At 59.1% G+C, this 57,671-nt stretch carries 49 protein-coding genes and 2 pseudogenes (2 of these 51 running past the window's edge); 27 read left to right on the top strand and 24 right to left on the bottom strand.

Features of this window, described 5'->3' with window-relative positions; all coding sequences use genetic code 11:
* The 3 genes in view from ACE103_RS42970 to dnaQ are tightly spaced (at most 47 nt apart) and all read left to right on the top strand, a layout consistent with a single transcriptional unit that may run on beyond the window.
* Positions 1–369: the 3' portion of a Maf family protein gene (locus ACE103_RS42970; RefSeq protein ID WP_375777847.1), read on the top strand. Its footprint begins 240 nt before the window's first position; only the last 369 of its 609 coding nucleotides appear in the window; its start codon lies beyond the left edge, outside the window; it ends in the stop codon at positions 367–369.
* Between the two features lie 47 nt (positions 370–416).
* Complete coding sequence (coaE, locus tag ACE103_RS42965) at positions 417–1,016, top strand: dephospho-CoA kinase (RefSeq protein ID WP_375777846.1); 600 nt, start codon at positions 417–419, stop codon at positions 1,014–1,016.
* A gap of 31 nt (positions 1,017–1,047) precedes the next feature.
* Positions 1,048–1,770 (top strand): DNA polymerase III subunit epsilon, encoded by a 723-nt coding sequence (gene dnaQ / locus ACE103_RS42960; protein WP_375777845.1) that lies wholly within the window; start codon positions 1,048–1,050, stop codon positions 1,768–1,770.
* Positions 1,771–1,916: 146 nt separating this feature from the next.
* On the opposite strand, the gene secB is transcribed toward dnaQ, so the two are convergent.
* Positions 1,917–2,405 (bottom strand): protein-export chaperone SecB, encoded by a 489-nt coding sequence (secB, locus tag ACE103_RS42955; RefSeq protein ID WP_375777844.1) that lies wholly within the window; start codon positions 2,403–2,405, stop codon positions 1,917–1,919.
* Between the two features lie 418 nt (positions 2,406–2,823).
* Between secB and ACE103_RS42950 the strand changes: the two genes are divergently transcribed.
* The 3 genes from ACE103_RS42950 to ACE103_RS42940 are packed head-to-tail and all read left to right on the top strand — an operon-like array spanning position 2,824 to position 5,685.
* Positions 2,824–3,528 carry a Tim44/TimA family putative adaptor protein gene (locus ACE103_RS42950; protein ID WP_092121026.1) on the top strand — a complete coding sequence of 235 codons (705 nt, stop codon included), beginning with the start codon at positions 2,824–2,826 and terminating at the stop codon, positions 3,526–3,528.
* A complete protein-coding gene (locus ACE103_RS42945; RefSeq protein WP_375781296.1) occupies positions 3,512–5,098 on the top strand; it encodes a murein transglycosylase A in 1,587 nt (528 codons plus the stop codon). The genes ACE103_RS42950 and ACE103_RS42945 overlap by 17 nt, the downstream gene beginning before the upstream one ends.
* The gene (locus ACE103_RS42940) at positions 5,095–5,685 is read left to right on the top strand and encodes a Smr/MutS family protein (RefSeq protein ID WP_375777843.1); all 591 of its coding nucleotides are present in this window, start codon (positions 5,095–5,097) and stop codon (positions 5,683–5,685) included. Before ACE103_RS42945 ends, ACE103_RS42940 begins: the two co-directional genes overlap by 4 nt.
* Before the next feature lie 2 nt (positions 5,686–5,687).
* On the opposite strand, the gene ACE103_RS42935 is transcribed toward ACE103_RS42940, so the two are convergent.
* From ACE103_RS42935 to hslV, 5 genes are all read right to left on the bottom strand, one after another.
* Positions 5,688–6,812, bottom strand: coding sequence for a hypothetical protein (locus ACE103_RS42935; RefSeq protein ID WP_375777842.1), 1,125 nt, complete (start codon positions 6,810–6,812; stop codon positions 5,688–5,690).
* Between the two features lie 159 nt (positions 6,813–6,971).
* Positions 6,972–8,276: an ATP-dependent protease ATPase subunit HslU gene (hslU, locus tag ACE103_RS42930; RefSeq protein WP_375777841.1), complete on the bottom strand. Its 1,305-nt coding sequence runs from the start codon at positions 8,274–8,276 to the stop codon at positions 6,972–6,974.
* Between the two features lie 61 nt (positions 8,277–8,337).
* Entirely contained in the window at positions 8,338–8,934 is a 597-nt protein-coding gene (locus tag ACE103_RS42925; protein WP_375777840.1) for a DUF2585 domain-containing protein, read from the bottom strand.
* Positions 8,931–9,416, bottom strand: coding sequence for a GNAT family N-acetyltransferase (locus ACE103_RS42920; RefSeq protein WP_375777839.1), 486 nt, complete (start codon positions 9,414–9,416; stop codon positions 8,931–8,933). Before ACE103_RS42920 ends, ACE103_RS42925 begins: the two co-directional genes overlap by 4 nt.
* 2 nt (positions 9,417–9,418) lie before the next feature.
* A complete protein-coding gene (gene hslV, locus ACE103_RS42915; RefSeq protein ID WP_024583062.1) occupies positions 9,419–9,976 on the bottom strand; it encodes an ATP-dependent protease subunit HslV in 558 nt (185 codons plus the stop codon).
* A 182-nt stretch (positions 9,977–10,158) separates the two neighbouring features.
* Here hslV and hisB point away from each other — a divergent pair, with 182 nt between their 5' ends.
* From hisB to coaA, 7 genes are all read left to right on the top strand, one after another.
* Positions 10,159–10,752, top strand: coding sequence for an imidazoleglycerol-phosphate dehydratase HisB (gene hisB / locus ACE103_RS42910; RefSeq protein WP_021078165.1), 594 nt, complete (start codon positions 10,159–10,161; stop codon positions 10,750–10,752).
* An 86-nt stretch (positions 10,753–10,838) separates the two neighbouring features.
* On the top strand, positions 10,839–11,369 hold the full coding sequence (locus tag ACE103_RS42905; RefSeq protein ID WP_223971322.1) for a DUF2628 domain-containing protein: 531 nt from the start codon (positions 10,839–10,841) through the stop codon (positions 11,367–11,369).
* A complete protein-coding gene (gene hisH, locus ACE103_RS42900) occupies positions 11,366–12,016 on the top strand; it encodes an imidazole glycerol phosphate synthase subunit HisH (protein ID WP_375777838.1) in 651 nt (216 codons plus the stop codon). Before ACE103_RS42905 ends, hisH begins: the two co-directional genes overlap by 4 nt.
* Positions 12,013–12,744 (top strand): 1-(5-phosphoribosyl)-5-[(5-phosphoribosylamino)methylideneamino]imidazole-4-carboxamide isomerase, encoded by a 732-nt coding sequence (hisA, locus tag ACE103_RS42895; RefSeq protein ID WP_375777837.1) that lies wholly within the window; start codon positions 12,013–12,015, stop codon positions 12,742–12,744. Before hisH ends, hisA begins: the two co-directional genes overlap by 4 nt.
* A gap of 11 nt (positions 12,745–12,755) precedes the next feature.
* Entirely contained in the window at positions 12,756–13,532 is a 777-nt protein-coding gene (gene hisF / locus ACE103_RS42890; protein WP_223971329.1) for an imidazole glycerol phosphate synthase subunit HisF, read from the top strand.
* Between the two features lie 96 nt (positions 13,533–13,628).
* Complete coding sequence (locus ACE103_RS42885; protein WP_092120999.1) at positions 13,629–13,952, top strand: phosphoribosyl-ATP diphosphatase; 324 nt, start codon at positions 13,629–13,631, stop codon at positions 13,950–13,952.
* 35 nt (positions 13,953–13,987) lie between these two features.
* Positions 13,988–14,944 (top strand): type I pantothenate kinase, encoded by a 957-nt coding sequence (coaA, locus tag ACE103_RS42880; RefSeq protein ID WP_375777836.1) that lies wholly within the window; start codon positions 13,988–13,990, stop codon positions 14,942–14,944.
* Between the two features lie 108 nt (positions 14,945–15,052).
* On the opposite strand, the gene ACE103_RS42875 is transcribed toward coaA, so the two are convergent.
* From ACE103_RS42875 to ACE103_RS42865, 3 genes and pseudogenes are all read right to left on the bottom strand, one after another.
* On the bottom strand, positions 15,053–17,338 hold the full coding sequence (locus tag ACE103_RS42875; RefSeq protein WP_375777835.1) for an ATP-binding protein: 2,286 nt from the start codon (positions 17,336–17,338) through the stop codon (positions 15,053–15,055).
* A gap of 103 nt (positions 17,339–17,441) precedes the next feature.
* Positions 17,442–17,960, bottom strand: coding sequence for a hypothetical protein (locus ACE103_RS42870; RefSeq protein ID WP_375777834.1), 519 nt, complete (start codon positions 17,958–17,960; stop codon positions 17,442–17,444).
* Positions 17,961–18,089: 129 nt separating this feature from the next.
* Positions 18,090–18,998 (bottom strand): annotated as a pseudogene (locus ACE103_RS42865) (YifB family Mg chelatase-like AAA ATPase); the annotation flags it as partial.
* A gap of 33 nt (positions 18,999–19,031) precedes the next feature.
* Between ACE103_RS42865 and ACE103_RS42860 the strand changes: the two are divergent.
* The 3 genes from ACE103_RS42860 to ACE103_RS42850 all read left to right on the top strand — a co-directional run bounded on the left by ACE103_RS42860 (position 19,032) and on the right by ACE103_RS42850 (position 23,121).
* A complete protein-coding gene (locus tag ACE103_RS42860; RefSeq protein ID WP_375777833.1) occupies positions 19,032–20,756 on the top strand; it encodes a recombinase family protein in 1,725 nt (574 codons plus the stop codon).
* 309 nt (positions 20,757–21,065) lie between these two features.
* Positions 21,066–22,100, top strand: coding sequence for a hypothetical protein (locus ACE103_RS42855; protein WP_375777832.1), 1,035 nt, complete (start codon positions 21,066–21,068; stop codon positions 22,098–22,100).
* A 499-nt stretch (positions 22,101–22,599) separates the two neighbouring features.
* Complete coding sequence (locus ACE103_RS42850; RefSeq protein ID WP_375777831.1) at positions 22,600–23,121, top strand: hypothetical protein; 522 nt, start codon at positions 22,600–22,602, stop codon at positions 23,119–23,121.
* Between the two features lie 163 nt (positions 23,122–23,284).
* Here ACE103_RS42850 and ACE103_RS42845 read toward each other — a convergent pair whose 3' ends face one another.
* Positions 23,285–24,244, bottom strand: a complete 960-nt coding sequence (locus ACE103_RS42845) for an HNH endonuclease (protein ID WP_375777830.1) — start codon at positions 24,242–24,244, stop codon at positions 23,285–23,287.
* A gap of 150 nt (positions 24,245–24,394) precedes the next feature.
* On the opposite strand from ACE103_RS42845, the gene ACE103_RS42840 reads away from it, so the two are divergent.
* A complete protein-coding gene (locus tag ACE103_RS42840) occupies positions 24,395–25,504 on the top strand; it encodes an HNH endonuclease (RefSeq protein WP_375777829.1) in 1,110 nt (369 codons plus the stop codon).
* Positions 25,505–25,755: 251 nt separating this feature from the next.
* Here ACE103_RS42840 and ACE103_RS42835 read toward each other — a convergent pair whose 3' ends face one another.
* Together ACE103_RS42835 and ACE103_RS42830 are read right to left on the bottom strand one after the other, a co-directional pair.
* Positions 25,756–26,211 carry a hypothetical protein gene (locus ACE103_RS42835; protein ID WP_375777828.1) on the bottom strand — a complete coding sequence of 152 codons (456 nt, stop codon included), beginning with the start codon at positions 26,209–26,211 and terminating at the stop codon, positions 25,756–25,758.
* A 97-nt stretch (positions 26,212–26,308) separates the two neighbouring features.
* The gene (locus ACE103_RS42830; RefSeq protein WP_375777827.1) at positions 26,309–26,986 is read right to left on the bottom strand and encodes a recombinase family protein; all 678 of its coding nucleotides are present in this window, start codon (positions 26,984–26,986) and stop codon (positions 26,309–26,311) included.
* 567 nt (positions 26,987–27,553) lie between these two features.
* Between ACE103_RS42830 and ACE103_RS42825 the strand changes: the two genes are divergently transcribed.
* The 5 genes from ACE103_RS42825 (at position 27,554) to ACE103_RS42805 (ending at position 40,207) form a co-directional block, all read left to right on the top strand.
* Positions 27,554–30,688 (top strand): site-specific DNA-methyltransferase, encoded by a 3,135-nt coding sequence (locus ACE103_RS42825; protein WP_375777826.1) that lies wholly within the window; start codon positions 27,554–27,556, stop codon positions 30,686–30,688.
* Between the two features lie 15 nt (positions 30,689–30,703).
* Positions 30,704–33,904, top strand: coding sequence for a DEAD/DEAH box helicase (locus ACE103_RS42820; RefSeq protein WP_375777825.1), 3,201 nt, complete (start codon positions 30,704–30,706; stop codon positions 33,902–33,904).
* Positions 33,905–33,906: 2 nt separating this feature from the next.
* A complete protein-coding gene (locus tag ACE103_RS42815) occupies positions 33,907–34,353 on the top strand; it encodes a PIN domain-containing protein (RefSeq protein WP_375777824.1) in 447 nt (148 codons plus the stop codon).
* Between the two features lie 441 nt (positions 34,354–34,794).
* Positions 34,795–38,934 (top strand): CHAT domain-containing protein, encoded by a 4,140-nt coding sequence (locus tag ACE103_RS42810; RefSeq protein WP_375777823.1) that lies wholly within the window; start codon positions 34,795–34,797, stop codon positions 38,932–38,934.
* A 34-nt stretch (positions 38,935–38,968) separates the two neighbouring features.
* Positions 38,969–40,207 (top strand): S1C family serine protease, encoded by a 1,239-nt coding sequence (locus tag ACE103_RS42805; protein ID WP_375777822.1) that lies wholly within the window; start codon positions 38,969–38,971, stop codon positions 40,205–40,207.
* A gap of 267 nt (positions 40,208–40,474) precedes the next feature.
* On the opposite strand, the gene ACE103_RS42800 is transcribed toward ACE103_RS42805, so the two are convergent.
* Both ACE103_RS42800 and ACE103_RS42795 read right to left on the bottom strand, forming a co-directional pair.
* A complete protein-coding gene (locus ACE103_RS42800; protein ID WP_375777821.1) occupies positions 40,475–41,014 on the bottom strand; it encodes a hypothetical protein in 540 nt (179 codons plus the stop codon).
* A gap of 74 nt (positions 41,015–41,088) precedes the next feature.
* On the bottom strand, positions 41,089–41,409 hold the full coding sequence (locus tag ACE103_RS42795; protein ID WP_375777820.1) for a hypothetical protein: 321 nt from the start codon (positions 41,407–41,409) through the stop codon (positions 41,089–41,091).
* Between the two features lie 138 nt (positions 41,410–41,547).
* On the opposite strand from ACE103_RS42795, the gene istA reads away from it, so the two are divergent.
* Together istA and istB are read left to right on the top strand one after the other, a co-directional pair.
* On the top strand, positions 41,548–43,098 hold the full coding sequence (istA, locus tag ACE103_RS42790) for an IS21 family transposase (protein WP_375781039.1): 1,551 nt from the start codon (positions 41,548–41,550) through the stop codon (positions 43,096–43,098).
* Between the two features lie 17 nt (positions 43,099–43,115).
* Positions 43,116–43,892: an IS21-like element helper ATPase IstB gene (gene istB, locus ACE103_RS42785; RefSeq protein ID WP_375781038.1), complete on the top strand. Its 777-nt coding sequence runs from the start codon at positions 43,116–43,118 to the stop codon at positions 43,890–43,892.
* A 68-nt stretch (positions 43,893–43,960) separates the two neighbouring features.
* On the opposite strand, the gene ACE103_RS42780 is transcribed toward istB, so the two are convergent.
* The 3 genes from ACE103_RS42780 to ACE103_RS42770 all read right to left on the bottom strand — a co-directional run bounded on the left by ACE103_RS42780 (position 43,961) and on the right by ACE103_RS42770 (position 45,896).
* Positions 43,961–44,107, bottom strand: a complete 147-nt coding sequence (locus ACE103_RS42780) for a hypothetical protein (protein ID WP_375777819.1) — start codon at positions 44,105–44,107, stop codon at positions 43,961–43,963.
* A 125-nt stretch (positions 44,108–44,232) separates the two neighbouring features.
* Positions 44,233–44,811, bottom strand: coding sequence for a hypothetical protein (locus tag ACE103_RS42775; RefSeq protein WP_375777818.1), 579 nt, complete (start codon positions 44,809–44,811; stop codon positions 44,233–44,235).
* A gap of 59 nt (positions 44,812–44,870) precedes the next feature.
* Positions 44,871–45,896 (bottom strand): hypothetical protein, encoded by a 1,026-nt coding sequence (locus ACE103_RS42770; RefSeq protein WP_375777817.1) that lies wholly within the window; start codon positions 45,894–45,896, stop codon positions 44,871–44,873.
* 939 nt (positions 45,897–46,835) lie between these two features.
* On the opposite strand from ACE103_RS42770, the gene ACE103_RS42765 reads away from it, so the two are divergent.
* A complete protein-coding gene (locus tag ACE103_RS42765) occupies positions 46,836–47,303 on the top strand; it encodes a hypothetical protein (RefSeq protein ID WP_375777816.1) in 468 nt (155 codons plus the stop codon).
* 683 nt (positions 47,304–47,986) lie between these two features.
* Positions 47,987–48,529, top strand: a complete 543-nt coding sequence (locus tag ACE103_RS42760; protein ID WP_375777815.1) for a hypothetical protein — start codon at positions 47,987–47,989, stop codon at positions 48,527–48,529.
* Between the two features lie 70 nt (positions 48,530–48,599).
* On the opposite strand, the gene ACE103_RS42755 is transcribed toward ACE103_RS42760, so the two are convergent.
* The 6 genes and pseudogenes from ACE103_RS42755 to rsmI form a co-directional block, all read right to left on the bottom strand.
* Entirely contained in the window at positions 48,600–51,425 is a 2,826-nt protein-coding gene (locus ACE103_RS42755) for a DNA polymerase (protein WP_375777814.1), read from the bottom strand.
* Positions 51,426–51,624: 199 nt separating this feature from the next.
* Positions 51,625–52,281 (bottom strand): annotated as a pseudogene (locus ACE103_RS42750) (magnesium chelatase domain-containing protein); the annotation flags it as partial.
* Between the two features lie 106 nt (positions 52,282–52,387).
* Positions 52,388–53,359: an MBL fold metallo-hydrolase gene (locus ACE103_RS42745; protein WP_375777813.1), complete on the bottom strand. Its 972-nt coding sequence runs from the start codon at positions 53,357–53,359 to the stop codon at positions 52,388–52,390.
* Between the two features lie 188 nt (positions 53,360–53,547).
* Positions 53,548–54,495: a glutathione synthase gene (gene gshB / locus ACE103_RS42740; protein WP_223971408.1), complete on the bottom strand. Its 948-nt coding sequence runs from the start codon at positions 54,493–54,495 to the stop codon at positions 53,548–53,550.
* Positions 54,496–54,525: 30 nt separating this feature from the next.
* Positions 54,526–54,909 carry a YraN family protein gene (locus ACE103_RS42735; RefSeq protein WP_166212917.1) on the bottom strand — a complete coding sequence of 128 codons (384 nt, stop codon included), beginning with the start codon at positions 54,907–54,909 and terminating at the stop codon, positions 54,526–54,528.
* Positions 54,896–55,849 carry a 16S rRNA (cytidine(1402)-2'-O)-methyltransferase gene (gene rsmI, locus ACE103_RS42730; RefSeq protein ID WP_375777812.1) on the bottom strand — a complete coding sequence of 318 codons (954 nt, stop codon included), beginning with the start codon at positions 55,847–55,849 and terminating at the stop codon, positions 54,896–54,898. The genes ACE103_RS42735 and rsmI overlap by 14 nt, the downstream gene beginning before the upstream one ends.
* Before the next feature lie 220 nt (positions 55,850–56,069).
* Here rsmI and ACE103_RS42725 point away from each other — a divergent pair, with 220 nt between their 5' ends.
* Complete coding sequence (locus ACE103_RS42725) at positions 56,070–57,275, top strand: penicillin-binding protein activator (RefSeq protein WP_375777811.1); 1,206 nt, start codon at positions 56,070–56,072, stop codon at positions 57,273–57,275.
* 76 nt (positions 57,276–57,351) lie between these two features.
* Here ACE103_RS42725 and hemW read toward each other — a convergent pair whose 3' ends face one another.
* Positions 57,352–57,671 carry the final stretch of a radical SAM family heme chaperone HemW gene (gene hemW / locus ACE103_RS42720; RefSeq protein ID WP_375777810.1) on the bottom strand. The gene runs 838 nt beyond the window's last position, so 320 of the gene's 1,158 nt are visible here — the last part of the coding sequence; the start codon falls outside the window, past its right edge — the gene reads right to left on this strand; its stop codon occupies positions 57,352–57,354.

Raw genomic sequence — 57,671 nt, 5'->3', positions numbered from 1 at the left:
ACGCTGGCACTGGGGCAGCGGATGTTCAGCAAGCCGGCCGGCCGTGCGCAGGCTGCCGAGCAGCTCGGCCTGCTCGCCGGACAGACGCACGCGCTGCATTCGGCCGTCTCGGTCGCGCGCGACGGGAAAGTTCTGTTCGACGATGTGAGCGTGGCCCGGATGACGATGCGGCGGCTTGCTGCCGGCGAGATCGAAGCCTATCTCGACCAGGCCGGGGAGGCGGTGACGACCAGTGTCGGAGCCTACCAACTCGAGGGTCTCGGCGTGCATCTGTTCGAGCGGATCGAAGGCGACCATTTCACCATCCTCGGCCTGCCGCTATTGTCGCTGCTCGCATTTCTGCGCCGTGAAAAGCTGCTCGCGGTGTGACGTGTCGAGGCATGGCGACGGAGAGATACTGAACCGATGTTGATGCGATGCTGATTCTTGGACTGACCGGCTCGATCGGGATGGGAAAATCCACCACGGCCAAACTCTTCATGGAGGCCGGTGTGCCGGTGTACGACGCCGATGCGGCCGTGCATCAGCTCTACGAAGGCGAAGCGGTCCCTGTGATCGAGGCCGCCTTTCCCGGCACCACGGCGGACGGCAAAGTCGACCGCGCAAAACTCTCTTCACGCGTGGTGCATGACCCCGCGGCGATGCGGCAGCTCGAGCAGATCGTGCATCCGATGCTTGGCGCGTCGCGGCAGAAATTCTTTGCCGATGCGGAAGCCGCCCGCGCGCCGATCGTCGTCGTCGACGTGCCGCTGCTGTATGAGACCGGCGGCGAGAAGCGCGTCGACGCCGTCGTCGTTGTCACCACCTCGCCGGAACTGCAGCGCGAGCGTGTGCTGGCGCGGGGCACCATGGATGCGGCCAAGCTCGACGCGATCATCGCCAAGCAGATGCCGGACGCCGAGAAGCGCAAGCGCGCGGATTTCATCGTGGATACCTCGCACGGACTTGATCCGGTACGGGCGCGGATCCGCGACATTCTGGCCGAGGTTGTTAAGATGCCGGAGCGGCGAACCTGATTCGCCCCGCTTTTCCGGATTCCTTCACGTCATGCGCGAAATCGTTCTCGATACCGAAACCACTGGCCTCGATCCGCTGCGCGGCGACCGGCTGGTCGAGATCGGCTGTGTCGAGATCTTCAACCGCATGCCGACGGGACAGACCTACCACGTCTACATCAATCCCGAGCGCGACATGCCGGTCGAAGCGTTCAACGTGCACGGGCTGTCGACCGAATTCCTGGCCTCCAAGCCGCTGTTCAATGAGGTGGTCGACGAGTTCCTGGCCTTCATCGGCGATACGCCGCTGGTGATCCATAACGCCTCGTTCGACATCAGCTTCATCAACGCCGAGCTCGACCGCATCAAGCGGAAGGCCATTCCGAAAGACCGGCTGGTCGATACGCTGCTGCTGGCGCGACGCAAGCATCCCGGCGTGTCGAATCGGCTCGACGATCTCTGCTCGCGCTATCAGATCGACAATTCCCGCCGCACCAAGCACGGCGCCTTGCTCGATGCCGAGCTGCTGGCCGAGGTCTATATCGACCTGATCGGGGCGCGGCAGTCGCAGCTCATCCTGGCGTCGGAAAATTCGGATGCGCGCAGCGGAAGCCATGGCGATACGCCGCGGCGGCAGCGCGAGACGGCGCTGGTTGCACGGGTCAGCGAGGCGGATCGCGAAGCCCACCGGGCCTTCGTCGCGACGCTCGGCGACAAGCCGATCTGGAACGACTATTTGCCGCCGCCAGCGCCCGCTGCAGCACCGGCGGCTTGATCAACGATTGCAGTGTTTCCCCCGTCATCCTGAGGAGCCGCGAAGCGGCGTCTCGAAGGATGAACGGCCCGGCCGGTAGCCCGTCGATCCTTCGAGACGCGCTACGCGCTCCTCAGGATGACGGGGTTTAGCTTCGGAGCTCTAGCTCAGCTCGGCTTGACGCCGGTGGCGGCCTGGGCGGCGGCCTGCCGCTCCATGTTCTGGCGGTAGAGGCCGACGAAATCGACGGGGTCGAGCAGCAGGGGCGGGAAGCCGCCGTCGCGGACCGAGGTCGCGACGATCTCGCGCGCGAACGGGAACAGCAGCCGCGGGCACTCGATCATGACCAGCGGATGCAGATTCTCCTTCGGCACGTTCACGATCCGGAAGACGCCGGCGTAGGCGAGATCGAAGCTGAACATCACCTTGCCCGCCGTCTCGGCCTTGCCCTCGATGGAGAGGACCACCTCGTACTCGTTTTCCGACAGGTTGTTGGCGCCAACGTTGATCTGGATGTTGATCGCGGGCTGCTGTTGCTGCTGGCCGAGCGAGGTCGGCGCATTCGGGTTCTCGAATGACAGGTCCTTGGTGTACTGCGCCAGTACGTTGAGCTGGGGAGCGGGCTGTTCGACGGGGGCGCCGTTGCCATTGGTCATGAAAATGTCTCCTGGAGCGGCGCTCCGGACTTGATGTCCGACGGCACGCGTTAAGGTTCGGGAATGCCGATGCGGCGAGTGGCTATCATAGCCCCGGCTTGGTCCACAAGGACGACGAGCGCGTGCGGGCCGGCGGCCCTGCGGCCAAATCGCCGGCATCGGGGCAGCGAGCGCAACTCCGCCCAATCCCTTAACGGCTTCCTAAATTATTGAAGATACGCGATTTCCGGGAAGGAACGGGTTTCCCCCCGGGGTCAAAACGCGCTACACTTGCCCGTGCCAAAAAGCGCCATTGGCCGGGCATAGTTTCGTGCCTACATGCTGCGGACTCAATCGGTGATGTAATCTCTGCCGTTCCCGACCGGGAACGCTTTGATGCCCGGCCCGTTGCCGGCAGAGACCAGAAAGCGAATTCGACGTGGATATCTACACCATCATCTTCCTGGCGCTGGCCGTATTTATCTTCCTGCGTCTGCGCAGCGTTCTCGGACAGCGCACGGGAAGCGAGCGGCCGCCGTATGATCGTGCAGCACCCAACGTCCTGCAGCGCGGCCAGGATAACAACGTCGTGCCGATCCCGGGATCGGTGATCGATCAGCCGGCCCCGGCCGCGCCCGCCGAACCGGTCGAACCCACGGAACGCTGGAAGGGCATCGCCGAGCCCGGCACGCCGCTGGCGCAGGGTCTCGATGCGGTTGTGGCCCAGGATTCCTCGTTCGATCCGCGGCATTTCCTCTCAGGCGCCCGCTCGGCCTATGAAATGATCGTGCTGGCCTTTGCCAACGGTGACCGCCGCGCGCTGCGCGACCTGCTGTCGGCCGAGGTCTATGAGAGCTTCGAGGCCGCGATCAAGGATCGCGAGAAGCACGAGCAGAAGACCGAGACGCGGTTCGTGTCGATCGACAAGGCCGAGATCGTCAGCGCGGAGACGCGCGATCGCTCGACCCAGCTCACCGTCCGCTTCGTGTCGCAGATGATTTCGGTCACGCGCGACAAGGCGGGCACCATCGTCGACGGCAGCCCGGACAAGGTCGCCGACATCACCGACATCTGGACATTCGCCCGCGACTCGACTTCCCGCGATCCGAATTGGAAGCTGGTTGGAACTGGAAGCGCTCACTAAACATCTCAGCTACGGGCGCCTCGCGATCGCGTGCTGTGCGCTGGCGGTTGTGTGCTCCACGGCGGCGATCGGCGCGCGCTACAGGTCGAACAGGCACGCTCCGCCGCGACACGAGCAGTCTCACCCGATCCCCTATCCCAATCTGGAATTGCCGCTGCAGGTCAGCGGCAGCCAGTACGAACCGCTCGCCTGGGCCAATGTCTCCGGCTGGAGCGACGACGATCATCTCGCGGCCTACAACGCGTTTCGCACCAGCTGCAAGCCAATCGCGGCCCAGCAGGGCGCGCCCACGGATTCGAAGGCGCTCGGCGGCTCGCTGCGCGATCCCTGCCGGATCGCCAAGGGACTCGACCTCAGCAGTGGGGCGAAGGCGAAGGAATTCTTCGAGCTGAATTTCGTGCCGCTGCGGATCTCGCGGCTCGGCGAGGATGCGGGCTTCGTCACCGGCTATTATGAGCCGGTGCTGGATGGCTCGCGGACCCAGACCGACGTCTACAATGTTCCGGTCTATCGCCGCCCGTCCAACCTGTTCGTGCGCGGCAAGACGCAAGCTTCCGTCGGCCTGCCCAACAGCGGTCCGGTGTATCGCAAGATCGGCCGGCGCAAGCTCGTGCCCTATTACGACCGCGGCCAGATCGAGGATGGTGCGATCGCCGGCCGCGGGCTGGAGATCGCCTGGCTGAAGAGCCAGACCGATCTGCTGTTCGCGCAGATCCAGGGCTCGGCGCGGATCAAGTTCGAGGACGGCACCACGCTGCGCATCAACTACGACGCGCATAATGGCTATCCCTATACGCCGGTCGGGCGCGTCCTGATCGACCGCGGCATCATCCCAAGGGACCAGATGTCGATGCAGAAGATCAGGGAGTGGATGGAGCAGAACCCCGACGGCGCCAAGGAGCTGCGCCGGCAGAACCGAGCCTACGTGTTCTTCCGCGAGGTGCCGCTGTCCGACAAGGACGAGGCCGTCGGCGCGCAGGGCGTGCCGCTGACGCCCGGCCGCTCGATCGCGGTCGACAAGGCACTGCATGTCTACGGCACGCCGTTCTTCATTGCCGGCGAGCTGCCGATCGAATCCGAGCAGTTCAAGACGCCGTTCCACCGGCTGATGATCGCGCAGGATACCGGATCGGCGATCGTCGGGCCGGCGCGCGCCGATCTCTATTTCGGCGCCGGCGCGGACGCCGGCAAGGTCTCGGGCCGGCTGCGGCACAACATGCAGTTCGTGATGCTGGTGCCGAAGGGGCTCGATCCCGTCGCGCGCGGCCACAAGCTGCCGATCCCTGACGAACGGCCGTCGGCCAAAATCGCGAAGCTGTTTCCGCAGACCGATCCGCAGAAGGACAAGCCGGCGGATGTACCGACTGCAACCTTCGCCAAGGCTGGCAGCAAGGACGCCGCCAAGACCCCGGCCGCGAAGGATGCCGCGCCCGCCGCACCGGCCGCAACAACCTCTGTCGCGCAGTCGGCACCTGTGGCAGAACCGGTGCCGTTGCCGGTCGCCCGGCCCGACATTCCTCAACCGGAGAAGCGGCGCACTCGGCGCACTCGCCATCACCGCGATCAATGAAACGACCCGCGCCGATCCCCGACCTGTCCGCTCCATCGCGGCGCAAGCGTGCGCTAAGCGAGGACGAGCGTGCGCTCTGGGAGAGCGTGGCCAAGCAGGTCAAGCCGCTGCGCAAGAAGCCGGCCGTACCGAAAGCCCACGCCGCAGCTGCTGACCCGGCCACGCATCACGCCGCCGCCAAACCCATCCCGGTCAAGCCGGTGACGTCGGTCAAGGCTGCGCCGGCATCGCGCCCGCAGGTGCCGCCGCTGGCGCCGATCGGCCGCCGCGAACGTGCCAAGCTGTCGCGCGGCCGGCAGGAGATCGATGCGCGGCTCGATCTCCACGGCATGACGCAGATCCGCGCGCATCGCAGGCTGTTCGCGTTCCTGCAACGCGCGCACAGCGACGGACTCACCTTCGTGCTTGTCATCACCGGCAAGGGCAAGGTCGGTGGGCTGGAGTCCGAACGCGGCGTGCTGCGCCGCCAGGTGCCTGAATGGCTCAGCCTGCCGGAATTCCGCTCGCTGGTCGTCGGCTTCGAGGAAGCGCATATCGGCCACGGCGGCGAGGGCGCGCTCTATGTGCGCGTCCGGCGCGCGCGCTGAACCTAAAAAGGTCTGACGATTCCGACGCGGGGGATCAGCGTCACGATCCAGCCCAGGATCGTCGTCTTGCGATCGTCTGACGGGATCGGCGGCACGTCCTTCGACGCCGGCAGCAACTTCACGGCATGCAGCATCAGGAACATGCAGACCGCCCAGTTCGAGATCCAGCGCGAATAGTCGAACACGGTCACGAACATCACGAAATAGCCGGCGCTGATCATGATGAGCGCGGCGAACACGATCCGCCGGTGCAGCTCGTTCGCAAGCGCGCCGATCAGCCGCGCGAAATAGCGCCACAGCGGCACATGCAGCCAGATCAGCAGCGCAAATACCGGGACGCCCAGGATGTTCGAGGGCATCCGTGCCCAGGTGTCGGCGAACTCCTTCGACAGCGGCTGGTACCAGATGTAGCCGAACTGAAGCAGGTCGGTGCGCGACGGATCGGCCATCCGGCTTTGCAGGTGGCGGATGAATTCGTCATAGGGCACCTCGACCGTGCCGGCGAACTGCGCGACCAGGAACAGAATGCCGACCGTGGCGAGCGCCACGAGGCCGACGGCGATGCTTCGCGGCGTCACGCGTTGCATCAGATAGAAGCGCAGCACCACGATCGCCGCGATGGTCGGAACATACATCAGGACGAAGATGTGATGGATCAGGATCAGCAGGATCGAGAACAGCGCCGCGATCAGCACATAGATGACCGAGCGCGCCGGGATCAGCAGCAGCGCGATCGTCAGCGTACAGCCATAGATGTCGAAATGGCCGAGCGTGTGCATGAAATTCTTCAGGAAGAACGGCGATCCCGCGATGAAAATGAACAGCGGCCAATGCCCATTGTCGACGCCGAATGTCTTCTGAAAGAGTTTGACGAACAGGGCGAGCGTCACCAGCCAGACAGCGCCGGCCAGCGCGAACACCAGCCACACCGGCACCTTGTCGGTGAACAGCGACACGATCGCGCCGATCAGCGCGCGCTTGGTGAAGCCGTAGTGATAGTCGACCAGGAGATGGATGTAGGGAACGAAGGGCGGCAGTGCGATCTTGTGCAGGAACACCCCGACCAGCACGGCCGCATTGACGGCCAGCATCAAGTGCCAGGGTCTCTCCCAGATTCGCAGACTCATCGATCGCCCACTCTCGTCGTCCCGGGCAAGCGAAGCGCGACCCGGGACCCATAACCACCGAAGGCAGTTTTTAGAAGGAATGTCGTCCCGAGTCTTGGTTACTGCGGGCTGCAGGGGTTATGGGCCCCGGCCTTCGCCGGGGCGACGATGACTGTACGCCTACAAAATAAACCGGCTCAGATCGGCGTTCTTGGCGAGGTCGCCGACATGCTTGGTCACGTAGTCGGCGTCGACCTGAATGGTCTCGCCGTGGCGATCGGGCGCGGTGAAGGAGATCTCGTCGAGCACCCGCTCCATCACGGTCTGCAGCCGCCGCGCGCCGATATTCTCGACCGTGGAATTGACCGCGACCGCGACATCGGCCAGCGCGTCGATCGCGCTGTCGGTGATGTCGAGCGTGACGCCCTCGGTCTTCAGCAGCGCGACATATTGCTTGATCAGCGATGCCTCCGGCTCGGTCAGGATCCGGCGCATGTCGTCGCGCGACAGCGCCTGCAGCTCGACGCGGATCGGCAGGCGGCCCTGCAGTTCGGGCAGCAGGTCCGAGGGCTTGGCGATATGGAAGGCGCCCGAGGCGATGAACAGGATGTGGTCGGTCTTGACCGCGCCGTGCTTGGTCGAGACCGTGGTGCCCTCGATCAGCGGCAGCAGATCGCGTTGCACGCCTTCGCGAGAGACGTCGCCGCCCTGGCGGTTTTCGCGCACGCAGATCTTGTCGATCTCATCGAGGAAGACGATGCCGTTGTTCTCGACAGCGCTGATCGCCTCCTGCACCAGCTGGTCGGTGTCGAGCAGCTTGTCGGATTCCTCGTTGACGAGGATCTCGTGCGAACCTTCCACCGTCAGGCGGCGGGTCTTGCTGCGTCCGCCCATCTTGCCGAAGATGTCGCCGAGCGAGATCGCGCCCATCTGGGCGCCGGGCATGCCGGGGATTTCGAACATCGGCATGCCGCTGCCGGACGACTGCGTCTCGATCTCGATTTCCTTGTCGTTGAGCTCGCCAGCGCGCAGCTTCTTGCGGAACGACTCCCGCGTCGCCGGGCTCGATGCGGGACCGACCAGCGCATCCAGCACGCGCTCCTCGGCGGCGAGCTGGGCGCGGGCCTGGACGTCCTTGCGCTTGCGCTCGCGGGTCTGCGAAATCGCCACCTCGACGAGGTCGCGGACGATCTGCTCGACGTCACGGCCGACATAGCCGACCTCGGTGAACTTGGTGGCTTCGACCTTGAGGAACGGCGCGCCCGCGAGCTTGGCCAGCCGCCGCGCGATCTCGGTCTTGCCGACGCCAGTCGGCCCGATCATCAGGATGTTCTTGGGCAGAACCTCCTCGCGCAGGGAACCGGCAAGCTGCAGCCGCCGCCAGCGGTTGCGCAGCGCGATCGACACCGCGCGCTTGGCATCGGCCTGGCCGACGATGAAACGGTCAAGTTCAGAAACGATTTCGCGGGGGGAGAAGTCGGTCATTGGCTCTAGCTAGGTTGAAAAGGTGGTCTCGGCAAGCGGCAGTCTTCCAGGGCACGATCCCCTAAAGGATCGGCGGCCCGGCCTGCCACTGCCTGATCGCCTCGAACGGGTGGATCAGCATGATGATGTTCAGTGTCAGATTGTCGCGAATGTGCAGCAGCATCACGGTTTCGAACACAACTCCAAGCGCGACGGTTGCGGCGACCGGCAGCTTGCGCGCCAGCAGGAAACCCAAAACCATCGCAAGCGTGTCCGACACCGAATTGACGATGGTGTCGCCGTAATAATCGAGCGAGATCGTGCCGGCGCGGTAGCGCTCGATGATCCAGTTGGAGTTTTCGACGAGCTCCCAGCTGCCTTCGACCAGCATCGCGACAATCAGCCGCCCGGGCCAGGCGAGCTGCGGCAGCAGCAGGAAGGTCAGGCCATAGAACAGCAGGCCATGCAGTATGTGCGACAGCGTGTACCAATCGGCGAAGTGCTGCGAATTCTCCGAGCTCTGCACCGTGCCGTGCCAGAGCTTGACATAGCCGCAGGCGCAGATCGGCAGACGGCCCATCGCATAGAGCAGCGCGGCCTGCAGCACGAGCAGCGCGGCGGCGATCGCAAACCATTGCCATGCCGGAACATTGGTGTCGGGCTTTGGCGCGAGCGTCATGCGTCGCGGACCATCAGCAGCGCAGGCCCGTCAGGCGTATCGACCATTCCTGCCTCCCGAAAACCCGCCTTCGCATAGGCGCGCACAGCACGCGCATTGGCCGGATCGGGATCGGTGACGATGCGGGGCACGCCTTGCGCCAGCCGGTCGTCGACAAAGGCGCGGATCAGCGCCGAGCCGTGGCCACCCACCATCATGTCTGGCGCGCCGATGAAGAGATCGATGCCGCGGGTGCCTTCCGGTTGCTTGCCGAAGCCGGAATTCCACGCCGTCAGGTCGTAGCACTGGATGTAACCGAAATCGTTGCCCTCGGCGGCAACGATGAACTGGTCCATCGCCGGCTCGTTGAGGTCGCCGCTGACGAGCGCATATTGCTCGGCCGGATCGCCCCACCACTGGCGGACATGCGGCAACGCCAGCCACTGCCTGATCTGCGGCAGGTCGGCTGTCGTCATCGGGCGGAAACGATAGGGGCCGGCCATGCTCAGCCGCCGATCGTCTCGATCGTCACGTTCCGGTTGGTGTAGACGCAGATATCGGCGGCGATATCCAGCGCGCGGCGCACGATGGTCTCGGCGTCCTTGTCGGTATCGACCAGCGCCCGGGCCGCGGCGAGGGCGTAATTGCCGCCGGAGCCGATCGCCATGACCCCGGATTCGGGCTCCAGCACGTCGCCGGTGCCGGTCAGCACCAGGGAAACGTCCTTGTCGGCCACGATCATCATGGCTTCCAGCCGGCGCAGATAGCGGTCGGTCCGCCAGTCCTTGGCGAGCTCGACGGCCGCCCGGGTCAGCTGTCCCGGATATTGCTCCAGCTTGCTCTCCAGCCGCTCGAACAGGGTGAAGGCGTCGGCGGTGGCGCCAGCAAAGCCGCCGATCACGTCGCCCTTGCCGATCCGGCGGACCTTCTTGGCGTTGGCCTTGATCACGGTCTGGCCGATCGAGACCTGCCCGTCGCCGCCGATCACCACCTTGCCGCCCTTGCGGACCGTGCAGATCGTGGTGCCATGCCAGACCGGCAGCTCATTTTGGGATGCTTGCATAGGTTACCTCTCTTCCGGGCAGATTTAGGCGGTCGGGCAGGGGGTTACAATCGGGCGATTTAGCAAGGAATTTGGGTCACCATGGCCCGAAGTTAGGGCGTTTCGGGGTCATCCCGCAGTAGCGAAGGTGACATCAGCCTGTTAAAAGACCGGCGTTTTCGGCACGGGAAAGCTCAATCTTCATGCGCACGGCAACCATCAAGCGCAAGACCAAGGAGACCGACATCGAGGTGACGGTCAACCTCGACGGAGCAGGCGTATCCACGGTTTCGACCGGGATCGGCTTCTTCGACCATATGCTCGACCTCCTGGCCCGGCATTCGCGCATCGACATCACGGTGAAGGCGGATGGCGATCTCCATGTCGATTACCACCACACCACCGAAGACGTCGGAATCGCGCTTGGACAGGCCGTGAAGCAGGCGCTCGGCAACATGGCCGGCATCACCCGCTACGCCTCGATCCACATGCCGATGGACGAGACGCTGTCGCGCGTCGTGATCGACATTTCCGGCCGCCCGGTGCTGGTCTTCAAGGTCGAGTTCCCGCGCGACAAGATCGGCGAGTTCGACACCGAGCTGGTGCGCGAATGGTTCAACGCCTTCGCGATGAACGCCGGCGTGACTCTCCACGTCGAGACCCTATATGGCGAGAACAGCCATCATATCTCCGAATCCTGTTTCAAGGGTTTGGCGAGGGCACTCCGGACGGCGGTTGCGATCGATCCGCGTGCCCAGGGCGAAGTGCCCTCGACAAAGGGTCAGCTCGGCGGCTGACCCCGGGAGCATGATCCGGACACGGTGGCACCGGTTTTCCCGGAGATCGTGCGGTAAGTAAGAGTCCATCCTCGGCGGAGCGTTCGATGCCGGTCTATACAGTGCATGCCCCCGTGGCCAGCGGCGCCGATCTCGCGGCAGCCGACAAGTTCGTTTTCGTGCGCGACGGCTTCCATTTCTGGGCCGCGGTCGCGGGCGTGATCTGGCTGGTCTGGCATCGGCTCTGGCTGGCGCTGATCGGCTGGCTGGTGCTGACTTTCGCGATCGACTTTGCGCTGACCAAGCTCGGGATCGGCCGCGGCGCGATCTTGCTCGTCGACCTGGTGTTGATGGTGCTGATCGGGCTGGAGGCCGCGACCTTGCAACGCTGGACGCTGTCGCGGCGCAAATGGCGCCAGCTCGACATCGTCGTGGCCCACAACAGGGACGCCGCCGAGCGCCGCTTCTTCGAGCGCTGGACCGCGCGGCATCGCGGCGCCGTCAACGACCAGCGGTCCGTGGATCGCGGCGGGCCGCCGCCGACCCGGGACGTTCCAGGCCAGTCATTCTCAAAACCCCCGCCGATGCCGCAAGGCGGCATCATCGGATTGTTTCCAGAGCCAGGAGGATCGCGATGACCGTTGCAATCATCGATTACGGCTCCGGCAATCTGCATTCGGCGGCGAAGGCCTTCGAGCGCGCCGCGCGCAGCATGGAGGATCCGCAAGCCATCAAAGTGACGCGCGATCCGGACGCGGTGTATCGCGCCGATCGCATCGTGCTGCCCGGTGTCGGCGCGTTCGCCGATTGCCGCCGCGGCGTCGACGCGGTCAACGGCATGCTGGAAGCGCTCACCGAGGCGGTGCGGGTCAAGGCGCGGCCGTTCTTCGGCATCTGCGTCGGCATGCAGTTGATGGCGACGCGCGGCAAGGAGCACGTCATCACCGAGGGCTTCAACTGGATCGGCGGCGATGTCGTGAAGATCGAGCCGCGCGACGAGACCCTGAAGGTCCCGCACATGGGCTGGAACACGCTCGACATGGTGCGCGAGCATCCGGTGCTGGAGCGGCTGCCGCTCGGGCCGAAGGGACGCCACGCCTATTTCGTGCACTCCTATCACCTCAACGCTGCCAACGAGGCGGACGTGCTGGCGCGTGCCAACTATGGCGGGCCGGTGACCGCGATCGTCGGCAAGGACACCGCGATCGGCACCCAGTTTCACCCCGAGAAGAGCCAGCGCTTCGGCCTCGCTTTGATCTCCAATTTCTTGAAGTGGAAGCCGTGATTCTCTTTCCAGCGGTTGATCTGAAGAACGGCCAGTGTGTGCGCCTGGAACAGGGCGACATGGCGCGCGCCACTGTGTTCAATCTCGATCCGGCGGCGCAGGCGCGAAGCTTCGCCGCGCAGGGCTTCGAATATCTCCATGTCGTCGATCTCGACGGTGCCTTCGCCGGCAAGCCGATGAATGCGCATGCGGTGGAGGCGATGCTGAAGGCCGTCACCATGCCGGTGCAACTCGGCGGCGGCATCCGCGACCTCAAGACCATCGAGGCCTGGCTCGGCAAGGGCATCACCCGCGTCATCATTGGTACCGCGGCGGTGCGCGATCCCGAGCTCGTGAAAGGCGCGGCGAAGCAGTTCCCCGGCCGCGTCGCCGTGGGCCTCGATGCGCGCGATGGCAAGGTTGCGGTCGAGGGCTGGGCCGAGACTTCGCATGTGACGGCGCTTGAGATCGCGCAGCGCTTCGAGGACGCCGGCGTTGCCGCGATCATCTTCACCGACATCGCCCGCGACGGCCTGCTCAAGGGCCTCAACCTCGACGCGACCATCGCCCTTGCCGACCGCATCTCGATTCCGGTGATCGCCTCCGGCGGCTTTGCCTCGATCGACGACGTCAAGGCGCTGCTGGAGCCGCGCGCCAAGAAACTCGCCGGCGCCATCGTCGGCCGCGCGCTCTACGACGGTCGGCTTGATCCCGCCGCCGCGCTCAAGCTGATCCGCAGCGCCGCCTAGGAGACACAGACATGTTCAAGGTTCGTGTGATCCCCTGCCTCGACGTCAAGGACGGGCGCGTGGTCAAGGGCGTCAACTTCGTCGATTTGCGCGACGCCGGCGACCCGGTCGAGGCCGCGATCGCCTATGACGCCGCCGGCGCCGATGAACTGACCTTCCTCGATATCACCGCCACGCATGAGAACCGCGGCATCATGCTGGATGTGGTGCGGCGGACGGCGGAAGCCTGCTTCATGCCGCTGACCGTGGGCGGCGGCGTCCGCACCGTCGACGACATCAAGATCCTGCTGCGGTCCGGCGCCGACAAGGTCTCGATCAATTCAGCGGCGGTCAGCCGCCGTGAGTTCGTCAAGGAAGCGGCCGAGAAGTACGGCGAGCAATGCATCGTGGTCGCGATCGACGCCAAGCGGGTCAAGCGCGCCGGCGGCTCGGACCGCTGGGAGATCTTCACCCATGGTGGGCGTAATGCCACCGGGATCGATGCCATCGAATATGCCCAGGAGGTCGTCGCGCTCGGCGCCGGCGAAATCCTGCTGACCTCGATGGACCGGGACGGCACCAGGCAGGGCTTTGACCTGCCGCTGACCCGGCTGATTGCGGACAGTGTCCCCGTACCGGTCATCGCGTCCGGCGGCGTCGGCAATCTCGATCACCTGGTTGATGGCGTCCGCGAGGGTCATGCCACCGGCGTGCTGGCCGCGTCGATCTTCCACTTCGGGGAATTTACCATCCGCCAGGCCAAGGATCACATGGTGCGCGCCGGCCTGCCGATGCGCCTCGATCCCTAGCGTGCGTGGTTTGGGACTCCTTGTCACAAAAATGCTAAGCCCCCACCTGAGGGATGGCACCAGAGCGGTGCCGGTGCGCATGCTTGAGTTGAGTTGATGTCGCGTTTCACGGTCCACGATCTGGCCGCCACCATCGACGCCCGCGCTGCAACGGGCGGCGAGGCGTCCTACACACGCAAGCTGCTCGACAAGGGCGCGGAGCATTGCGCGAAGAAATTGGGCGAGGAGGCGGTCGAGACCGTGATCGCCGCGGTCGGGAATGACCGCGATCATCTCATCGCTGAAAGTGCCGATCTCGTGTTTCACCTGCTGGTTCTGTTGAAATCACGCGGCGTGAAGCTGGAGGATGTCGAGGCCGCGCTGGAGAAGCGCACCTCGATGTCGGGACTGGAAGAGAAGGCGGCGCGCAAGCGCGACTAGCGCACATGATCGAGCGCATTGAGAGGGGCGGCCTTATGGACATCCGGTCACCAGATCAGCAATACAACCCCTATCGCACCTTCACGCGCCAGCAATGGTCGCATCTGCGCGACGATACGCCGATGACGCTCGAGCCAGGCGAGTTCGACCGCCTGCGTTCGATGCACGACCGCCTCGATTTGCAGGAGGTCGAGGACATCTACCTGCCATTGTCGCGACTGCTCTCCATTTATGTCGATGCGACCCAGCGGCTGTATTATTCGCAGCGCCAGTTCCTCAACATCCGCGACCGCAAGATGCCCTATATCGTCGGCGTCGCCGGCTCGGTTGCGGTCGGCAAGTCGACCACCGCGCGCGTGCTGCAGGCGCTGCTGGCGCGCTGGTCGCCGCGCCCGAAGGTCGATCTGATCACGACCGACGGTTTCCTGTTTCCGAATGCTGTGCTCGAGCGGCAGGGCATCATGCAGAAGAAGGGCTTTCCCGAGAGCTACGACCTGCCGACGCTGCTGTCGTTCCTCAGCGACATCAAGGCAGGGCGGCGTCGCGTGCGCGCGCCGGTCTATTCGCATCTGACCTACGACATCGTGCCGAACAAATGGGTCGAGATCGACCAGCCCGACATCCTGATCGTCGAGGGTGTCAACGTGCTGCAGACCGGGCGGCTGCCGCGCGACGGCAAGGCGGTGCCGTTCGTCTCCGACTTCTTCGATTTCTCGGTCTATATCGACGCCGACGAGTCCGCGCTGCGGCAGTGGTACATCAAGCGCTTCCTGGCGCTGCGCGACACCGCGTTCACCGATCCAAAATCCTACTTCCACCGCTATGCGCCGCTGTCGGACGAGGAAGCGACCGCAACCGCGATCGCGATCTGGGAGCGCACCAACCTCGCCAATCTCGAGGACAACATCCTGCCGACCCGGCCGCGCGCGACGCTGATCCTGAAGAAAGGCGCCGACCACGTGGTGCAGACGGTCGCGCTGCGCCGGCTGTAACACCCGCTGTTCTGGCCGTCATTGCGAGGAGCGGAGCGACGAAGCAATCCATGTTTCCGTTATGCGGCGCGGTGGATTGCTTCGCTTCGCTCGCAATGACGGGTAGATTTACGCCGCGACATGCCGCGCAGCGGCGAGGCCTGCGAGCGCTTCCTCAAGCTTCTCACGGTCGAGCGGCTTGATCAGAAAACCATCCATGCCGGCTTCGAAGCAGGCGTAGCGATCTTCCACCAGCGTATTGGCGGTCAGCGCCAGGATCGGCGTCCGGCGTCCGGACTGACCGGCCAGCCCGCCGGCCTCGTGGGCGCGGATCTGCTTGGTGGTCTCGATGCCGTTGAGGCGCGGCATCTGGATGTCCATCAGCACGAGATCGTAGGGCGTGCCGGCGGACGTCGCCGACAGCCACGATTCCATCGCCTGCAGGCCATTGGTTGTGATGACCACGCTGTGGCCGAGCCGGGCGAGCAGCGAGCGCATCAGGAGCGCGTTGATCTCATTATCTTCAGCGACCAGGATCGACAGCCCCGGTGGTGCGGCCGCCGGCGCAGTGGGCGCGGACTCGGCGACCGTCTCGATTGCGGGGCTTGGCGTCACAACGCTTGGCATCACAAGGCTTGGTGCGACGATTTCGGGTGACGCGATCAGGCGAGCGGCAAGCGACGACGCCCGCAGCGGCTTGACCAGGTAGCCGGTGAGCATGGTTGTCTCGGAGGCCGAAAGGTCCTGCCGCGTCGCCGGTGTGACCATCACGATGCGATGCGCTGCGTGGACGCGGGCAGCGTTGGCGAACGCCTCGATCGCTGGCGTGCCGAGCGTGTGATCGATCAGGACCGTGTGCCAGCTCCGCTCCGGCAGCAATGCCTCGGCGACATCGGCATCCGACACGATGCAGGTCTGCGCTCCCCAGCGCTGCAGCCGCCGCGAGATCAGCGAGGCCTCGATGCTGTGCGGCGCGACCAGCATGATCGATTGCCCGGCGAGGTCGGGCGCGGTGAAGCCGTTGGCCTCGCCGGTGTCTGCGGCGACGAGCGGGATCGAGACCTCGAAGGTCGAGCCCGCGCCCGGCGTGCTTGCGAGCGAGATCCGGCCGCCCATGCGCTTGACGATGCGGTCGCTGATCGAGAGGCCGAGGCCGGTGCCGCCATAGCTGCGCGCGATGCGGTCGTCGGCCTGCTCGAACTCGCGGAAGATGCGCTGCTGCGCTTCCGGTGCGATGCCGATGCCGGTGTCGCGAACCAGGAAGCTGATCTCGTTCGGCCAGATGCCGGGCTCGACGATCAGCGCCACGCCGCCGGTCGCGGTGAACTTGATGGCGTTGCCGGCGAGATTGAGCAGCACCTGACGCAGCCGCGCGGCGTCGCCGGTCACCTGCATCGGCAACCGCTCGTCGACATAGGCGGCGATCTCGATGCCCTTGGCCTGCGCGCGCGGCGCCAGCAATTCGGTGATCTCCTCGATCAGGCCGGACAGCGCAAAGGCGCGGTGTTCAAGATCGATCTTGCCGGCTTCGATCTTGGAATAGTCGAGCAGCTCCTCGATCAGCGCGAGCAGCGCGTCGCCGGAGGTCTTGACCGCCTTGACGTAGGTGGTCTGCTCCGGCGTCAGCTGGGTGTCCATCAGCAATCCGCTCATGCCGATGATGCCGTTCAGCGGGGTGCGGATCTCGTGGCTGGCCATCGCAAGGAAGCGCGATTTGGCGCGGTTGGCGGCATCGGCCTGGTCGCGGGCTTCGGCCAGCGCGCGCTCGCTCTCGGTGCGGTCGGTGACGTCGCGGCCGACGCTCTGCATCTCCGCCGGCGCGCCGGCATCGTTGCGCACGAGGCCCTCGCGCCAGGCGATCCAGCGCGGCCCGAGCGGTCCCTCGATCTTCTGGTCGTAGACCCGCGTGCCGTTGGATTCGAGCGCGGTGTCGCCCTGCTCGAGCACCTTGAGAGTAGCAGTGCTGCCGATCAATTCGCCGCGGGGCATCTGCGCCAGCTGACAATAGGCGTCGTTGGCGTAGGTGATGAGGCCGTCGAGGTCGCGCAGCACGATCAAATCGTCCTGCGCCTCGAACAGGGTGGAGGCGCGCTGTTCGGCCTCCTGCAGTTCCCAGTTGCGGTCGGCCATCGCCTCATTGTGCATGGCGATGGTGCGCAGCCGTCTGCGCATCAGCCGCAGCCGGATGCCGAGCGTCACGATCCAGAGACAGGCGAGCGCGAACAGGAAGCTGACGCCGATCGCGAATATATTGGGATCGTAGCCGCTGTGGCTCGAGAGGGCGCCGGAAATGAACCCGAAGGCGCCGCCGAATGCGACGGAAAAGATCGTGAAGGAACGGACGATCGTCGCAACCCAGGAATGGCGCCGCAGGAAGCGGCGAAGGCGCAACTTGATCCGGAAGAAACGCCCCATCAATGGTGGTCCTGAGAGTGCCGATCTGGCGATGACGATGCGTCGGCCACCTTGAAAAGTGCTTGAGGTTGGTGGCCGTTTCGCGCCGCCCCTAGCAACAGGGTTAGCGGGGGGTTAACTCCGCCATTGTCTGGTCGACGAAGCGCGCGTGCGGCGCGAGCGATGCCGCTTCGAGGCGGCGGTGTCCGCCGCGGGCGCTGACGATCAGGGCTGCGGCATCGCGCGCCGAGAAGGTCTTCGACTGCACGTAGACGCGGTAATCGAACGGGCCGTCATGGGAAAGATAGATGATGGGGCCGGTTGCGGTCGGCGCGCCGGAAATCCCGATCAGCTGCGGCACAGCGTTGCTTTCGCAGGCGCCGGCCTCGGCATCGTCGATGTCGTCGATCACAGTGAAGTCGGCGGCCTCGGCGCTGTCGGCGACCCGGACCCGGACGGTGGCAAGGCTGGGGTCGTCGGTGAAGCTGACGTGAAGCTGCGCCTGCCAGGGGACCGATGCGATCTGCATCGTGGCGCCGCCGACCTCGATGCAGGGCCGGGGGCCCGGCAGGATTTCAGCGCGGGCGAATACCGCGGCCACGGCAAGGGGGACCACCGAGGCCAAAACCTTCATACGCAACATGACACAACTCTCGACCCAAGCTTGCCGCGGATCGCGGTGCTTATGGTTTGCGCAGCGTAAATGAGAGTGGTTACCGTCGTGTTGACGCGGATGATTCCGGCATGAATCGGGACGGTGCTGCGGTTCGAGTCACGCCGCGCGGCGCAAATCGTCGGCCAATGCACGATAGGACAGCGCTTCGGCGAGATGCAGCCGGCCGATCGTTTCGGCGCCGTCGAGGTCGGCGAGCGTGCGCGCCACCCGCAGCACGCGGTGATAGCCGCGCGCGGTGAGGTGCATGTTCTCGGCCGCCTCGCGGAGCAGCTTCTGGCCATGCGCGTCGGGCTGCGCGATGGTCTCGAGCAGCGCGCTCGGCGCTTCGGCATTGGTGCGGACCTGCGGCATGCCGGCCGCCGCGTAGCGTGCGAGCTGGATGTCGCGCGCGACCGCAACCCGGGCGGCGACCTCGGCCGAGCCCTCGGCCGGCGGCGGCAGGATCAGATCGGCTGCGGTCACGGCCGGGACCTCGATCCGCAGATCGATGCGATCCATCAGCGGACCGGAGATCCGCATCTGGTAGTCTGAGGTGCAGCGGTCGAGCCGGCCGCGCTTGCAGGAATAACCGGGCTCATAGGCGTGGCCGCAGCGGCACGGGTTCATCGCCGCGACCAGCATGAAGCGCGCCGGATAGGTGACGCGATGGTTGGCCCGGCTCACCGAAACCTCGCCGTTCTCCAGCGGCTGGCGCAGCGAATCCAGCACGCGCGGATCGAACTCCGGCAATTCGTCGAGGAACAGCACGCCCTGATGCGCGAGCGAGATCTCGCCGGGCTTGGCGCGCATGCCGCCACCGGTCAGCGCCGCCATGCTGGCGGAATGATGCGGGCTGCGGAACGGGCGCCGCGCGGTCAGGGCGCCGTCACGGATCTCGCCGGCGACGGAGGCGATCATCGAGACTTCGAGCAATTCGGACGGCGACAGCGGTGGCAGGATCGAAGGCAGCCGCGCCGCCAGCATCGACTTGCCGGCGCCGGGCGAGCCGATCATGAGGATATGGTGGACAATTATTATAAAAAACGATAGTAATTTCAGATGGATAATTCACCCGAAAAGTCTCCTGTTAAGGCGTTTTCCTACATCAGGATGTCTACAGACACTCAGCTTCAAGGCGACAGCCTACGCCGGCAGCTTGATGCCTCACGAGCCTACGCAGAACGGCAAGGCCTCCAGCTGACAGAGCTTAAAGACCTCGGTGTCTCCGGCTTTCGGGGCGCGAATATTGCCACAGGTGCACTCGGAGCGTTCCTGGGGGCGATCCGAGCCGGAAAAGTTCCAAGAGGCTCCTATTTGCTCGTGGAATCAATCGATCGCTTGAGCCGGCAAGCACCAGCGAAAGCTCTCCAGCCCTTCTTGGAGGTGATCAATGCAGGCGTCGTAATGGTCACCTTGAATCCGCTTGAAGTCTTTACAGAGGACAATCTCGACTTCTACCGACTCCTAATGGCGCTCACGATCATGCAGCGCAGCCACGAAGAATCGGACGTGAAAAGCCATCGCCTGAAACACGCGTGGGCGGCTAAGCGCACAAGTGCGGGCCAAATGAAGTTAACGGCCCGGTGTCCGAGCTGGCTGCGCCTTTCCCCGGACCGCAGCGGATTTGAGATCATTGAGGAGCGGGCAGCGATTGTCCGTCGAATTTTTGAGGAAGCTGCGAAAGGTCACGGAACGTATACAATCGTGCGCCGCCTCAACGCTGATGGCATTCCTACCTTTAAGGGCAAGGGAGGCTGGCAAAACTCAACCGTCAATAAGATACTCAGCGGAGCTGCGGCGACCGGTGCGTTTCAGCCCAATCGCGTGGAGGGCAGGAAGCGTCTGCCCGAGGGCCAGCCAATCCAAGGCTATTTTCCTCGAATCGTTATGCAAGAGGTTTTCGAAACAGCACAGCGCGGCCGGCTTGAACGATGGCGTGAAGCGCGACCCGAGAAGGAGAAAGAAGCGGGACCACGAGGCGGACGACACGGTAAGCAGTACACGAATCTCTTCTCGAAATTGGCCGTCTGCGACTATTGCGGCGAGCCCATGCACTATCAAAACAAGGGAGTTCCCCCAAAAGGGCGAACGTATCTCGTTTGCTCGAAGGCGCTCCGCGGCGGCGGTTGCGAGATGACGGGTCGGTGGCGATATGATCAATTCGAGTCTACGTTCTTATCGTTCGTCGAGCAGCTTGATCTGGCATCGCTCGTGTCGTCGAGTGAACATTCGTCCAAGCGCAATGAGGTTGCGCTCAGTCTTGATGCCGCCATCGGCAAAATAAGATTGTTGGAGGACGAGCAGCGCAAGGCCTACGAGATCGGCTTGAAAATGGCGGATTTCGACAGCGCATTCATTGCGGAGCGGATCAAGAAGACTGAACTAGAGTTGGTTGCAGCGAAGAACCTGGAGAAGCAACTTCGCCACGAGATCGCGGTCCTCGACCAGACAGCATTGACTTACTACCGACGACCCGACCACGTCGCGGAGTTGGTCGAGCGTGTGCGGGCCGCCAGAGGTGGGGACGTATACAAGCTCCGCGCTCAGATCGCATCGAGGCTGCAATCTTTGATCAGCGAGTTGCGCCTGACCGTGGACCCTGACACTCAGCGCTTTGAGGTGGTCTTCCGAGACGGTCAGGGCATGACTCTGTTCGTCGATCCTGAGGAACCAGCGAAGTTTATCCAGAGGGTCAGTGGGAAGGCGCCGGATTTTGACGTACTTTCCCCTGATGGCATTGTTATCCAAATGCCAGCCGACGAACGAACGCTGGACGGGAAATAAACATTCCCAAAAAAGGTCACACAGACACCTAGAATTCCCCCGTGGGAAAATGGGGGCTGCGTTGCTGACTGAAGGGTCAGATCGAGCACTCTCGGATTATCCTCTCTTCCCCGCTTGTCTAGCTGGACTTCTTTGGCCGCATGTTCAATCCTGGGTCGCGAGCCGCGCACTGGGTAAGTGCTGGCCACGGCCCGCGAATCCCGATGATCCCGAATTTTACGAGCGTAGCCGGACAAGCCGCCATCAAACAACCTTGGAGATCGCGAGGCCGCGCGAAGATGCTACCAGCTACGAGATAATGGAAGCGTTATGGACGAAGATATTCTGTCTCATTGCGGAGCCTGGCTAAGGCCAGGCGTGCATTTGGTTGTACTGCCTTGGGCTCGCACCCTGGTCGAATGCTCTATCGAGTTCTTAGAAGAGATAATTATCTTCCCGAGCGGAGAGGTCACGTTTGCATCCCTCAATATTCAGCGGTCTGGCCCAAACGATAGCCTGGCATGGCATCAATCCGCCATTTCGGGGGTAGACGTCGAGACCTTTGACCATCAAACGCTGATAGCGTTTCCCTTGAGTTTTGATTGGGACGCACTGATCGCTGGTAGTCATAACGATCATTTAGATTTCATCCAGTTTCTTTCCGAGAAGGCAGACGCGCTCGCGCTCGACTCGATTCGATTTCAGCTCTGCCGTTTGGACCTTGTCGACACCCTTCCTGCCAAAGCAGGACAGATCGACAGCAATCACATGATGGCTGGGGCTCTGCTCTATAACGCCCAACTAAAGCAAGGCCGCATAATAGGCGGCGCTGCCTTTACTCACTTCCCGACGCGAGGATTGGGCTTGCCAATAGATCGTTTTCACGTCCCCGCTCCGCTTGACGGAGAGGTCGGGCACCACGTTGCTCATGCGCTGCGCCTGTACGGCTCGTTATTGGAGGTGGAGGATCAATCGCTCAAGTTCGTTCAAGCGATCTCGTTACTCGAGTTCTTGTCAGATCCCTATCGCTACCAAAATTTTGTGGACGTGAAGAAGACGATCGCACGCTACGTGGCCAAAACAACGACCGACTATCAACGTCTCCTTTTGCGCTTTAAGGAGCTGACGGGCAACAAGGATCCGCAAACCGGGATTGAGCAAGGCTATCGGACTTTGATTGTCCATTTGGGAAAGCGATTGAGAGAGATTGTTCCCGGTACTAGTGCTCGCCGACAGTTGTTTCTCGAACTAGATGGATACATACGTCCAATTATCGGGCACATGGTTGAGCATTCCGACATGGATTGGGCGTCCTACGTTGAAGTGCGGAGAGAGATGAAGCCTTTTTTGCTGCCGGAGAATTGAGGGCGTTGGCAACCGGCTCTGTTAAATCACTCTTCTTCCGCAGCGGCTCAGATCATCCTTCGCGCTCTTGTTTTTTGGTCGTTAGCGAAGATGTCTCCGCTCGAACTTGGCCCAAGTCTCAGCGCTACTTTGCGTCCGTGGCCTCGCGAGACTGAAGACTTCGCCCTTGCCCCGCGCAACGACTAATCGGAATGAGAGTGGCAGGAATCAGTTTCTCCGTTACGTGGTCGCGCCGCGCATAGAGGGCGAGAACAAACAGTCGAGGGGGTATTCTAGGTCCATATGCCGGTGCGGTTGGTTCGCTCTGTGTCGCGGTTCCCATGCGGAATTGGATCGCTCGCCACTTCGCTGGAAAGCAGCAGACCAAATTATTGTCGCTCCACAACGAATCGGCGGCGACAATTTATGTCGCGAAAAAACCTAAGCTTTTCGATTTTTTCGCGCTGGAATTCGATGCGAAGCTGCGTAGGCTTTCGTTCACGGTAACGCGGAGAGGATCATGGACACCGAGAAGCGTCGACGCGGACGACCGCCCGGAGAGGGCAAAAATGATAATCAGCGTCTCAGGAGGGTAGCTGACCTGAGGGTTCGCAACCAAACTCTGACGCCCACAGCCGCCATTAAGATCGTATATCGCGAAGGTAGCGACTCGCGATGCACCGAGCTAAGCTTTGTACGACGCTTGCAGCGAAAGTGGGCCGCGTCTGGCCCAGAGCATATGGAGGCTGCGCGACGTCAACACGAGTACGAAACTCGACAAGCGACCCAAGCTATTCACCACAATGTTCCTGAGTTTGTGGTGAGCATTCATGAAGCGATCGTCGCATTTCAAGGTTCGCCATTCCTTCGGGACCTGAATGAAGCGATCAGAGTTTTTCGAGAAACGATCAATTCGCCGGATTTTCAGCAGCGAATGCGTGAAGCAAATAAAGCTCTTGAGGCCTTCCAAGGATCGCCCGTCGCGAGATTGCTCGATACCCAACCGGCGAACATCTGGCCGAGTGGCGGTTTCGGCAATTAAACACAGTACCAGTCTCGAGCGGCTCACCTCTTTTGCTTCGCTCGGGTTGGGAAGCCGCCTTCTCGAGTATCTGTTAGAATTTCCAGGCGTCACTGAGGGACTTTAAATTCTCCCGTCGTACAAATCGCGCTGTCTGGTCGGATAGACTGGCAGCGTCGGCTGGCTATGCGTTATTGCTCAGAAAAACCGAGCTCCGATGGAAATCCAGGTACTTTGCCTGAGTGCCATTGAAAGGCGTTACGCCGAAGCCCTGTTCAGTCGATATGCCGAGCCGCGCGAAATCTACGGGATTAATGCGAGGCGAGCGCAATAGGGTCCCGTCATCCCCGAAGGAGATGTAGCCGCGATCAAAGAGTAGATCGACATGTGGCGACAGCAGAAGCCCGTTATTACCATCCAATCTTTCATGATTGCTCGCGCACGCACGCCACGGCTTTATGTGACTCGCGCGGAGCAATCTTGGATCCGAAATTTGAGTAATACGGCAGCCTTTTTCAATCTCACATAAGTTCTTGCGAAACCGCCCCTGACCGCGGCGAGCCAGCACAACCGCTTGTCGCTCTGTCTCATCAATCGAGGTGTCGTTTTTGATCCCAGCCTCGATCTGATCTTCAAGTTGATCGATAGCGCTCTCCAACTTGACCGTTTCGGGAGCGATGGAGCTCGAACTTGCTCGCCAGCTGCCCAAGGGACGTAGGAGTTCCGTGGCCATAGATTCGGGCACTGCTGCGAGATAGACGCTCTGAAGGCCGTTTCCGGTTTCACGCTGAAGAGGCGAATACTTACTTGGAAGAAGTGGACGCAGTACCGCAAGCATATCCTTGGGTCTGACGATGACCGGAGGACGGTGCCACTCGACGGGCACTAACCAACCATCAGTATCCCAAATTGTGTGGGCGAATTCTGCTGGTCTCGCACCTGAAACCGCGGGCTTTTGGACCAAGCCGACATACTGAATCAATTGATCAAAATACGAGAAGACGAGATCTCCTGAATCAACGAGTCGCATATTCTCGTAGAATCGATTGAAGCTCCCGTTCCGATTTCGCTTTGGCGACCACATAAACCCGCCGGCAATCTCGTATTTTCCAGTCTGATTCTGGTTCACCCACCAAAACGACATACTCGACCTCGTGCTCCTCGTGCAGCTGAATGCCCGAAGCGTTGTTGAAAGCGCTTCCAGCCGAGCTGGATAAAGTATGCTGGTGTATTGCGTTAGGTCAACGTCTGGTTGATGATGCGAGCCGCATCACGTACTCGGGGAGGGACGAGGGTGGCTCTCTACTTTATCAAGCCAGTCGTTTGGAACAGTCAGGGATATCAGCGACCGTCAGGAGAGCGGTTTGTCAGTGGTTATCCGGCCGATCACGGGTTCGGACACGAGGAATGGAATAACTCGCCTCGACTTACTTTCAGCGATAGAGGCGTGGCAAAGCACGCATTCCATACCGAGGGATTTGGAAACCAAGAGCTGGATAAGGTGGCTGGCGACATATTCGTCTTTATGACGGCAAGTCATGGAGGCAAGCAATATCTGGTAGCTGTGGCCGGACGATCGACGGCTCTATTTGGAAACAAACATAGCAAGGAGCGAGCTCGTCTATCCGGCTTGATCATTGATAGGCAGCAATTCCCCGAGGAAGTCTGGAGCCTAGAAAAGGTCCGGAAGAAATATTCGGGCAACTATCGCAAATTTCTTTCGCACTGGAAGAAGGAGCATCAGTGGTTTGTATCCTGGACGTGCCCAGCAGACCACTATCTGGCACTTGCCGACCCCGTAGAGCTTGAAGCGATGTCGATAACAGGACGGCGGCGTCTCGTCAGCATGTATGGCGCTTACCAAGAGATCGAACGCGTGCAGGCTCTCCGTATCCTAGATCGAATCCCGTTGGGCAAAGATCACCTTATTGCTGATAACATCAGGAAGTCCTGTGGATACTCCACGACCGATGCCACCGCAGACGTGGAGGGTTTAATTAACGAAGGAAAACTCAAGCCAACCACGCGGAAGGCTCTTATTGACGCGAGACTAGGGCAAGGGGAATTCAGACGGCGTTTGGAGGAGCGGTGGGGCCGCGCCTGCGCCGTAACTCGTTGCACAACGCCTGAACTGCTTCGAGCTTCTCATATAAAGCCGTGGCGATCATCGTCTAATAAGGAACGGCTCGATCCCGCGAATGGACTCTTGCTCACCGTTCACCTTGACGCCCTGTTTGACGCAGGCCTGATCACCTTTAACGATGCAGGGATAATGGTCAGTTCTTCCAAACTAACAGACGACGGTGATCCAAAGCTGCACGTGAACGGCAAAATTGATCTGAGCCAATCAGAAGAAGCTAAGAAATATCTTCGCTATCACCGAGAAAGTGTCTTTCGATCGTAGTCTGCAAGCGACGGTCGGGGGCCGATCCTACTCATGTAGTTCTTTACCGTTTGCGGATAAAATTTCCGGCCTGTTGCCGTCGTAATCCCCGCATCGTTTAAGTGCCGCGCAATCTCGCTGTAAGAACGCTGCAATAGATCCGCATCCAATTGTTCGCTGAGGTGGGATGCAAAGTCGTCAGCGGCTTTGCGATTCTTCGCGGCCAAATGCCGACATTCGCACCCGGAATTTCCTGCAACGTTCAGCTTTGGCTATTCTCCGGATCGTAGATGGATACTTGTAAGTTCACCGGCGCCTCTAACCGGCTTTAGATAGCTAAGCTCGACGTGGGTAATACTTCCCGCCTCAAGACGCGACTGCAAAGCCCAAAAAGCATCTGAAGGCAAATACGCCAACATGGATCGCTGATTGCGCTTGAGCGCTACCGACAAAAAGAAGGGACGACCTGTACCGTTTTCCGCAAGGCTTCCATCAAAGCGTCGGGCGCAGACCAAAGAGCACGCCAGCTCTGCACCGAGATGATCTGCATTCGGAGGTTCGATTTTCACAACGGTGGTGCTCAGTTCGATGATCGCCTCGTCGTCCACGAATTGATGTCCCTGCGTGTGATGATCAGAGATATAGTAACTAAACGAATTAGACTGAATTCTGCCGATCAGGTGGTGTTCTGGATCGGACTTTGTGTTGCGCTTCCTCGCTGCAGCCATGAATTTCTCCCATTAGACGATTGGTCACCCGCAATTGGATTGGACTTCAGAGCAAGACGTTTTTAATCGGAGCAGGATATGAGAACGAGCCGACGGGTCATAACGTCTTACCCGAAGATGACTTGCCATGGGTGGGACCAACGTCCTCAGGCCACCGTCTCATGTAATTCTTGACCGTTTGCGGATAGAACTTCCGTCCGGTTGTCGTCGTAATTCCCGCATCATTCAAGTGCCGCGCAATCTCGCTGTAAGATCGCCGCAATAAATCCGTATCTAATTTGGCCCTGAGTTGGGATGCAAATTCGTCAGCGGCTCTGCGGTTCTTCGTGGCCAAACACCGACCATTCAATCCAAGAATCTTCCCTCTGCGTTTCGCCTCGGCCAATGCAGCCTTGGTCCGTTCGGAAATCAACCGACGCTCTTCCTGGGCCAGCGCAGCGAAGATGTGAAGCTGAAAATCGGTTGCGTTGGGCATCTCAGCACAGACCAAGCCGATGCCCTGCTCAAGAATGCTTGCGATGAAGCTGACACGACGCGAGAAGCGATCAAGGCGAGCAATGACGATCTTTGCGTTCTCGCGCTTGGCAAGGTGGATGGCCTTCTGAAGCTCTGTGCGGGAATCGTCTCGTCCAGATTGAACGTCAGTGAATTGGGCGATGAGCGTTCCGACACTTCCCACGAACTCGGCAATCTTGCGGTGTTGGGCCGCCAAACCGAGGCCGGATTTGCCCTGGCGTTCGGTAGACACGCGAAAATATGCGATGAACTTTGTCACGGGGTGACCCAAATCAGAGGGTGGTCGCCGTCATCAATGAAACGCGCACGTCGGACAACAGCTGATACTGAAAATGCTGTCGTTTGGCCTGTAGCTGACGTCGACCCTTAATCCAGTCCTCCGCCGGACGGTCCTGACGATCAAGTTGTGGTGCATTTGGGCCGGGTCGTTCGTGATCTCGTGGAGAGCAGTAAACGACAGCAACTCGACCGGTAATTGGGCTCCCGGTTGGGGCAAACCTTCAACGCGTGGCTATGACAGTAGATAATACCGGCCAGAACAACGCAGTGGATGTCATAGTCAAATGGCTTATTTCGCGGTTCACCAGGCTAGACGTAATGATTAGATGGCTGACCCAGTCTTATGGGATTCCAGCCCTGGGACTGGCAGAACTTCATCCTAGCGCAACTTGAACGAGCGTGAGATTGTAGACAGGCCGTTCAGAGGTCAAGGGTGCGACTTCAAGGTGGAAAAATGCCTACCCCAGCTATCGAGTTGTTTAAGGACCGGTAATGATCGGCTTAACGCAGAACCCCATTTCTATTCACCAAGTGAGTTGTCTCGCCCATGGCGCGTAAGGGAAAGGCCAATCCAGCCTCGACTGATAAAGCTGGTGAGGCGATTACGTCGATCAAGTATTCGGCCAAACGGAAGAATATTCCGCCAGCGGGACTTGAGGCACAGGGTGTTCTAGGGAAGGCTCCGCGAATTCGCTACGAGTACAATCCGCATCTTCCTACAGTCCTTCGCTCTGCGAAAGACGGCACAGCGACAGACAAACTACCTCAGCTGATCGCGCTAGCGCGACAACGTGCCCTTTCGGCCGATGAAGCGAAGGTATTGGTAGATGCGCTGAGGCGGCATGAGCCGTGGCTGGAGTGGAGCGGCAAGCGAGAGAAGCTTTGGTTCGAGGTTGACCCCGTAGCGCTTCACATGCACGAGCGCATTTCCACCCAAGCCATTTTGAGAGTTTTGGCGAGAGAGGATATCGATCGCGATCTCTTTGCCGATCCGCAGCACGAATATGCGAAAGCGGTGCAATTTTATCAGCACGATATGGATTGGGCGAACCGCATGATCTTGGGCGATTCGCTGCAAGTGATGGCGAGTCTCGCGAGGCGCGAAGACCTCGCTAACAAACTGCAGATGATCTACATCGACCCACCCTACGGAATCAGATTCACATCGAATTTCCAACCGCAGCTTGGCCAACGCGACGTCAAGGACCGCGAGCAAGACCTCACTCGCGAACCGGAGATGGTTAAAGCGTACCGCGATACATGGACGCTAGGTATTCACTCATACCTTGCCTATTTGCGTGATCGACTGGCTATGGCGAAGGAACTTTTGGCGGATACCGGCAGCATTTTTGTTCAGATAAGCGATGAAAATCTGCATCGAGTTCGGTGTCTAATGGATGAGGTGCTAGGGTCGAATAACTTCGTTTCCATGATTGGAGTTAGAAAAACAGGCGGCGCCACAAGCGTCACCCTGCCAACTGTTACCGACACTGTTTTGTGGTACGCGAAAGACATTGAGCGCATGAAGTATCGGCCGCTCTATGTCGAGAAAGAGCTGGGGGAAGAGGGGGCGGCGGAGTACTTTAATGTAGAACTCCCGAATGGAGCAGTTCGTTTGGCGTCCGAGGATGAAATATCGGGTCGAGCCAACCTTCCAGAAGGCGCACGGATATTCGCGACGGATTCGGCAGTCTCTGACGGATTTCGAACGAATACTTCGGTGCCATTTGATTGGTCGGGAATCCACTTTGATCCGGGTAAGACCAAGAACTGGAAAACGACAATTGAAGGGATGCTCCGCCTTTGCAATGCTGGTCGGATTGTGGCTCGCGAAGGATTCCGCATCTACAAAAGATACTTTGACGACTTTCCCGTTCGATCTTTGAACAACGTTTGGATGGACGTGCGCGGCGCACTTGATCGCATTTATGTTGTCCAAACTGCAACGAAAGTGATTGAGCGCTGTCTTTTGATGGTCACAGACCCAGGTGATCTGGTGTTAGATCCGACGTGTGGAAGTGGGACAACGGCTTTTGTAGCTGAACAATGGGGCCGACGTTGGATCACTTGCGATTCCAGCCGAGTGGCGCTGGTGCTGGCCAAACACCGGCTTATGACTGCGAAGTTTGACTACCAACAGCTTCGTCCCTTGAACGCAGAAGACGTCACACGAAATCCGAATGGGACCTGGCTCACTGACCCAACAGGCAAGGTTCCTGGCAAAGCAACGTTTCTATGTAAGGCGGTTCCTCATATCACACTCAAAAGCATTGCTCGTAACAGCTCACTCGATCCTATCTTTGCAAAACACCAGCCCGTTCTTGACCAGTTGCTGGTACGGCTGAATCGTGAAGTCGCAAAGACCGGTGCCGGATTGAAGGAGAAGTTAGGAGAGAAGTTGATCCAGAAGCACCGAGAAGAAGGCGCCAATAGCATCACTGATGCCGACAAACGGCGCTGGTTGCTGCCGGACATGCAGAAGGCATTAATCAAGTCTATACCAGCCCGCAAGCCGCTGAAGGGCATCACGCCCAGACAAGCGGATGCCTACCGTGGCCTCATCCCTAAAGCTGGTTGGAGGGAGTGGGAGGTACCTTTTGATAGCGACCCCGAATGGCCTAGACCACTGCAGGAGGCTCTCTCCAGCTACCGCGCCGCCTGGCGGGCAAAGATGGACGACGTCAACGCTTGCATCAATGCCAATGCAAAATTGGAAGAACTGGTAGACAAACCAGAGCCGGTAAAAGGCGTGGTGCGCGTGACCGGCCCCTTCACGTTGGAAGGTGTCATTGCGGTGGAGGACGGCCTCGATTCCCCGATAGGTGGTGCCCCGGACGAGTTAGAGCCTTTCGACGGCGTAGCGGCGACGACAAACGCAGAGGCACATCTAGACAAAATCATTCGGCTGTTAAAGGCGAGCGGCGTTGACTTCCCAGGCAACAAGAACATGAAGTTTAGCCGACTCGATCCGATGGCTGGCACCTCACTTGTCCACGCTGAGGGAGAATGGGTGAATGGCGATAAAAAAGATCGCCGAGTAGCTATCAGCATCGGCCCTGAAGTTGGGAATGTGTCCGCTATGCAAGTGGAGGACGCAATCCGCGCTGCAAACCGAAAAGGCTATGATGATGTAGTATTTGCTGGTTTCGGCTTTGACGCTGCCGCGCAGGAAGCAATCGAGAGCGCTAGCCATCCAAAGGTGCGACTGCACATGGCATTGATTCGTCCTGACATTGCGATGGGTAATCTTCTTAAAACCCAACCTGGCAGCCAACTTTTCACGGTTTTCAGTGCTCCGAGAGTTAAAGGTCCGACTCCTCAAGCCGACAACGAGTTCGTTGTCGAGGTGGATGGCATGGATGTCTACGATCCGGTTAGCAATACATTGTTTCCAACGGATCAGGAGCGTATTGCCGCATGGTTTCTCGATACGGATTACGACGGCCGGACTTTCTGCATCTGCCAAGCGTTCTTCCCGGACAAAACTAAATGGTCGAGATTGGCAAAGGCGCTGGGCGACGCGGACGTGATTGACGAAGACGCTTTCGATGCTCTTAGCGGATTGAAAAGTCTGCCATTCCCTCGTCCTCCGCGAATTGGGAAGGGTGAAAGTTGGCGCGTGGCTGTTAAGGTCATTGATCCACGCGGCAATGAAGGCCTACGCGTTCTCACCATCCCCTGAATGGGCGAAGCTTAAATGTCTGAAAGCCCAATTCCTATTCAGCCGGTCGAAAATCCAATTCTGTGCTCGCCCTACAACGAGCCTGATCAACATTGGCTGTACGACACCAGCACGGGTGTCCCTACCAAGGTCAAAGGTCGTCGTCCCGCGAGCTATTGGTTCAAAAGCGAACGAACCGGAACAGCCCAACAGCAGCTGGGATTCTTAGCAGAAGAGGAGAGAGACGATCTTCCGTTGGTAAATGCGCTACGCGATGATGTGCGCAGGTGGCGTGAATCCGGGTGGGAAAACGCGAGCGAGACTACGAAGAAACTACTTCGACATTGGTGGCGGGAAGACCGTACGCGGCGCCTATTCTTTTGCCAGATCGAGGCAGCGGAGACCGTCATTTACTTGAGGGAAATTCTAGCGCTCGGGAAGAAGCCTCGGTGGACCCCAAAATTGACGCTTGAAGATTTCAATGCGCTGAGCGAGGGACGAAACCCGCGTCCGACTGAGTGGATAGCGAAGGTGGCTCAGCATCCGAAGCTCTCCGACATTCCCAACGACGCAGGGATGTATCCGATCCCGCGCTACGCTTGTAAGATGGCTACAGGCAGCGGCAAAACGGTGCTGATGGCAATGCTGATTTCGTGGGCATTTTGCAATCGCGGCACTAAACCCAATGACCCGCGCTATCCCCGTCGGGCGATAGTTGTTTGCCCCAATTTGACGATCAAGGAGCGCTTAAGCGTTCTGAACGCTGGTAGTCCGAACAACTACTACGACACGTTCGATATAGTTCCATCATCTATGAGGCCAGAGCTCGCCAAGGGCAAAGTATTAGTTACGAACTGGCACTGGTTTAGCCCCGAATCTGAAGTGATTAAGGTCGGTACCGTGGAAGTCGGTAAACTTGGCGCCGAAACACCGGAGGCATTTGCGAAGAATCGACTGGGTGACCTGTGGGACACTGAACCTTTGATGGTGCTGAACGACGAGGGACATCACGCTTACCGTCCGTCGCCGGTTAGCGACGACGTCAAGCTAACGCCCGAAGAAAAGGCAGACAGAGAAGAAGCAACAGTCTGGGTCAGTGGATTGGACAAGATCAACGCGGCGTGCGGGGTTGGCATTTGCATCGATCTTTCCGCCACGCCGTTCTACATTCACGGGAGCGGTTACCCAGAAGGCTCACCCTTTCCGTGGATCGTCAGCGATTTTTCTCTTGTGGATGCCATTGAGAGTGGAATCACCAAAATTCCACGGCTGCCGGCTTTGGATAACACAGGGCGACCAGATCCAAAGTACTTCAAGCTCTGGGACCACATCACGCGAGATTTAAGAGCCGGCGAAAAGCTGACGGGGGGGAAGCCGAAGCCCGACGTCATATATCGCAAGGCAGAGGATGCATTGCTAACCCTGGCTGGCGAATGGAAAGAGCGCTGGGAACAGGTCCAGAAGTCATCGCCGGGGCAAGATCACACTCCGCCAGTCATGATCGTAGTTTGCGACAATACTAGTATCGCAGAACATTTTTATCGGGCGATTTCTGGCGAAGAATTGCTTCAAGTCGATGGTTCAGACGACGAAGACGACGATGAGGATGAGACGCCTAAGAAGAAGCGAAAAAGAGCATCGAGGGCCATCAAGAATTATGGGGCAGGGCTACCAGGCTTTCCTGAGCTCTGGAACCGCAAGGGAGCGGAGGTAACGCTCCGTATCGACTCCAAACTTTTGGCTGCTGCCGAAAGCGAGGACCCTGCAGCTACAAAAAAAGAAGCCGGTGAGGATCTTCGGAAAATCGTCGCCACTGTTGGACGTGTGGGCGAACCGGGCGAACACATTCGATGTGTTGTGAGCGTGAACATGCTCAGCGAAGGTTGGGATGCTAATAACGTGACGCACATTCTTGGCCTGCGCGCGTTTCAAAGTCAGCTGCTTTGCGAACAAGTGGTGGGTCGAGGGCTGCGGCGAATGGATTATACCCCTGATCCGGACACCGGGCTCCTCACCGCGGAATACGTGGATATTTTTGGAGTGCCATTCTCACTCATTCCTTTCAAGGGCCGTTCTCCCGGGGGAGGCCCGTCGCCGGAAGATCGACCAAAACACGAAGTGCTCGCATTGCCCGAACGGAAAGAGCTCGAAATCCGATTTCCGGTCGTCGAAGGTTATGTCGTCTCGCTGAAACGGAATTTGGTAACGTGTGATGTAGCTCAAGTCGAGCGTACGGTACTCGATCCTTGGAGCACACCAACGGCAGCATTCGTGCGACCGCAAGTTGGTTATCAGATAGGACATCCGAGCGGGCACGGCGGGTTTGGTTTCGAACTCGTCAATCGACAGACCTACTATGACTCCGTCCATCCGCAGACCATCGAGTTTGAAATCGCGCGGGAAATTGCAAGGGCTCTGACGGACGCACATTCCAACAAGAAGCGACTACGTAGTGAGAGCAGAAGTGCGCTCTTTCCGCAGGTCCTGCGTATCGTTCAGAACTACATTCGCGATCGTGTCGACCTAAATGGACTTCATCCCAGTGAGGTGGGTCTTCAAACCTACACCCAGCGAATCGTCGGGCTGCTGGTCGCAGCCATCACTCCAGACGATAACAAAGGCGAAACGCCCCTACTTCCAAGATTAAATCGATATAAGCCCGTCAGCAGCACAGCCGCAGTTCACTTCAAGACCGTAAAGCCCGTACAGGCCACGAGTGCGAGCCATCTCAATTTTGTCGCGTGCGATACAAGCTCTTGGGAGCAAGCCGCTGTATTCCAACTTGAAAAATTGGCAAACGAAGGAGTTGTCCACTCATACGCCCGAAATGACCGGCTAGAGTTCAATATCCCGTATGAGCTTTACGGAAATCCTCACGTGTACGAGCCGGATTTTATTGTTCGGCTCGACAATTCAGTCCACGTGGCGCTGGAAATCAAAGGCAAATCCCACGAGGATACGGACGCTAAGCATCAGGCTGCGAAGCGCTGGATCTCGGCAGTAAACTATTGGGGCAGTCTTGGCGAATGGGATTTCCTGGTCTGCCGCGATCCGCAATCGTTGGGCAAAGAGTTTGCAAGACTGGCTGCAACACGCAAGGATCGTGTTCGCACAATGGCAGCGAATCTACAATCTAAAGCAGAAGCGGAGCTAAAGCGCTTGCGCACCCTAGGTTGGTCGCAGGCGGATTTCGCGAGAGCCTTACGCAAACTATTCGAAGAGAAGGAGCCCGATTAGCGATGTCAGGACAAGCTGTCCGCGTAGTTTTGGATACGAACCAGATCGTGGGAGCCGGGACTGGTTGGCTCGATCACGGACGGCCTTCGCCAGATCGTAATACTCACCGCCGGATTCTTATCCGCGTGGCAGAATTTCACGCGGGTTTATACTGTGGGAAGATCATCGGTGAGTATCTTGAGAAGCTAGTAGACCTCGCTCATCCGCCGGAACGTGCGTTGAAGATGATCACGTATCTAATGGGAGCATTCGACGCGGTCACAATAATCAGCGAAGCTGCCCCCTATCCGCCGACCGATGTTGACGATGAAATATTCTTGCTGTGCGCGATTGATGGTGCGGCTAACTTTTTGGTCTCGGAGGATCACGCGTTGGTGAACTTGAAATCGAATTATTCAGACTTTGTGATTGGTCGAAGCGTCGACTTGTTAAAGTCGTTGGGCGCTTAGACTTAAAGGTTTAAAACATAAACCAGCGTTTATGTTTGACGGCGTTCTCTTTAGAGCGCTTCCCTAGTGCTACGTACGCATCCGGTGACGGCCGCCTTGTCGAGTGAGGCGCGTTGTTGAGAACTGTCCTTATGGACAGTGATAGGCGCAGTGCCCAAGTCGAGCGGCTTGAGGTGGTGGACGCGGGCCGGCGGCGGCGCTGGTTTCGAGGATGAGAAGCTATCATCACCGTGTCCGATAGCGTAGCCAGGATCGAACTTCGCCGGAAGATGTCAAGCCGTACTGCTGCAATGGGCGTTCCAGGGAAGGGGATCGGGCCCCAAAGAACTCGGAAGGCACCTCGAACTCTTCTAGCAGCAATTGCGAGATTTGGACTGGTCATCCTGTTCGCGTAGGTTGCAGATATGTCGTATACTCCCCTATAGCCCATGGAGGCAGATCTTGGGGAAAGCTACTCTACGTCTGTTCTTTATATTCGCGGTAACGCTGATTTTAGCCTGCGCGAAGGTACAGGCCCAGGAGAGCTTCGCGCCTTACGAACGCGATTTCATAGCCGCAAGACAGCTTGTCCTCGATGGACATGTCAGAGAAGGCATCAGTCAAATTGAGGCCCTGCTCGGAAAACTCGATCCTGCCAAAGAACCGTACAATTACTGGTTTGTCGGCATGGTCCTCGCTGACTTCTTAAGCCAGATCGCAAGCTATGAGGACGAAGCCAAAGTTCTCAATCAAGTAGCTTCTACGAAGCTGCATAGCTCGAACCCGATCCTATTTCAGCAACTCGCGTCTAAAGTTGGCCGCAACCTCGCCTTCACGGGGCACTCCAACGAAGGGGAGAAAGTCCTACGAAATCTAACCGGAGGAGACGCGCGGTGGGTAATCACTCCACCACAACGTGACGCCGCCCGCGTTCTTTCAAGGATCGAGTTAGACCGTGAGAATGTTGGTCAGGCCGCAATCTGGATGAGGAGAGCGGTCATAGGTACGCTGGTCGACAAGGGAGCTTCTTCAGAAGAAGTTGTAGACACCTTGACGGACTACGCCATCTACCTGCGACGAACCAGACAGATCGGCGAAGCACATGATCTCCTTACCAAGCTCATTCCAGTCTACGACCAAACATTTCCGCACCGAGGCCCGAAATATCTTAACTTCGCAAGCGAATTGCTGGAATCTGCAAGATCAATCGGAAATTTTGAAACCGCTGACAACATCTACCGGCTCCTAAAGCAAACTACAGCTGAAGTAGATATTATCGCACCATCGGTGCGTGCGCAGATGTTTTACCAAGACATCTATAGTGCGGCAGCTAAGTCTACCGAAGCGGGCAATCCCGAACTCTCAGATCGCCTTAAGAAGCTCGCGACAGAGTTCCCTAACTGGATTAAGCTGCCCGATTCACGCATTGCCTTTTCGTACTTCTCGCTCCTAGCGGGAGATATTGAGCAAGCTGAAAAGTTCGCCGCCAGCCCGTCTGACAAACAAGAAAGTATTCGAATTGCGGCTTACGATCAAATCATCAAGGCGCACATCGCAGCTAGACGGGAGGACTATATAGCATCGAGCCAAATGCTCAGTGAGGCGCTCCTAAAGATTAGCGCGTATCACCACGAATTTTCCAGCGAATCGCCATCCAAGCTGCCCACCCTGTCTCTTGAAGAGCGGCTCGTATTAAGCGCCACCTTAAGCCGAATCGCTTCACACGTGTCATCACCACAGCAGGCGGACTTGGTGTTCCGTCTTGAGCAATTCCTGAACCGAGACAAAGCCAAATTGAGTTTGAGTGCCAGAGTTGCTCGCCTGTCCGCGACCTCAGACCTGCAAAGAGAAGACCTTAGGACTAGAGACAGGCTGAAGGACTTGCGCGAACGGATAATGTTTGAAAGCGCACAGCAGTTGCTGAGCCGTACATTACCCATCAAAGGTTACGAGCCCAGCAAATCTAATGATTACGCGTTTCTTATTCGACTAGAGCAGATTGAAGGTAAGATCTCGACAGTAGATGAATCCATCAAAAGATCCGGAGCGGCCACGTATGTGGCCAGTGAGGATACGCTTTCGCTTGAGAAAGCAAGGGCGCTCTTGAAACCCGGCGAAGCGCTTGTCGGACACGTCCTACTACCGGGCCACGGGCTATTCATCAGTTGTGTAAGCGCGGAAAGCCAAGAATTCGAAGTCGCTAAATTTACGCCTTCCGAACTCAAGCAACTGTTGATCGACGAGAAGCTGTTATCGGCCGCGCTTCGGAGCATCAACGAACCTTCCCGGGAGCTAGATTCGCTGTTTCCTGCTGAAAGTTCTTTCCGACTCTATCGCGCCACGCTCGGCCCAATCGAATCCTGTTTGGATCGCAAGCGCAGCATTCTTCTCGCAACCGACGCGGACTTGTTCTCGACTCCCTGGAACGCGCTGTTAACCGAATTGGATACGAGCAAACCTTTCCGACACAGATCTGCCGCTTGGACGATGAGATCGTTTTCGATCAGCTTGCTGCCATCTGTAATGTCGCTGGACCAGCTGCGCCGCCAGATGCCGGCTACCGAAGCCACTGAAAAGTTTCTCGGCATCGGCGATCCCGATTTCACTGGTCGACCTGATCCGTCCAAACAGCTCGCACTAGCGCCATTGATAGGAATCAGAGGAGCCGGAAGTCGATCCGCAATTCGACAATTGCCTCGATTACCCGAAGCGGGCACGGAGTTAAGAAGCGAAGCAACCGTGTTGGGGGTGAAATCGGCGGACCTCTTGCTTGGCACGCATGCAAGCGAACGGCAACTTCGATCGAGACCACTCGAGAAGTACAAGATCGTCTCATTTGCAACCCATGCACTGGTCGCAGGCGAAGCTGACGGAGTGACCGAGCCAGCACTAGTCCTTTCTCCTGGAGAGGAAGAAGACAACCCAAAGAACGATGGCATATTGACCACCAATGAAATCGCTGACCTCGCATTGGATGCGAATCTTATAATTTTGTCAGCATGTAATACCGCGGCTCCGGATGGACGACTAAACAGCCGGGGTCTTAGCGGACTAGCTGATGCCTTTTTCTTTGCTGGGGCTCGATCACTTGCCGTTACGCAATGGGCTGTTTATTCGGCTGCTGCAGAGCAGATTGGTAGTGGTCTAGTTTCCTTGGCGGAACGCGAACCAACTTTGGGCGTTGCCGACGCGCTTCGCCAAACGACCCTAAACTTTGTTTCTACGGCACGAGAAGATTACATGGCCCATCCTCGGTTTTGGGCGGCCTTCATTATAGCTGGCGATGGAAGCATTGCGCCCCTCTCTGGCAGTTCGGGTCGCGTTGGTAGAATCCGCATTGATAAGGAAATTGTCCTGGAGAACCGCGACCAATCGGAACTGCTTGGTATTACCGAGACGAGCAGCAAAGCGAACTATGCCACCGGCATGGCTCGACCACTGGCGGGGGAGAATAGAGCTGGCAGCTACATTTTGAGATTTACGTCACCAGAGAATAGCACGGTCATCGATCTTGACCGTCGAATGGCAACGTCTTCGCGAATATTCGACCTCGGCGACTATATCGGCGTTAGTGGGTACTATCCGTCGTCCTGTCAGACTTGCCTTGCAAAGCCCGGTCAACCAGCTGCCGTTTTCAAATTGCTCGGTCGCGACGGCGAGTTAAAATGGCAGGTCGTACGGGAAAGCTCGAATAGCAGCAGTAACAGGTTTGGAACCGACATAGTTGAGTTTTCCGACACATACATTCTTGTAAGTTTAGAGACCGACTACGCGTCTGTGTCAGAATCTGCAACCACGCTATGGCTGACAGCCGTCTCACGGGAGGGAAAGTTTCTTCGAGAAAGGCACGTTACTTTGCCATTAATCTTGCCGGCTTTGGCCAAGGGAACGACCATCAACGCCTTTGGAGATCTAGTGTTGGCGGTCGGCGGCGAATATCCCGCTTCAGAAAAGCATGTAACGCCGATGCAGACCAACCCACTGACTGGCACAAGAACGTACACGTGCGCTTCGATGAGCACCTCATTCGTCTTCCGCTTCGACCCCCTAACGTTTTCAGTCCGGCAACAGTTTGAAATCAAAGATGGGCTAATTACGCGACTTAGAGACAGCGAGAGGACGCTGTTCGGCCTCATGGATGTCAGTGCTGATTGCCGGTTAACGAGTGGCGTACGTGTCGTGGAAATTGATTTACCGGGTCAGGCAGTTAAATCGATTTTTCAAACGCAAACGACCAACAGCATTCAGTCGCACGACTTCGTGGTAACCCAGGACCGAATTGTAATCGTAGGAAGAGTTTACGTGTTTCTTCCTCCCATACTTGTGAGGCCGACGATGAGTAGTGAGGAGTTGGCCAACTTCTCAAAGAAGGACTTCTTAAAGGATTCAGCCTTTGACAACGCCGACTCAGACTCGGTTATGAACGCAGCTATATTGGTCATTCGGCGCGACGGCGTCTTAGTGGGCGATAAAGTCATTCACGATGCCCTAAACCGAAGCCTCGCTGCTGTAGCGATCCGAGGCGACCATCGATACGTAGCGGCAGGTAGCGCATTGGGCACCAACGGTTGGCTTGTTGAGTTTAGCGATTCAGCTCGCTGACGTACGCAGGCTCTACTCTGCATGGAGAGATGAGATGAGACTACTAGTCCAGACTTTGGCTGCGCTAGTCTTTGCGACGATTGCTGTGGAAGCGGCGTACTGTCAGGGTATTTCCAAAAGAGATTTCTTTACGACTCTTCCCGAGAGCGGCAACGCAGCGCCGGACGACAACTCACAACCGGTTGATTTGAACCCGCTTGCCGACGGCATGTCCTTTGAAGAGTTGGGCAAGGTGATCAAGGAGTTCGCCCGAGTCACCTCCAATCGTAGAGGCGCTCAGGAGATTGCGCTTTATAAACTCGCCTCACCCGCGGTCGTCTTGCTGAAAACAAAAGACGGTAGTGGTTCTGGAGTGGTTCTCCCAAATGGGATGATCCTGACAAACCGGCATGTTGTCGAGGGTGTCGGTAGTGTTGAAATATTCTTCAAGCCAGTCGACATGACCCAATCTGCTCAATCAACCGAGTTTCGTACAGGCAGAGTAGCCTTTGTAGATCGAAGCAAGGACCTTGCTCTGATCAACCCGAACGAGATGCCCGCAAACTTCAAATCGCTCAAGGTCGCTCCTCGTGATGATATTGAAGTTGGAGCAGACGTATTCGCGATTGGTCATCCTCTCGGGTATTCGTGGACATTCACGCAAGGCGTCGTCAGCGGCGTGCGCAAGATTGATAACGACAATGAGAGCTATACAGCAATTCAGACGCAGACGCCTATCAATCCCGGCAACTCTGGAGGTCCGCTATTGAACGCGAATGCCGAGGTCGTCGGAATCAACACCTGGGTACGCGACATATCGAGCGTCAAGAAAGTAGAGGTGGCGGGTGAGACCACAGTCTTGGCGAGACCTGCCCAGGGCTTGAATTTCGCTGTATCCGCTCGAGACATCCGCCTTTTCTTGGGTGACATACAGAACGGCAAGGTAGCAAATCTTCCCCTCGCTATTCCAGCGACTGTTGGTTGCTCCTCGTGGCAACCGATCTTCAGCGGCCGCACTAAGGATAACCAAGCAGGTCTGAAGACATTCTCATCGCGCTGCGATGGTGTCGCCGACGCTTGGCAAGTTCTACCAGACGACAAATCAAAATCCGTTCAGTTGCATCTTGACGTCGAACGAACGGGGAAGAGCAGCGTCGTGGTCTTAACTAATGCAGGAACGCGAAAGTGGGAGACTTCGCTGTGGGACTTTTTCAAAGACCAATCTTTTGCTGTGGTCGGTCATCACGATACCGGAAGTATCAAGCCCACCCGTTTTGAGTTCGTGCGAGGCTGACGCTACACAGCTTGCCTTCCGTCAAGCCGATTGTGGATTTGTTCACCGAGGCAACGTCAGCTTTAAGTACATCATAACTATCGAGATGGAGGTTCCGGTGAGATTGACCTGAGCCCCAAAGGTCAAGGCTGACACGGCCGGTTGCTCCTGCCTGGAGCAACTCTACCTTGAAGAGGGAAGCTGTGAAGCAGCCGCTACCGCACGTCCGACCTGAGCGTTTAGAAGAGACATGCCCGGCCGTCGCAGCAGACCGCAGTAGCAGACATCTTAACGGATGCCGTGTTCGCGCTCGTACCGCTTCGTGTTGCGACCATCAATCCAGAAGTACAGCGCCACAATGACAAAGCCGGCGGATATCGTCTGAAGGAGCGTCAGGCTGAGAGACAAGATCGCCGATCCCGTCTTTCGCCAGTTGTAGAAATACGACCAAACAACACAGCCACCGTACAAAATTGCAGCAGCGACATAGAGCGTGACGTCTTTTACTTGGTGACCGTGCCTGGCCGCTTCTTGAGTAAAGAGGCCCATCATCAAACACATCAGAAGAGCGATAACACCGCCACCTAATGCGACATACGTGGAGGGGACGAACCAAAACCTCACGCCAACCAAGTTGACTGCCTTGATCGTTGTGAAAATCCAGCAAAATATCGAGAGCGGGACAATCAGTATGCCGACGGCATTGATCCAAGCGTAGTTTTGATCGCCGACCATTAGATAGCTAATCGAACCTGCCACAGGGATCGACATCAGCAATAGACCGGTCAGCAGCGGGTAACGAATTCGCGTAACAATAGCGTCGGCCATAGAAAGCCCTCCGTTGGTTTCGAGCCAAAGGAGGGTCCGTTGTGAAAATGGATCAGGCAACGGAATGCTGACGACTATCCCCTACCTGCCTTCTTGTCCTTTGCCGCCTTAAAATTCGACCTCACAGCGTTGGCGGCTGCAGACAGCGCTTCATCCATACCGCCGGCGACGGCGATCGTCTTGATCTGGTCTAGCTGCTCGACGAGATCGTCAAACGTCGATGCCTTCAGCGTGCTCTTGCCTTTCTCCAGCTCCAGCGGTTGCCTTCCGTAACGAAGCTGGAAGAAGATCGCACCTGCTCCGTCCACCCAGAACTGCTCCCGGGAGATGCGCTTGCCTTCCCTGAACAGCCCGATCTTCGTGATCTGCGTGTTTCGGCAATTTCCGGACAGCAATTTCGGTAATTCGCGGACAGCGATTTCAGTAATTCCGGGACAGGGATTCCGCTAAATCGCGGACAGTTGCGGGAGGTTGGTTTTCGGGAGCGCCGTTCAGGCAATGTTCTCTCTCAAGCTGTGAGTTTGAGAGGGGCAATGCCGAGACGGAAGCAAGCGAAACGAACCACTGTGAAGGACCTACGATCGATCCTGAGGCTGACGTACGAGCAGGACCTGTCGGTTCGGGAGATCTCGGAACGGCTGCAGATCAGCAAGAGTTCGGTTGCCACCTACCTGCTGCGAGCGCGTGAAGCGGGTTTGAGCTGGCCGCTGCCGCCGATTTACGAGAGCGAGGCGGCCTTGCAGCGAGCCTTGTTCCGGCGGGTCGGGCGGCCCCCGCAGGACTTGAGCGAGCCTGAGTGGCCACGGGTGGCGCAGGAGCTCAAGCGCAAGGGCGTGACGCTGACGCTGCTGTGGCAGGAATACCGGACGGCGCATCCCGACGGCTATGGTTACACGTGGTTCTGCGAGAAGTTTGACGCCTATCGGCGCCGGGCGAACCCGACCTTCCGTCATCGCCACGCGGCGGGTGCAGTGATGCAGACCGACTATGCGGGTCCGACGGTGGAGGTGATCGATCCGCAAACCGGCGAGATCCGTCAGGCGCAGATATTTGTCGCGGTGCTCGGGGCCTCGTCGCTGACCTTCGCTATGGGGAGCTTCGGTCAGCGACTACCAGATTGGATCGAAGGCCAGACCCGGGCCTTGTCGTACTTCGGCGGAGTTCCCAGGGCGATCGTCTGCGACAATCTGAAGGCCGGGGTCGTCAAGGCGTTGTGGTTCGAGCCGACGCTCAACCAAACCTTTGCCGCCATGGCCGAGCACTACGACACGACGATTTTGCCGACCCGCAGCCGCAAGCCGCGCGACAAGGGCAAGGTTGAAGGCGCGGTGCTGATTGTTGAGCGCTGGATTCTGGCACGGCTGCGCCATCGGCGGTTCTTCAACCTGACCGATCTCAATACTGCGATCGCCGGTTTGCTGGAGGAGCTGAACCATCGGCCGATGCGCCATATCGGCAAATCCCGCCGGCAGCTGTTCGAGGAGATCGAGCGCGCTGCGTTGACGCCGTTGCCGGGCGAGCCGTTCGAATACGCCGAATGGAAAACGGCGAAGGTCCACCCCGATTATCACGTCGAAGTCGACAAGACCTTTTACTCGGTGCCGCACCGGCTGATCGGCCGTCGGGTGGACGTCCGGCTCACCTATCGAGCCGTCGAGATCTTCCAGGATCACACGCGTGTTGCCAGCCATGTGCGCCGCTCTCAGCGCAGCGGCCATGTCACCGTGAACGAGCACATGCCCAAGGCCCATCAGCGTTACGCCAATATGACGCCGGCGAGCTTGATCAAGATGGCAGCGCGGATCGGCGTCAACGCCGCCACGCTGGTCGAGCGGATGATGCGTGAGCGCCCGCATCCCGAGCAGGGTTATCGCTCCGCCATGGGGATCATCGCCCTGGCGCGGCGCTACGAGCGCGATCGGCTCGAAGCAGCTTGCGAGCGGGCACTCGTCATCAACGCGATCAGCTACTCCTCGGTGAGCGCGATCCTCAAATCCGGGCTCGACCGCGCGAGCCCTGCTGCCGCCCCCGTCAAAGCCACCCCCTCGCACGCCAACATCCGTGGTGGGGGCTATTATCAATGAAGGAAAGGACCATCGCGATGCTGACCCACCCGACCCTCGACCAGATGCAGGCGCTCGGCCTTGCCGGAATGGCGGCCGCCTACCGGCAATTGGCCGAACAGGACAATGCCGCCGATCTCAGCCGCGACGAGTGGCTCGGCCTGATGCTCGATCGCGAAGCCGCCATGCGCGCCGACCGGCGCCTGACCAATCGGCTGGCCGCAGCCAAGCTGCGCTTCATCGACGCCTGTATCGAAGACGTCGACTTCGCGTCCCGCCGCGGTCTTGACCGGCGCAACACCCTGCAGCTGGCGCAAGGCGCCTGGCTGAAAGCCCATGAGAACTTCATCATCACCGGCCTGACCGGGACTGGCAAAACTTGGCTGGCGTGCGCCTTCGGACGCCAGGCGGCCAGGCTCGATCATTCCGTCCTCTATTTGCGTATGCCGCGCCTGTTCGAAGACCTCGCCATGGCCCGTCTCGATGGTCGCTTCCCGCGCCTCATCGATAAGCTCGCACGTGTCCAGTTGCTCATCCTCGACGATTGGGGCACCCACACCCTCAATGACCAGCAGCGCCTTGATCTCCTCGAAATCTTCGAAGAGCGCTACAGGCGCAAATCGACCTTGATTACCGCTCAGCTGCCCGTTGCCCAATGGCACGACATGATCGGCGAGCCAACCATCGCAGATGCTATCCTCGACCGGATCATCCACAACTCCCACCGTATCGCCCTCGAAGGCGACAGCATGCGAAGGAAAAAAGCTGCGCGCCCCTTGACCGACGTCGAAAACAGCGAAACGAATACCAACTGACTTCAACAACCAGGCAACCAAAAGCCAGCGCCGCCACGCTGTCCGCGATTTAGCGAAACTGCTGTCCGTCAGTTAGCGAAACCGCTGTCCCGTTTTTGCGAAATACGCATGATCTGCTGTTCGATGCTGGCGGTGAACTTGTTGCGGCGCTGGAGGACCGGCGTGTTCGCGGTCGGCTTCTGAATGGAAACCAGAGAGATAGTCGCTCGTGCCATGATGGGCTCCTCGTTGTTGATGGAGCCGCCGTCTTCTGAATTTGGCACTTAGGCAACAGCAATAAGAAAAACTTCCAGATTTGGGGTGACCATTGAGAATGCTTGAGTTTCCGGTGGCGGACAATCTAGGAAGCTTCAACGACGGCGGCCCTCAGATCCCCGACGACAGGCAGCCACTCAACGCGGTATGATCCGCGTATATTGACCGCGGAGTCGCGCTTGCCCGTTGGCTTTTCAATTATGCCCGTCAGCGGTCGCCCACTTCTAAAGAAGCCGTAAATGCCATCCGACGGACCACGCCAGAACAGAGAATCTTCCGCAAAGATGACAAGCCCGGCACGGGTGAAGCCGCCAGCCTTAAGCTCCTCCGCAAACGCAATGTCTTTGCAGAAGCTGAACATCTGCTCCGGATGCTGGCCATTCCGTGGAAACTTCAACTCGATCGCATACTGCAGTCGATGATCAATTCGGTTGGCGATGCAGACGTCAATTTCTCGCTTGGTGAATGCGGCGCCTGGAGAGAACAATGAACTTACATTTCGTTCAAATCGAACTTTGCTGTTGGAGAATTCGTTGCGAAGAAAGATGCCCAGCTCGTGTTGAAGGCTGAATTCGTTATAAATCTCTACTTCGCCGCGCGCCACTTCGTGCAAGAACGGTTTGACAAGCATCGCCAAAGGCACGTCGATCGAACTAGTCGTCATGGCATTTCCGATCAAACGAGCCCAGCCGGAAACGTTTGAGCAAGTCGATCATCATTTGACTACCAACTCTGTTCAGTTAATCCATCAGCGATGTCCGCGAGGTCATCCGGCATCGGGACTGGAAGGTGCTCACGCAGATCAAAGTATCGATGGCCCATGATCCCTCCCGGACTGGATTTGCGGAACATCGTCTCACTCATCCCGCTGCACAGAAAGAACTGATGATCCTTGGTTAGGTCCCATCCTTGCTCGTCTTGAGCCATTCGCGCCGCGTCGAGAATTCGCCGCTGCTCATCAGCAGTCAACGACACTGTTTCATTCACGACGCCTGAGTTGTTGATTTCACACTGGACAACTTTGGTGATCAACCCGATGTTTCGGACAGCCTTTTCATAGTAGATGCCAAGGAAGCGTGCCTTTCGGCGAGACCAAGCCGCGGGACAAAAATAGAGCTGGTTCACGACATTTATGTTGTGAGAGCGACCACACGGCGGGACAAACAGAGTCCATCGGTCAACGGGCAATAAATCTTCTTCACTGCAGAAATCCTCGTAGTCGGTGACGAGAGCATGCATTCCCTCGTCGTAATCGTTGAGGCAGCTCCGCGCAGCAGCAATCATGTCTCCAAAGGTAACGGGCACGAGAATGACGTTCCGGTCTGTTGCGGTCGTTCGCAGCGCTTCCCATTGAGGGCCTGACATCTGAGGGCGTTCCGGACTTAGCAGAAACAGGAAGCCACCGCTTGCTTGGTCAAAGCCGGCCAAGTGACGATTGAGTTGCTCAATGCCAAAGCTGTTTGAGCTTCGCTTCGTCTCGATCCCGATGCGAAAGCTATCTTGGTAGAGATAGCCATCGATCACTCCTAGGCCTGTACCGACTTGTTGCCTTATCTGAAGCCCAAGCCCCACGAGGCTGCTATTCTCGGTTACCGCATCGCGAAGCAGCACGGAAAGAAGTCTCTCAAAGCGGAAGCGATTGTAATCGTAGAGGCGGTGCAGGAGCAGGAGCGTGTTGTTCGTATCGAAGTTTTCACGTTGCGAGTATCGAGGGAAGTAATGAACCTGTGTCATAATGTGGAGGCCCATGATTAAAATGCTTATCTGAGCAGTGCTATCCGGACCGAGAGGTCGGGGTCGTGTCGATGCGTGTCCGTCCTTACTTCAACACTTGCCAGACGGATGACATCTTCCCACCACTGCTAATTGGCGTCCAGCTTGACGTTGCCATCCAAGCAATCAGCGTTGCGCTCGTCATTTTAAGTATTGGTCCCATCCTCCAAAACACCACTCTCCCAGTCCCTAAATACCTCCGTTGGAGTTGACCTATCTGGTCGGCTCGCAATCCCAAATCGCAACGAAACGGAGATATGATGGCTAGTAAGCCGACTCGCTGGCACGATCCAGCATCAAGAAATCCAAGATCCCTAATCACCGAAGAACGCCGCATCTGCAATTACCCGTCACACCTTCGTGGGATGGCGACGAACCGGTATGGCGGTAACAACCTCCAACATGAACGCGGACTGCGAGGCGGAAGGTACGGAGCGGCAGGACCAGCTCGCGTCTACACCGAGGAGCAACGTAGGCAATACGAAAACGATCTACGCCAACGTGGGCAGCTCTCATGAACGATCAATCAAACGAATCCTCTCCAGGCTGGCAGCCAGCGACACCAAATATTATCGCACAGTTCCCTGCCGCGGCTTCATTGGGGGCACGGAGATCATCAAGGAGCCGAAGGCGCTACGATAATGCGGTCCGAACTGACTTGCTCGCATGGCTCTGTCAGAATGACCCGGCTGATTTCGCCGACCTAATGGATCTGCGACGCGCTCTATATAGCCTTGCCTCGAAGGGGAAGTATCGCACCTTCCTGTTAGGTCTAACGAATGCCGGAGAGCGCAAAGTAAAACTGGTCGGACCGAACAGTGCCGTCATGATCGTGAGCGAAAAGTCGCGTCACTACTTGTTGCGGATGCTGTGCCGACTCAGGAAGGCTCGTGAGTGGCCTCCGATTAGGTACTGATGCCAACGTCACTTTCCGTCAGCCGCGACATTCTGGCAAACCTAATCAACGCGGTGCCGTTTGAAAATCCGGTGGCTGTAACTCTGACCATGAAAAAGCGTGCCAGAGCGCGAGCAGCAGATGACATTGTCGCATCCGCGAACCTCCGGCTGTTCCGCGTTCGCCTGGAGACCAGAGTGCTGGGTCGTGCGGCGAAAGTGCATGGCAAGCGATTGCGAATGGTCTGCGTCTTGGAAATGAGTGCCGACTACCGGCTGCACTACCACTGCATACTTGAGCGCCCCTACCACTGCTCCTTCGAGCGTTTCGCGGTGATCATTCGAGATCAATGGTCGAAAACTGATTTCGGCTATCACGAGGTAGACATCCAGGACCGGTCCGACGCCGGATGGACTGACTACCTCCTCAAGCTGCGGCAGAAGCGGTCGCTGCTTGATTCCATAGATTGGACCAACTGCTACCTTTGATTGCCGGGCGAAAGGCCCCTCTCAGGCAACCGATCGTTCGCTGAAGTGCAAAGGGCGTATCCGTACGAGACGCTTTAATAGCTAACTGTACTCCAACGGATGCCGCCTGTTGCAATCAACACGAGCACGGAAGGCGAAGCCGCTAATTCCCTCGCCGATTGAATGAAGCGTTCCTACACACGCCGCTCGCTCAACATTCATGACGAGTATGAGGACTATTCGTGAAAGATCACAAAGGACGGCGAAAACGTTGGTATCAAGGACCCGAAGAAGAACCACATCATGACTGCCGCTCGCTACGGCATCACGACTCTTGTCCCGACCGGGTCAAAGTATGGCCCAGACAAGGCGCAGCACTACAACGTTCAGGTGACCATCGATCGCCGTCGGTTGACGAAGAACCAGCCGCGATAATACGCTGCAACCTTCTAGCGAGGTTTGCAGGTATGCCAAGCGATAAGCGACCGCCGCGAGGCTCGGAGGGCATAAAGAGCGAGCGCCTTGTCCGAGAACGAGTTGCGGAAGAGAGGCTAGTCCGTAGGGAAGAGCCGCCCCGGCGCGACCCAGAGCAGCGTCGCGAGGTCGATTATGCAATCCAAGAGACAAAGCCCCGACTCTTCAGGACTGCCGACAACCGCTTAATTGACGACCGCCCACGCGTAACCACCAATCTTGACCCTGAGATGAAGGACGCGCTCGACCGCATCGCTTTAGATCAGAAGCGGACCAAGTCTGATATTGTTCGCGAGGCAATTGAGAGGATCGTGGTGGAGGCACAGGAGAAGCCTGTCACCCCGACAAACGACCGGGTCGTGATCCAAAGCCCACAAGAGGTCATTCTCTATTCGACCATGATGATCTCAGCGCTCGAGGAAGCTCTGGAATACAGTGCCGAGCGCCACCACAATCATCCGCCGCCCGCACTTCTCATCGAGGACAAGGACTATCTTGACGAGATCCGCCGCCTTGTGGCGGAGCTGAAGCGCCTGAATGAAAACCTTGAAAAGGCAGCGAAAGAGCCGAAGAAACCGAAGCGCACGCCTAAGGAGGTGCAGAAATCAGCGGTCGATGTGAAGAAGCACCTCAACACGTTCCTAGACAAGTACGCTCAGTTTCTCGGCAAAGGCGCAGCAGCACTCACCATCGGTACTGCATCTGCTCTGCTTATCCGCTTCGGCATCCCGCCCGAGACGTTCACCGCGATCTTGAAGAATCTCAAACCTTAGCTTTTGGTGTTTGATTTGGCTTTCTCGACAATTTCTATCTTAACTTCGTCGGCATAGTCACTCACCAGCATTAGTCATGAAGTCCATATTCCTGCCGAGTCAACCACCGCCGAGGAGGGTCTACGTAGTCGCGCGGCTGCTCGAAAATTCGCTTCAGCTCCCAGCTGGGCTGCAAGGCCGGTTCAATTCTGCCGATACCGGGGATGGTTATCCCTCGATAGTACCAATCGCCTCGAGTATGCAGCCGAAGGTGCGGACGCCGTCTAGGCTTGACGGTCGCCAATGCATGATGCGTCGCACAGAGGGTTTCGGTAACTAAATCCGGATACAAGACGTTTAGCTTCGCAATAGCTGCGAGGACACTTTCCGTGGGGGGAATGCTATTCGCCGTAAAGCTCTGCTTGCTGCCATTCTCGACGTTTGCGCGGCTACATCCCACGCCACACGCGGTGAACAAGTCTGCGAACTGCTGAGCCGACCGGATAGCAGGATTTTTGCGCAATCCCAGCAAATCCATATGCCAAGCAGCACACAAGGCCTTTCGCAGACGACTTAGATCACCGGACCGTTTCCTAAGGTACCTGCGATCTTGGTCGGATAACTGCATCTGGGAGTCGACATAAACGGAAAATGAGTCGAGATCGCCAACTGACCTAATGCAGTGTGGATCGGAATCCAGATACTTTTCAAAGAGACCGCGCACTGCGATGAACTGATCTACAGTCTCCCACGGGACGGTTGAGAATGCGCAATGCTTGTAATCTTCGTGGTCAAATAGGATGTCGGGCTTCCGCTTCCAATCGTATTCCATGTTTACGCGGCGGCTGACCTCCTTCCAAACAAGGTCAGTATCGAACTCGATAATGTCGCGGATGCCGGTCAGACTCTCAAAAGTAAGCCTGTCCTCTGGAGTTCGCGCAAAGAACATTCTCACGATCTCGGCATTTCGCGATTCCAGCGTATCGAAGCCATCGTCCAGCCGGAGCCCGCCCTTAGCCAGTACGATGTTCGTCGGCTTCTGCTCTAGCGTACCCTCAATCAGTGTTGCTTGACCTCGAGTTCTCCAACCGAGGGGGCAACGTACTCGGTGCTTGACTTCCAGGACCGTCGGCTCGCCCGTCAAGAGGTCACGAGTCTCCTTGAACGCATTCGCCGTGGGTCCTTGGACGGCGGTATCAATCTCGGCCTTCGTAGCATTGGTCAAGAATCCATCGGTCGTGCAGCTAAACACGCAAACTCGATCCGGCAGAGCATTCAGTATCTCACCGATGACCGCGCGTACGAACGACGTGATGTAGGCCGCAAAATAGGGATTTGTGATCTTGCTAGGTGGGAGAGGAACCATGTCCATCGATCGACTGTCATAGACACGCTTCTCACGGAGCCCCTGCGCGGTCTTCCCATAAGTCGAGTTGCTGAGCTCCTTCCAAAACAGATCATCGAGCGATTTCTTCGGATATTTGCGACGCTCTGTGATGCAATGCCTGATGTAACTCGCGAAAACAGGTTCACGGCTGTCTGACGCAACTACGACGCCATGCTTGATCGTCAGTTTTGCACCAAGTGCGTTCGCCAGAGCAATCTCTGGCGCGGCGCAGAACGACTGACCCTTCCTTGGGAAGATTAGACCGTTGTCAGTCCTGACTGGTAGAGACGGAAATCGAACCGTTGCAGGAAACTCAAAATCAACAAGCGCATAACCGAGTGTCTGGATTCCAAAGTCAGTTACCGCGAGCGTGTGCTTGAAATCACTCCAATCTGGTGTGCCGATCAACGCCATGCCCGTCGCGTAGGCACTCGACAGATCAAAGTCCGTCCAATCATCCACGAAAGCAGGACCAAACCAGTACTGTTCGTTTCTGCCACCGTGGTACGCTTCCGTCGCTAGCTGTTCGTACAGTGCATAGTTCTGGCGAGCGACTTCACGGCTTTCAGTCTGATAGTGGCCCCGACGCTTGTTCCAGCGCTTCTCTTTGACGACCTCTCGACCAAGAATAGCGTCTGCGTCTCTCGATTCGTCTCGCCATTTCTTCAAAAGAAGATCAACACCAATCGCGGTCAGCGTGACAGGCAACCGAGGCTTTCCGAGGTGAAGTTCACAGAGACGAATGATTCTCTGGGCATACTCCGCACAGATAACGGCATCCTGAATCGCGTACTTCCGAAATAGCGGCCAGTCGCGCGACCGCAATTCGTCCATCCGACCCTTGATTCGGCGTTCTTCTGCTGGATCGTCATGAAGCGTCACTTTCGGAATAGCAAGAATTTCGCCAAGCGCTGCGAGTGCCTGAGAACCAGCAGGAGCGAGGAGAAACGTGTCACGCAACAGAACACAAAGCTCGATTTCACCGGTAGTCGTGTTGACAACGAAATCAAAGCTCGCATCGGTTGAGACAAACGAACTGCGCACCGCAGCGGCAATCTTTTTGATGCTGTCAAAATCGCTAAACGCGGGAAGGTCAGCTTTGGTGTAGTGGCCAACCAGATAGATGGACCGCGGCAGTAATCCATCGTTCTGGCTCTGCGGACGCGAACCGAGAGCGAAGACGACCAATTCTCCCATCGACATCCGTTCATCTTCGGATGGGATAGCTATCCCCGACCAGGCTTCTCCCGATGGAAGGAGGCAATGGAATTGATACGACAGGACCCGATACTTCGCTCGACCCTCACGAATGTCGTCGCGCGAGGACGGGGAATCGGGTGTTACGTACTCGGTATCGAAACCGATGATCACACAATCTGACACCCCCGCAACTTTCTTCTGCGGCTTCGGCTGGAAGTTGCTTGCGTCGATGGAAAACGTACAAGCCTCCGAAGAAACCTCCGGCGGCGTCAGATTGAGGGTCACAGAAGCTGGGATCGTCTTGCGATCCTTGGAGCTGCGGTCTTGCATTCCGAGTAACGAGGTCACGCTTCAGTAAATGTACGACCTCTTCTCCCATAGCAGACATTTACTGAAGTTGACGGGGATTCGAGGCCAAGGACGCGACCTTCAGTAAATGTACGACCTCTTCTCCCATAGGGGGCATTTACTGAGGTTTGTGTCGAAGCGCAGCAAATCGTCAAATTTGTTGGGTCTTAATTGGCCATCACATCAGCAAATGATGTCCGCCGGCGGCGGCGATCTCGAGCGCGCGCTTTGCGCTCTCCTGGCCCTTGATGTCGCGCAGATCGAGCAGCGCTTCCTCGCGCGCCTCGTTCTGGTCTTGCACCTTCGGCTGTGGCCGCGACAGCACCTGTGTGCCCTTGAAGTGATTGGCGATCTGGATCAGCGAGTGAGCCGCGATGATCTGGATGTCCGGGCTCGCCCAGGCGGCCTCCGAGCCGCAGGCGGCGGGGCAGATCAGCCCTTCGTCGCGCGAATTGGCGCCGATCGCCGCGGGCAGCACGCCCGCCACCGGTGCGATCGAGCCGTCGAGCCCGAGTTCGCCGAGCACGGTGAAGCCGCTGAGCGCATCGGGCGGGATCGCCCCGATCGCCGCCATCAGGCCGAGCGCGATCGGCAGGTCGTAATGGCTGCCCTCCTTGGGGAGGTCAGCCGGCGCGAGGTTGACGGTGATGCGGCGGGCGGGAAGCGCCAGCCCGGAGGCGATCAGCGCCGAGCGCACCCGCTCGCGCGCCTCCGACACCGCCTTGTCGGGCAGGCCGACGATCGCGAACGCCGGCAGTCCCGGCGCGACCTGGACCTGCACGTCGACCGCACGGGCCTCAATCCCCTCGAATGCGACGGTGGAAACCCGCTGGACCATGCTGCCCCTATCTTCCGCCACCCAAGGTAGCGGAGCGGACTGCCCAGCGCAAGAACATTAAGGGAACATCCGGGGGCGACACGCGCCGACCCCGGATGCGCCGGCGTTACAACGTCATCTGCATCGGTTCCGGATAGTAGTGGAAGCCCTCGCCGGCCTTGGCGACGTGGCCGTAGCCCGGCCAGGCGAAGTGATAGGACATCACAGGCGTCTTGTTCGCGGCCAGCATCTCAAGGAGCTTGACCCGCGAGTTCGCCGCCTGCTTCGGATCGGTGTCGTAGGAGAACTCCATCCGCGGCCGCTCCAAGAGCAGCACCGCGTGATGCGAGAGATCGCCGAGGAAGGCAAAGGACTTGCCGCCCGAGCTCACCATGAAGATGGAGTGACCCACGGTGTGGCCGGGCGCTGCGATCGCCGTCACGCCGGGCAGGAATTCCTGGCCGTCCTTAAAGAACACGATGCGGTCGCGCACCGGCAGCAGGTTCTTGCGGGCGTGCACCACAAAGTCCTTCAACGGACTGCCCATCTTGCCTTCATCGGTCCAGAAATCGAGATCGCTCTGCGCGATGTAGTATTGCGCATTCGGGAACAGCGGCCTGTCGTCGGCGCCGACGATGCCGCCGATATGATCGATATGCGCGTGCGACAGCACGACGGCATCGATATCCTCCGGCTTGATGCCGGCTTCCTGCATGCTCTTCTGCTGCCGGCCGGTGGTCGGGCCGAACGCCTTCGATGTGCCCATGCCGGTATCGAACAGGATCAGCCGGTCGCCCATGTTGACGATCGGCGAGTTCTGCTCGAGCACGACATTGTCGGGCGAGAGGAAATTGTCGGAGAGCATCTTCTTCACTTCTTCCTTCGGCACGCCGGTGAAGGTGCCGGAGGGATCGCCGAGCGGAAGCGGGCCGTCGGAGACGACGGTCACTTCGGCATCGCCGAGAACGAAGCGGTGCCAATAGGGAGTCTGCGTGCCGAGCTTCGGCGCGCGTGCCTGTGCAGTACTGCCGAGAAGTGTGCTGGCGCCGAGACCGGCACCGAGCGCGAGCAAGGATCGTCGTGAGACATTGAGCGTCATAACGTCTTCCTCCACATTTTTTATGAGATTTTCGCGTTGTTGCCCGCGCGTTGACCCGCCGCTTGACCTGACGCAGGCAAGAGAATGCTGCCCTCGCCCGCGCAAGCTGGCAAGTAGAATAAGGCGAACGCACGCGCGCCGATGCGCTGGCTAAATTTCAGCCAGCATGTGCGGCGCACAAGGGAGGATTATTTCGCGGCGCGCTTCTTCTCGATGGTATCCCAGATCATCGCTGCGACATCCGGGCCGTTGAGCCGCTGGATGGCGCGGATGCCGGTCGGCGAGGTGACGTTGATCTCGGTCAGATTGCCGTCGATCACATCGATGCCGACGAACAGCAGGCCGCGTTCGCGCAGCGCCGGTCCAAGCGTGGCGCAGATTTCGCGCTCGCGATCCGAGAGCTCGGTCGCCTTGGCCGCACCGCCGCGCACCATGTTGGAGCGCAGATCGTCCGCGGCCGGCACGCGGTTGACGGCGCCGGCGAATTCGCCGTCGACCAGGATGATGCGCTTGTCGCCATGCTTCACCTCGGGGAGGAAGCGCTGAATCACCCAGGGCTCCTTGAAGGTGACCGAGAACATGTCGAACAGCGAACCGAAGTTCATGTCCTGCGGCATCACGCGGAACACCGCGGCGCCGCCATGACCGTGCAACGGCTTCATGACGACGGCGCCGTGCTGGTCGCGGAAGGCGTTGATCTCGTCGAGGTCGCGCGAGATCAGGGTCGGCGGCATCAGCTGCGGGAAATTCATCACGAACAGCTTTTCCGGTGCGTTGCGCACGCTGGCCGGATCGTTGACGACCAGCGTCTTCGGATGGATGCGCTCGAGGAAATGGGTCGAGGTGATGTAGGCGAGGTCGAACGGCGGGTCCTGCCGCAGCAGCACGACGTCGAAGCCATTGAGGGCCTCCCGTTTCGGCTCGCCCAGTGTGAAGTGATCGCCGACCTCGTCGCGCACGGTGAGCGACTGCACCGGCGCCACCAGCTCCTCGCCGCGCAGCGACAGCTTGTCGGGCGTGTAGTAGGAAATGCCGTGGCCGCGCTTCTGCGCCTCGAGCAGCAGCGCGAAGGTCGAATCGCCGCGGATGTTGATGCGCGCGATGGGATCCATCTGAACGGCGATCTTCAATTTCATAAGCGTGTCCCGCGAGGTCTGAGGGTAACTTTAAGGGCTTGCGTCGAATGCCGCTAACAGATGGCGCGGCAGGCTCTTCGGCGCAATCAGCACGGCGTCGAATCTGAGATCAAATTCGGCATGTTCGGGATGCGCCATCAGCCAGGCTTGGGCGGCATTGACGATGCGCTGCTGCTGGCGCGGCGTCACCGCATAGGCGGCGTCGTCGAGGCTGGCCCGGGCCTTGACCTCGACGAAGGCGAGCAGATTGCGCCGCCGCACCACCAGGTCGATCTCGCCATAAGGAGTGCGGAAGCGCCTTGCCAGGATGCGATAGCCCTTGGCGATCAGGAGGGCTGCGGCGCGGCTTTCGGCCGAGATGCCGGTGCGGAACGCGGCGACGCGTTCGGGCGAGGCGCTGTCAGTCTTCGCCATCGCCATCCCCGGTGGTCTTCGCGAGCTCCAGCGCTCGGGCGTAGACCTCGCGGCGCGGCCGGCCCGACAGCTCGACCGCATGCGCCACCGCATCCTTGACGCTGCCGCGGGCGAGCTGTACGCGCAACAAATCGTCGAGCGCGTCCTGGCCCATCACGCCGGCATCGTCAGGCGGCGGCCCGACGACGAGCACGAACTCGCCTCGCGTCTCCAGCGCGTCGGCGCCTGCCGCAAGCTCGGCGACCGTCGCGCGCTTGACCTCTTCGTGCAGCTTGGTCAGCTCGCGGCAGATCGCGGCATCGCGTCCAGCCATGATCGCGGCGAGGTCGCGCAGCGTGTCCTGCACCCGATTGCCGGATTCGAACATCACCAGCGTCGCATCGATCCGGGCCAGCTCGGTGAGCCGCGCGCGGCGCGCATGCTCCTTCGACGGCAAAAATCCCTCGAAGAAGAACCGGTCGGTCGGCAGCGCCGCAACCGACAGCGCGGTCAACACCGACGATGGCCCCGGCACCGCGATGACGGCATGCCCGGCGGCGCAGACGTCGCGCACCAGTTTGAAGCCGGGATCGGAGATCAGCGGCGTGCCGGCGTCCGAGACCAGTGCAATCGCAGCACCCTGCGCCAGCCGTTCGAGGATCTTGGGCCGGGCTTGGGCTGCGTTGTGCTCGTGGTAGAGCGCGAGCTCGGCGGTGATCGCGTAACGCTCGGTCAGCCGGCGCGTAATCCTTGTGTCCTCGCAGGCGATGACGTCGACACCGGCCAGCGTCTCGAGCGCGCGCAGGGTGATGTCGGCGAGATTTCCGATCGGGGTCGCGACCAGATGCAGCCCGGGCCTGGCCTTTGGCGCGGCAAGCTGCTGGCCGCCGATCGAAAAGGTTTTGGCTGCAGCGCCCGTCGAGGCATCCGAATGGTGGAGGGAACTGGCTTTTGCGCGCATAATGCCAATCTAGAGGGATGGCAGCGCTTGCGCCACATCCGCAAACGGCGGTGGCGGAAGGGCTGCCGTGGAGGGAAATGAAGGCCGCGGCAACGGCGCCACAGGGCCATAATCCTTTTGTTTTAGTTAACTATTCGCCGACAATATGCCTGAATCCACCCGCCTCATCAGAGCTGGATGGAGTCCTGGCCGATCCTGGTCGGTCAAGAGAAGAGAGACGATGGAAGGCCCGCATCACCGTACGTCCCCGCCGTCGGGCACGACCCGGCGGACCGCGCTTGGCCTGATCGTGGGCGCGCCGCTGCTGACCGCCTGTTCCGGCATCCAGCAGAGCTTGAGCCAGTTTTCTAGCAGCAACCCCGAAGCTGGGCCTGCCGGTCCGCAGCAGCAGCCGCAGGCGGTCGGCACCGGGCAGGTCAAAATTGGATTGATTTTGCCGCTGTCCGCGTCCGGCAATGCCGGGCTCGCCGCGCAGTCGATGCGGAACGCCGCCGAAATGGCGCTCGCGGAATTTCAGAACCCGAACATTCAGCTCCTGATCAAGGACGATGGCGGCAGCCCGCAGGGTGCGGCGCAGGGCACCCAGCAGGCGCTGTCCGAAGGCGCCGAGATCATTCTGGGACCGCTGTTCGCAGGCTCGGTGCCGCCCACCGCGCAACTGACGCGGCCGCGCGGCACCTCGGTGATCGCATTCTCCACCGATTCGAGCGTCGCCGGGCACGGCGTCTACCTCCTGAGTTTCCTGCCGGAGTCCGACATCAATCGGATCGTCGACTATTCCTCGGGGATCGGAAAACGCTCGTTCGCCGCGATGGTGCCTGATAACGCCTATGGCAACGTGGTCGAGGCCGCGTTCAAGCAGGCGGTCGGCCGCAAGAACGGCCGCGTCATCGCATTCGAGAAATATGGCGCCGATCGCGCGACGCCGGCGCGGACCGTGGCGCAGGCGCTCGGCCAGGCCGATGCGCTGCTGATCGCCGACGACGGCGATTCGGTGGTTGCGACCGCCGATGCGCTGACCGCGGCGGGTGCCAATCTGCGCAACATCCAGCTGCTCGGCACGGGGTTGTGGGACAATCCGCGGGTGTTCGCGAGCCCGGTCCTGCAAGGCGGCCTCTACGCCGCGCCCGATCCGTCAGGTTTCCGCGGCTTCGCCGGCCGCTATCGCGCCAAATTCGGCGGCGAGCCGGTGCGCACCGCAACGCTTGCCTATGACGCCGTGGCGCTGATGGCGGCGCTGGCGCGCACCCAGGGCGCGCAGCGCTTTGCGCCGGAGACGCTGACCAATCCATCCGGCTTTGCCGGCATCGACGGCCTGTTCCGCTTCCGCTCCGACGGCACCAATGAGCGTGGCCTTGCGGTCATGAAGGTGGCTTCGGCTGGAAGCACGCCGGTCGCAGGCTCGCCGAAGAGTTTTGGCGCTTGATTTTCGTCAGACGGTCAAGCTGCCGTGTCGAGCGCGGGCAACCGCCGGCTACTTTGCATGGGGTTGTTTTCGATATTTAGGCGGCGAGATCCGCAACGACCGCGTCGAGCACCGGGAAGCCCGACTTGGTCACGCGTAGCCGTCCGTCGGCATCGACGGCGATGGCGCCTTCCTCGCGCAGCATCGCGATCCGCTGCGGATCGAGCTTTCGGCCGGAAAGCTTTGTATAGCGCGTCGGATCGATGCCCTCGGCGAGCCGCAGCCCCATCAAGAGGAATTCGTCGGCGCGTTCTTCGCTGTTGAGGCTGTCGTCGGTGACGACGCCGTGGCCACGTTCCTCGACGTTCAACAGCCAGGCCTCGGGGCGCCGCTCGGTCGCGGTCGCGTGCCTGACGC

It is taken from the genome of Bradyrhizobium sp. ma5, from assembly GCF_042258955.1.
Taxonomy (GTDB): Bacteria; Pseudomonadota; Alphaproteobacteria; order Rhizobiales; family Xanthobacteraceae; genus Bradyrhizobium.
This window is presented reverse-complemented; position numbering and strand designations above follow the sequence as displayed.

What these genes read in the sequence shown, in the direction of transcription:
- ACE103_RS42825 (WP_375777826.1), top strand. Translation starts at nt 27,554, where the DNA reads ATGGCGCGTAAGGGAAAGGCCAATCCAGCCTCGACTGATAAAGCTGGT.
- ACE103_RS42850 (WP_375777831.1), top strand. Translation starts at nt 22,600, where the DNA reads ATGGACACCGAGAAGCGTCGACGCGGACGACCGCCCGGAGAGGGCAAA.
- ACE103_RS42860 (WP_375777833.1), top strand. Translation starts at nt 19,032, where the DNA reads ATGGATAATTCACCCGAAAAGTCTCCTGTTAAGGCGTTTTCCTACATC.
- ACE103_RS42765 (WP_375777816.1), top strand. Translation starts at nt 46,836, where the DNA reads ATGCCAACGTCACTTTCCGTCAGCCGCGACATTCTGGCAAACCTAATC.
- ACE103_RS42935 (WP_375777842.1), bottom strand. Translation starts at nt 6,812, where the DNA reads ATGAGTCTGCGAATCTGGGAGAGACCCTGGCACTTGATGCTGGCCGTC.
- ACE103_RS42800 (WP_375777821.1), bottom strand. Translation starts at nt 41,014, where the DNA reads ATGGCCGACGCTATTGTTACGCGAATTCGTTACCCGCTGCTGACCGGT.
- coaA (WP_375777836.1), top strand. Translation starts at nt 13,988, where the DNA reads ATGGACATCCGGTCACCAGATCAGCAATACAACCCCTATCGCACCTTC.
- ACE103_RS42940 (WP_375777843.1), top strand. Translation starts at nt 5,095, where the DNA reads ATGAAACGACCCGCGCCGATCCCCGACCTGTCCGCTCCATCGCGGCGC.
- ACE103_RS42755 (WP_375777814.1), bottom strand. Translation starts at nt 51,425, where the DNA reads ATGCAAGACCGCAGCTCCAAGGATCGCAAGACGATCCCAGCTTCTGTG.
- ACE103_RS42725 (WP_375777811.1), top strand. Translation starts at nt 56,070, where the DNA reads ATGGAAGGCCCGCATCACCGTACGTCCCCGCCGTCGGGCACGACCCGG.
- istB (WP_375781038.1), top strand. Translation starts at nt 43,116, where the DNA reads ATGCTGACCCACCCGACCCTCGACCAGATGCAGGCGCTCGGCCTTGCC.
- gshB (WP_223971408.1), bottom strand. Translation starts at nt 54,495, where the DNA reads ATGAAATTGAAGATCGCCGTTCAGATGGATCCCATCGCGCGCATCAAC.
- hslV (WP_024583062.1), bottom strand. Translation starts at nt 9,976, where the DNA reads ATGCAAGCATCCCAAAATGAGCTGCCGGTCTGGCATGGCACCACGATC.
- istA (WP_375781039.1), top strand. Translation starts at nt 41,548, where the DNA reads ATGCCGAGACGGAAGCAAGCGAAACGAACCACTGTGAAGGACCTACGA.
- ACE103_RS42845 (WP_375777830.1), bottom strand. Translation starts at nt 24,244, where the DNA reads ATGTCGTTTTGGTGGGTGAACCAGAATCAGACTGGAAAATACGAGATT.
- hslU (WP_375777841.1), bottom strand. Translation starts at nt 8,276, where the DNA reads ATGACCGACTTCTCCCCCCGCGAAATCGTTTCTGAACTTGACCGTTTC.
- hisH (WP_375777838.1), top strand. Translation starts at nt 11,366, where the DNA reads ATGACCGTTGCAATCATCGATTACGGCTCCGGCAATCTGCATTCGGCG.
- ACE103_RS42835 (WP_375777828.1), bottom strand. Translation starts at nt 26,211, where the DNA reads ATGGCTGCAGCGAGGAAGCGCAACACAAAGTCCGATCCAGAACACCAC.
- ACE103_RS42805 (WP_375777822.1), top strand. Translation starts at nt 38,969, where the DNA reads ATGAGACTACTAGTCCAGACTTTGGCTGCGCTAGTCTTTGCGACGATT.
- coaE (WP_375777846.1), top strand. Translation starts at nt 417, where the DNA reads ATGCTGATTCTTGGACTGACCGGCTCGATCGGGATGGGAAAATCCACC.
- ACE103_RS42815 (WP_375777824.1), top strand. Translation starts at nt 33,907, where the DNA reads ATGTCAGGACAAGCTGTCCGCGTAGTTTTGGATACGAACCAGATCGTG.
- ACE103_RS42780 (WP_375777819.1), bottom strand. Translation starts at nt 44,107, where the DNA reads ATGGCACGAGCGACTATCTCTCTGGTTTCCATTCAGAAGCCGACCGCG.
- dnaQ (WP_375777845.1), top strand. Translation starts at nt 1,048, where the DNA reads ATGCGCGAAATCGTTCTCGATACCGAAACCACTGGCCTCGATCCGCTG.
- ACE103_RS42775 (WP_375777818.1), bottom strand. Translation starts at nt 44,811, where the DNA reads ATGACGACTAGTTCGATCGACGTGCCTTTGGCGATGCTTGTCAAACCG.
- ACE103_RS42920 (WP_375777839.1), bottom strand. Translation starts at nt 9,416, where the DNA reads ATGGCCGGCCCCTATCGTTTCCGCCCGATGACGACAGCCGACCTGCCG.
- ACE103_RS42905 (WP_223971322.1), top strand. Translation starts at nt 10,839, where the DNA reads ATGCCGGTCTATACAGTGCATGCCCCCGTGGCCAGCGGCGCCGATCTC.
- ACE103_RS42770 (WP_375777817.1), bottom strand. Translation starts at nt 45,896, where the DNA reads ATGGGCCTCCACATTATGACACAGGTTCATTACTTCCCTCGATACTCG.
- ACE103_RS42820 (WP_375777825.1), top strand. Translation starts at nt 30,704, where the DNA reads ATGTCTGAAAGCCCAATTCCTATTCAGCCGGTCGAAAATCCAATTCTG.
- ACE103_RS42735 (WP_166212917.1), bottom strand. Translation starts at nt 54,909, where the DNA reads ATGGCGAAGACTGACAGCGCCTCGCCCGAACGCGTCGCCGCGTTCCGC.
- secB (WP_375777844.1), bottom strand. Translation starts at nt 2,405, where the DNA reads ATGACCAATGGCAACGGCGCCCCCGTCGAACAGCCCGCTCCCCAGCTC.
- rsmI (WP_375777812.1), bottom strand. Translation starts at nt 55,849, where the DNA reads ATGCGCGCAAAAGCCAGTTCCCTCCACCATTCGGATGCCTCGACGGGC.
- hisF (WP_223971329.1), top strand. Translation starts at nt 12,756, where the DNA reads ATGTTCAAGGTTCGTGTGATCCCCTGCCTCGACGTCAAGGACGGGCGC.
- ACE103_RS42870 (WP_375777834.1), bottom strand. Translation starts at nt 17,960, where the DNA reads ATGTTGCGTATGAAGGTTTTGGCCTCGGTGGTCCCCCTTGCCGTGGCC.
- ACE103_RS42885 (WP_092120999.1), top strand. Translation starts at nt 13,629, where the DNA reads ATGTCGCGTTTCACGGTCCACGATCTGGCCGCCACCATCGACGCCCGC.
- ACE103_RS42875 (WP_375777835.1), bottom strand. Translation starts at nt 17,338, where the DNA reads ATGGGGCGTTTCTTCCGGATCAAGTTGCGCCTTCGCCGCTTCCTGCGG.
- hisB (WP_021078165.1), top strand. Translation starts at nt 10,159, where the DNA reads ATGCGCACGGCAACCATCAAGCGCAAGACCAAGGAGACCGACATCGAG.
- ACE103_RS42855 (WP_375777832.1), top strand. Translation starts at nt 21,066, where the DNA reads ATGGACGAAGATATTCTGTCTCATTGCGGAGCCTGGCTAAGGCCAGGC.
- ACE103_RS42760 (WP_375777815.1), top strand. Translation starts at nt 47,987, where the DNA reads ATGAAGGACGCGCTCGACCGCATCGCTTTAGATCAGAAGCGGACCAAG.
- ACE103_RS42745 (WP_375777813.1), bottom strand. Translation starts at nt 53,359, where the DNA reads ATGACGCTCAATGTCTCACGACGATCCTTGCTCGCGCTCGGTGCCGGT.
- ACE103_RS42925 (WP_375777840.1), bottom strand. Translation starts at nt 8,934, where the DNA reads ATGACGCTCGCGCCAAAGCCCGACACCAATGTTCCGGCATGGCAATGG.